Source organism: Dechloromonas agitata is5, from assembly GCF_000519045.1.
Lineage (GTDB): Bacteria > Pseudomonadota > Gammaproteobacteria > Burkholderiales > Rhodocyclaceae > Azonexus > Azonexus agitatus.
In genome coordinates this window covers 1,919,665-1,977,201 of the sequence record NZ_KI912532.1, presented here as the reverse complement: position 1 = coordinate 1,977,201, position 57,537 = coordinate 1,919,665, and the positions used below count along the sequence as shown (strand labels likewise).

Below are 57,537 nucleotides of genomic sequence, written 5' to 3'. Positions count from 1 at the left end.
AACGCCCCTCGAACCAGAACAGGCTGCCCTGCCCCACCCGGCTTTCCGCCCCGGCCTCGCCGCCCATCAGGCGGGCGATCTTGCGGGTGATCGCCAGGCCGAGGCCGGTGCCGCCGTGGCGGCGGGTCGGTGAATTGTCGACCTGCTCGAATTCCGAGAAGAGCGTCGGCAAATCCTCCGCCGCAATACCAATGCCGGTATCTTCGACCTCGAAGCGCAGCCGGACGTCGTCCGTCGCCTGTTCGAGCAGGCGGACGCGCAGCGTCACGCTGCCCGTGTCGGTGAACTTGAGGGCGTTGCCGACGTAGTTGAGCAAGGCCTGTTGCAGGCGCAGGCTGTCGCCGAGCAGGCAATCCGGAATGCGCGGGTCGATGTCGGCGCGCAGGGCCAGGCCCTTTTCCGCCGCCCGCTCCTGCTGCATCGACAGCAGATTGCCGACGATCTGGCGCACCGACAGGGCGGCCTGGGTCAGCGTGAACTTGCCGGCTTCGATCTTCGACAAATCGAGTACGCCGTTGATCAGGTCGAGCAGGTGCCGGCCGGCCGTGTCGATCTTGTTCAACAGGGCCAGCTGGGCTGCCGGCAGGCCGCTGCGCCGCAACTGGTGGAGCCCGCCGTTGATGGCGTTGAGCGGCGTGCGGATCTCGTGGCTCATGTTGGCCAGGAAGGTGCTCTTGGCGCGGCTGGCGGCTTCGGCGGCGCGCATCGATTCCGACAGCTCGGCCGTCCGCTCGGCAATCTGCTTTTCCAAGTCGTCGCGATGGCACACCAGCGCGGCATGCGCCTGGTCGCGTTCGCGGGCCCAGTTGGCGCCCAGCCAGTTGCCCCAGAAAATGCCGCCCAGGCCGATCAGCCAGATCACCACATGCGTCAGGCCGAGATTCAACTTGGCCGTCGTCACCTGCTCCAGGTAGGGCGCCAGGGGCAGGTTGAGGCCGGTGGCACCGCGCATGTCGCCTGTCTTGTAGCCCAGGATGGCGTGGCACTTGTCGCAGCCCGGCTCCATGAACATGGCCCGCAGGTAGCGCAGGTGGGGCTTGCCGTCGATCTGGTTCACTGCCCACACCTCGCGCGCCTCGCCGCGCGTGAAGCGTTCGAGCTGTTCGCGCTCCCAGTCGTCCGGCGCGTTGCCGGGGTTGAGGAAACGCAGGCCGGTGATGCGGCCGCGCACGCCGTATTCCGCGGCGTAGAGGTCCATCATCTGGCGCAGCATGGAGGCCGGGTTGAGCAGGGTCAGCTGGCGGCCATCGGTCGTCTCGACATCGCGCCCCGGCACATGGGCGAGGTAGGGCACCGATTTCTGGGTGTCGGTGATCGGCACATAAACGCCGCCATGCAGCGTGCCCCAGCGCCGGAAGGAAATATCCTTGTTCAGGTTGGCCTGCGCTTCGGTATAGGCCAGCTTCATGATCTGCGCCTCGGTATTGCTGAGGTTCCAGAAGATGGAAAAGCCGATCAGGGCAGTCCACACGCCCAGGGCGACGATGAGGAGGCGGTGCCGTAATTGGTGCCGGGCCATGAAGATCGCTTCAGGAAATGTGCCGAAAACGACAGGCGTTATGAAATGAACATGGCGAATATCGCACAGATTGCCCGGAACGGTCACGCCTTTTGCCCGAACGGCCAGACATCGACCAGCCCGGCCGGGAAGCAAGCCCGCAATACACCAAAAATCACAAAAACCTTTAAATTGCATTAGCGGTATAATCATCGTCCGGTCCGACTTTTCCGGCTTCCAATGCCCACCCCAACCCATTTCCTGCATCCCCACATGGATGTGGTTTACCTGATCTACGGCGCTGCCTTCATGGCGCTCGGGCTGATGATCAGCGTGCGCCAGAACACCCGCAGCGAACTGGCCCTGTCGCCGCTGCTCTGGCTGCTCGCCGGCTTCGGCTTCGTCCATGGCACGCAGGAATGGCTGGACATGTGGCGCCAGCTGCATGGCCCGCAGCCGGTGGTGGATGTGTTGCGCCCCGCCACCCAGATCGCCTCCTACCTGCTGCTGTTCGACTTCGGCCGCCGCCTGCTGCGCCACTGCCTGCCGGCCGGCAGCCTCGGCCATCGCCTGCTCGGGCCTGCCCTCTACGCCCCGCTGCTCGGCGGTGGCGGACTGCTCGCCTGGCAATCGGCCGAACCGCTGGCCTTGGCTTCGATCCTGTCGCGCTACCTGCTCAGCCTGCCGGCTTCGCTGCTGGCCGGCTATGCCCTGCTGCGCTACACCCGCGAGCAGCTGATTCCCGCCTTCGGCCCGGCCCACCGGGCCCGCCTGAGCCGGCTTGGCCGGCTGGCCGGCAGCGCCTTCTTCGCCTATGGCTTCTTCGGTGGCCTGGTCGTCCCGGCTGCCGACTGGGCACCCGCCTCGCTCTTCAACCAGAACATCTTCCTCGACCGGGTCGGCCTGCCGGTGCAACTGTTCCGCGCCCTGTGCGCGATCGCCATCACCATCACGCTCGGCCGCCTGCTCGGCATCTTCCAACTGGAGACCATCCAGCGCATCCGCACCGCCTGGTCGGCCACGGAAGATGCGCTGCGCACCCTGCGCGAAGTCTCGAAGAACCATGCGCGCATCCTCGATGCGGTCGGCGATGGCGTTGTCGGCATCGATGCCGACGGCCGCGTGGCCTACCTGAACCCGGCGGCCGAGGCGGCATTCGGTTACCCGCGGCAGACCATGATCGGCCAGTCGCTGCACGCACTGACCCATCACAGCCGGGCCGATGGCAGCCCCTACCCGGCCGGGGAATGCCCGATCGACCAGGCCCTGCTCGGCCGGCGCGACCACCGGACGGGTTGCGACACCTTCTGGCGGCACGACGGCAGCAGCTTTCTGGCCGACTACCAGACCACGCCGCAGGTCGAGGACGGCCGCGTCGTCGGCGGCGTGCTGACCTTCCGGGACGTTACCGAACAGCGGCGTATCGAGGCGGAACTGCGCCAGCACCGGGAACACCTCGAAGACCTTGTCTGCAGCCGCACGCGCGAAGAGCGAGTTCGTCGCCAACATGAGCCACGAAATCCGCACGCCGATGAACGCCATCCTCGGCATGACCCACCTGCTCCAGCGCAGCATCACCGAGCCGCAGCACACCGAGCGCCTGCGGAAGATCGGCGATGCCGCCAACCATCTGCTCGCCATCATCAACGACATTCTCGACATGTCGAAGATCGAGGCCGGCAAGCTACACCTCGAAGCCACGGATTTCGAGATCGAACGCATCATCGACAACGTCGTCAGCCTGATCCGCGACAAGGCGGAAAGCAAACAGATCGAACTGGTCACCGACATCCATGCCATGCCGGTCATGCTGCACGGCGACGGACTGCGCATCGGGCAGATCCTGCTCAATTTCGCCGGCAATGCCGTCAAGTTCACCGAGCGCGGCTGCATCAGCCTGCACGCCCGGCAGATCGCCGCCGATGAAGGTGGCATCGTCGCCCGCTTCGAAGTGCGCGACACCGGCATCGGCCTCACGCCGGATCAGCAGGCACGCCTGTTCACCGCCTTCGAACAGGCCGACACCTCGACCACCCGCAAGTACGGCGGTACCGGCCTCGGCCTGGCGATCAGCCGCCGCTTGGTGGAGATGATGGGCGGCCGCATCGGCGTCGATAGTCAGCCGGGTCATGGCAGCACGTTCTGGTTCGAGGTGCCGCTCGCCAACAGCCGGACGCGCAAGCCGCCGCGCCAGGGGCAGGTGGATACCCATGGCCTGCGCGCCCTGGTCGCCGACGACCTGCCGGAAGCCCGCGAGGCGCTGACCGACATGCTCGGCATGTTCGGCCTGCAGGTCACCGCCGTCGCCAATGGCGAGCAGGCGCTGCAACGCATCGACAGTGCCGATATTGCCGGCCAGCCCTACGACCTGGCCCTGATCGACTGGCAGATGCCGGGAATCGACGGGCTGCAGGTCGGCCACCGTCTGGCCGCCACCCATCTCAACCACCCACCCGTCCGCCTGCTCGTCACCGCCCACCAGGAACCGCTCTCGGCCGACGATCTGGCGAGCTCCGGCTATTTCGCGGTGCTGCCCAAGCCGGTCGGCCCTTCCCGACTGTTCGACCTGCTGCAGGGGGCCCTGACCGAGCACGTCCAGGCCACCGGAGCGGAAACCCGGCTTTCCCTCGGCGAAGCGGAGGAACGCCTGCGTCAGCGCGGGCCGACCCGTGTCCTGCTCGCCGAGGACAACCCGATCAACCGGGAAATTGCGGTCGACCTGCTCGACAGCGTCGGCCTCCAGGTCGATGTCGCCGACGATGGTGCAACGGCCGTCGCGCAGGTCCGCGCCCACTGCTACGACGCCATCCTGATGGACATGCAGATGCCGGTCCTCGATGGGCTGGCGGCAACCCGCCTGATCCGCTCGCTGCCCAACGGCCGGGCCACGCCCATCCTGGCGATGACCGCCAATGCCTTCGAGGAAGACCGCCAGGCCTGCTTCGAGGCCGGCATGAACGACCATATTGCCAAGCCGGTCGATCCCGAACACCTCTACGCTACCTTGCTGAAGTGGCTGCCCGCGGTTCGCTGAACAGTCTGTTCCAGAATTGAGCAACTGCTCCACGGCGTATCACGGCGGGGCCACACCCCCGCCGTGCAGCAAACAACAACCCGCTGATTCTTAACGCTTTAAAGCCGATTTTCATGCTCCCTGGCCAGCTGGCACGGGGCATGCACTCCTGTAGGCACGAGTCACGGCGGAGCAATCCGCGCCGCCGGCCTTGAACTTCACCCGCAACGTCATTCAGAAGACAGGAGACAACCATGATTTACGCCGCTCCCGGCACCGCCGGCGCCAAGATCGCTTACAAGGCTCGGTACGAAAACTTCATCAACGGCAAGTGGACGGCCCCGGTCAAGGGCCAGTACTTCGACGTCGTCACCCCGATCAATGGCAAGGTCTACACCCAGGCCGCCCGCTCCACTGCCGAGGACATCGAACTGGCCCTCGACGCCGCCCATGCCGCCTTCCCGGCCTGGGGCAAGACCGACGCGACCACCCGTTCCAACATCCTGCTCAAGATCGCCGACCGCCTCGAACAGAATCTCGAACTGCTGGCCTATGCCGAAACCGTCGACAACGGCAAGCCGATCCGCGAAACCCTGAACGCCGACATCCCGCTCGCCGTCGACCATTTCCGCTACTTCGCCGGCTGCCTGCGCTCGCAGGAAGGTGGCATCTCGGAAATCGACGAGAACACCATGGCCTACCACATCCACGAGCCGCTGGGCGTCGTCGGCCAGATCATCCCCTGGAACTTCCCGATCCTGATGGCCGCCTGGAAGCTGGCCCCGGCGCTGGGCGCTGGTAACTGCGTGGTGCTCAAGCCGGCCGAGTCGACCCCGATCTCCATCCTGATCCTGGTCGACCTGATCGCCGACCTGCTGCCGCCGGGCGTCCTGAACATCGTCAACGGCCTCGGCCGCGAAGCCGGCATGCCGCTGGCCACCAGCAAGCGCATCGCCAAGATCGCCTTCACCGGCTCCACCGCCACCGGCCGCGTCATCGCCCAGGCCGCTGCCAACAACCTGATCCCGGCCACGCTGGAACTGGGCGGCAAGTCGCCGAACATCTTCTTCGCCGACATCATGGACAAGGATGACGCCTTCCTCGACAAGGCCATCGAAGGCATGGTGCTGTTCGCCTTCAACCAGGGCGAAGTCTGTACCTGCCCATCGCGCGCCCTGATCCAGGAATCGATCTACGACAAGTTCATCGAGCGCGTCCTGAAGCGCGTCGCCGCCATCAAGCAGGGTTCGCCGCTCGATACCGACACCATGATGGGGGCCCAGGCTTCCGACGTGCAGATGGCCAAGATCCAGTCCTACCTGGAACTGGGCAAGCAGGAAGGCGCCGAGTGCCTGATCGGCGGCGCCCCGGCCAGCCTGGGCGGTGATCTGGAAGGCGGTTACTACATCCAGCCGACCCTGTTCAAGGGCCACAACAAGATGCGCATCTTCCAGGAAGAAATCTTCGGGCCGGTGCTCGCCGTGACCACCTTCAAGGACGAAGCCGAAGCCCTGGCGATCGCCAACGACACCCCGTACGGCCTTGGCGCCGGCGTGTGGAGCCGCAACGGCAACGTCGCCTATCGCATGGGCCGCGCCATCCAGGCCGGCCGTGTCTGGACCAACTGCTACCACGCCTACCCGGCGCACGCTGCCTTCGGCGGCTACAAGGAATCCGGTATCGGCCGCGAGACCCACAAGGTCATGCTCGACCATTACCAGCAGACGAAGAACCTGCTCGTTTCCTACTCGGAAAACAAGCTCGGCTTCTTCTAAGCATCATCTTCTGCGCCGGCCTCACGGCTGGCGCGTCAGAGGCATCTCCTCCACTAGCCCAGTTTGCGGGCAACTCTTCGGGGGCGGGCGACCGCCCCCTCTTTTTGGCCTTCGCATCGGGAGAACAGCATGGTTGAACGTGTCATCGCCACCCCGGCCGCAGCCGACCTGATCGATTTCCTGAAAGCCCAGTACGGGACGAACCTGCTTTTCCTGCAATCCGGCGGTTGTTGCGACAACAGCTCCCCAAACTGCTACCTGCAGGGCGAAGTGACCATCGGCCCCTACGAAATCCACCTCGGCGACATTGGCGGCGTGCCTTTCTACATGACCGCCGCGCAATACGAATACTGGAAGCACACGCAACTGATCATCGACGTGATGGATGGGCGCGGCGACACCTTCTCGCTCGAAGGCGGCACCGGCAAGGCCTTCCTGACCCGCTCCCGGCTGTTTACCGATGCCGAATGGGCCGCGCTGCAGACTGCCGGCCTCGTTTAGATCCAGGAACCCCAATGAACCAGAAATTGCAAAACTCCCTCCTCCTCGGCCTGGCCGCCGCCACGGTCATGCTCGCCACGCCGCCGGCGCTGGCCTCCGAAGCCATCGTCAAGAAGGCACGCTGCGTCGCCTGCCATGCCACCGACCAGAAACGTGTCGGCCCTTCCTATAAGGAAGTCGCCGCCAAATACAAGGGCGACGCCAAGGCACCGGCCATGCTGTTTGACAAGGTTCGCCACGGCGGCGCCGGCAACTGGGGCCAGGTGCCGATGATCCCGCACCCGGCCGACAAGATCGGCGATGATGACCTGAAAGCAGCAATCGCCTGGATTCTGGCGCTGGAATGACCCCCTCCGGCGCGGCCGTTCAGGCGGTCGCGCCAGAATCCTTGAGCAGGCGCACCGACAGCCAGAAGGTGCTGCCAACGCCCGGTTCGCTGGAGACACCGATCCGGCCGCCCATCAGTTCAGCCAGTTGCCGGCAGATCGCGAGCCCCAGTCCGATGCCGCTGTAGGAGCGGGCATACGAGCCATCGACCTGCTCGAAATCATTGAAGACGCTCTCCAGCTTGTCGGGCGGGATGCCGATGCCGGTATCGGACACTTCGAAGCGGCAAAGCAAGGCTTCGCCGGGCAGCTCGCTGACCTGGCAACCCACCCGGACCGTGCCCTGCTCGGTGAATTTCAGCGCATTGCCGGTCAGTTCGATCAGAATCTGGCCGATACGCTGCGCATCACCGAACACCGGCACACCGTTCCAGGCTGACAGGTCGGCAATCTCCAGCGCCACTCCCTTCTGCTCGGCCGGCACCGCGATCTGGGCCGCCACGCGTTGCATCACCGAATCCAGCGTGAAGGCGTTGCATTCCATGCTCAAGCGGCCGGCCTCCAGCTTGCTGAATTCGAGCACGCTGTTGATCACGTGCAGCAAGCGGCTCTGCGTGTCGCCGATGCGGTCGAGGAAATCGCGGCTTTGCGCATCGCCGACCCGCCGCTTGAGCAGTTCGGTCAGGCCCATCATGCCGCTGAGCGGCGTCAGCAACTCGTGGCTCATCGTGGACAGGAAGGTGTTCTTGGCCCGGTTCGCCGCCTCCGCCGCCTCCTTGGCCACCGACAACGCCCGCGTCCGCTCCTCGACCAGTTCCTCCAGATGCAGGTGGTGCTTTTCCAGCTCCGCCTCCATCGCCTTGCGTTCCGCAATCTCCTCGGCCAGGTTGAGATTGTCCTGAAAGATGCGCAGACGCAGCCGGGTGGCGTAATAGCCGAGCAGCAGGCAGCGCAGGAGGACCATGGCGAAACTGGCCCAGATGACGACGGCCTCGAAGGTGCTCGGCGAGGCCACGCCGACCCGGTTGCCGCGGAAGGCGACGAGTACCGCGCCGGTCGCCAGGATGGCCAGCGCCCACATGATCAACGCGTTGCGGATGCCCAGGCGCAGGCTGGCAAAGGCGAAAACGATGAAGATGATCGACAGGAAATACGTCGTGATGGCCGGCACCCAGGCCACGAAAACCAGTTGCACGGCCACCGCGTAAGCAACCTGCCATTCGACCAGTTGCCGGCTGGCCAGGCGTTCGGAAAAATCGCCGCGCCAGAGCAGCGAGAACAGCACGACATGGCCCAGGCCGGCCGCGAAATAGGCCGCCGGCACGCTAGTCTGGACCGTCCCGGCCAGGGCGAAGAGGCCAAGCAGCAGGGCGTCGATCAGATAGCTGCCGCCCACCGCCGCCAGCATGCTCCGGCGCTGGCGGCGCCGCTGCGCGCACGCTGCTTCGTCGCCCGGAGCGCTGTCCGGCGCATCCGACCACACATCCAGGTTCGAGATCATGTCGGAAAAGGAACTCCCCTGAGTACACCCGGCCAAACAGCCCCACACGTCGCCCCCGCTCGCGCCATTGCGAACGAATCGGCTGTCCGGGCGATGGGAAGTATAACTTTCTTCGTAGTCGATCAGGCCGGCAACGTATCACGACCGGTCAGCACGAAAGCCACCCGCAGGTGGCTTTCGTCCGTGATCGACGCCCTGACGGGCAGGTCTTCCGCTATAACTTTCGGCGTAACACATCTGCTCCATGATGGAGCAGTCTGTTCATTTATTGAACAACCGGCCGGGCAACATCCGGCCGAGCGTGCCGTCACGCTGCACGAGATGCTTCAAGGCGCCGGCAACATGCAGGGCGATCAGGCCGGCGCCGCCCCAGACGAATGCCACGTGAAACAGCTTGAAAGTACCGTTCAGCCCTTCGTCCGGCCAACCCAGCTTGGGAATGCCGAACCCAAAGAATTTGAGCGGATACGGCGTGAAGGAGGAGGCAAAATAGCCGGCCAACGGCGCCAAGACCAGGAAAACATACAGCAGGTGATGCACCGCCGTCGCCAGCCGCGCCTGCCAGCCAGCGGCCAGCTGCGCCGGCGGCGGGTGCCCGGCCCGCCAGGCGAGCCGCACGACCACCGCGAGCAGCATGAGCAGGCCCAGCGATTTATGCAGGCCATAGGCAGCGCTGCGCTCGGCCCCCTTGGGCAGATCGACCATGGTCCAGCCCAGCCAGAGCAGCCAGATCACGATCACCGCCTGCGCCCAGTGCAGCAGGATGGCCGGCAGCGTGTAGCGTGACGCGTTCATGGGATGGCCACTCCCCAGGGCAATTCGCCGACCACGATATCGCCGGTCTTGCGCAGGCTGGCCGTATCGATCACCGAAACCGTGCCGGAACGGCCGTTGGCGACGTACAACTTGCGACCGTCCGGCGTGATGGCCATGTTCCACGGCCGCTTGCCGACTTCGATAGTGGCGATGACCCGGTTGCTGGCTACGTCGATCGCCATCACCGACGGATCGCGCCCATTCGAGACGAAGACCCGTCGGCCATCCGGCTGCACGGCGATACCGTTCGGGAACTGGCCGGCGACGATCTCGGCGACCACCTGATGCCTGGCCACGTCGATGGCGTACACCTTGCCCGCCACCTCGCTCGCCACATAGGCCCGGCTGCCGTCGGGCAGGAAGCCGATGCCGCGCGGCCGCTTGCCGACCGGCAGGCTGGCCACCTGGCGGCGGGCGGCCACCTCGATGACATCCACCTGCTCCGCCTCTTCGGCGCTGACCAGCAGCCAGCGGCCATCCGGGCTGAACACGGCATGCTCGGGATTCTTGCCATCCACCTTGATGCGCGCCACCACCTGCCCCTCGGGCGCCGTCAGCAGCACGACACTGTTGTCGTCCTCGACCGCCACGGCGAGCCAACGGCCGTCCGGAGACAGGCTCACCCCCTCGGGCGAGGCACCCACCGCGATGCTACGCAGCAAGCGGCCACTCGCCGCCTCGACCACCAGCAACTGGCCGGTCTTGCCGTCGGTCAGATAGAGCAGGCCGCCACCGGCGGCAATGCCACGCGGCCGCTCACCGAGCGGCAAGTCACGCAGCCGCTGGTCGGTCGCGGTATCGATGACGCTGACGCTGGCCGATTTCTCGTTCGGCACATAAGCCAGCGGCCCGGCCAGGGCCGGCGCGGCGGCCAGTGTCAGCAGGGTGGCGCAGAGCAGGGAAATGGCATGCATGACGGACCTCTCAGGCCGGTTGATGGGAAATACCGTAACGCTTGAAAATGGCGGCGATGGTGCCGTCCTTCTTCAGTTCGCCCAGGGCGGCAGCCAGCGCGTTGGCCAGTTCCATCTCCTCGGCCTTGACCGCCATGCCAAGAGGCCAGCCATCGACCTTGAGCTCGGGCAACTGCGGCGTCTCGATCACTGCCCGGGTATCCCCCTGCAAGGCGGCCTCCAGTTCGGCACGCTGGGCCATCACGGCAGCCACCTTGCCGTCGTTCATCGCCTTCGTCGCCTCAGAAACCGTCTTGAAATGCACGACGTTCTCACGCAAGCGGCCATTGAGTACGGAAAGCAGGAAGGAATCGGCCAGCGAAGCGGTCTCGACGCCAATCTTCTCGCGGGTGAACACTTCCAGGGCCACGGCGGCGGAGCCGGTGGGTGCCTTCGGCACCCGCTCCGGAAGGCGGGCCAGGGCGATGCTCTCACGGTGGTAGGGGCCGAAGATGCGAACCTTGTCGTTGGCCTTGGCCAGGTATTCGTCGACCGGTACGTGCATCATCACGTCCGACGGCTGGGCGCCCAGGTAATGGCCTTTCCAGACCATGTTGCGCAGATCGTCGTTCATGTCCTCATCGGCGTTGTAGCCGACGATTTCGGCCGTCACACCCAGTTTGGCGGCAATGGCGCGGGCGATGTCGGCATCGATCCCCTTGCCGCCGGCCAGTGAATAGGGCGGAAAATCGTTGTAGACGGCGACCCGCAGGCGACCACGCTGGTGAATGGTTTCCAGGGCATTGGCCGAGGCCGGCAGGGCGGTGGCGAGTGGCAGGCTGACGAGGGCCTTGAGCCAGAGGCGGCGATCATTCTTCATGGACGGTTTCCAGCCAGGCACGGATCGCCCACATCGCCTCCTGGGGCAGGATGCCCTCGAAGGGCGGCATGTAGACACGGCCATCGCGCACCGCACCCTTGCGGATGCGCTGCAGGAAGACTTCGTCGCCCTCGTCGCCGAGCGGCAGGTAGCGCAGGTCCGGGGCGATACCGCCGGAAACGCCGCCCAGGCCGTGGCAGCGGGCACAGTTCTGGTTGTAGGCCGAATCGCCGATGCGGATCGCCGTGGCATTCTTGCGATACGGATTGGCCGGCAGGAAATCCGCGCCGAGTTGCTTCAGGCCGGTGGTATCGACCGCCTGCGGCACGACGTCACCGTGCGCAAAGACCTGGGGAGCGGCGATACCGATGGCGAGGGCGGCGACGAGGGCGCCGAGGGTACGGGTTGCGTGTTTCACAATGTCTCCTTGTTTAGGTTCGGGTTACTGCCTTTGTGGGGAGGCTTCTGCAATCCCTGTGCCAGCACACCGTCCGCCGCGTCAAAATCACGATCTGGCGCCGCCCATGAAGAAATTGAACGAAAATGAAAAGTCTGCGGAACACCTGGCACACCGTTTGCTCAAACAAAGGTCGCACTGCTCGCTGCATTGCTGATAAAAAGTGCAGGTGTTACGTTTTGCAACAACACAACAAAAATAATCTGGGACACCCGGAGGAGAGATGGGACAAATGCAATTAGTTGCCGAAGTACACGGCGAACGCCTGCAACAGGCGCGTCAGCTCTTTTTCGACCGCGGCCTGGTGCCCGAGGGCCTGGTCGATCCGCTGATCATTCGCTCCTGGGAACGCTGCCGGCGCTTCGGCCTGGGCGACACCGGACTGACCCCGGTCCTGTCGCCGATGGATCGCGTCGCGCTGAAGACCGAGCAGGAACGCAACCTCTGCCTGCTCATCCAGGGCCGGCCGATCATGGAACATGTTTTCGAGCAAATCCGCGACTCGGGCAGCATGGTCATCCTGGCCGACGCCAATGGCCTGCTGCTCGAGACAGTGGGCGATGCCGACTTCGTCAGCCGGGCCGACCGCGTCGCCCTGTCGGCCGGCGCCTCGTGGGACGAGAACGTTGTCGGCACCAACGCCGTCGGCACCGCCCTGCTCGAAGAGACCCCGGTTTCGGTACTGGGCAGCGAGCATTTCCTGGAACATAACGGCTTCCTGACCTGCTGCGCCAGCCCCATCTTCGGGCCGGATGGCCGGCTGATCGGCGTCCTCGACATTTCCGGCGACTACCGCAGCCACCAGCGCCACACCCTCGGCCTGGTGCGCCTGTCGTCGGCCATCGTCGAAAAGCGCCTGTTCGAAGCCGTGCATGCCCGCGACATCCTGGTCTGCTTCCACCCCCGGGCCGATTACCTGGGCAGCCCGAAGGAAGGCCTGGCCGCCGTGACGCCGGACGGCCAGGTGCTGGCGATCAACCGCAACGGCACCGAGATCCTCGGCATCCGCCAGGTCGACGCGGTGCGCCGTGATTTCTCGATGGTCTTCGAAAGCAACCTGTCGGCCCTCGTCGACCGCTTGCGCCACAACCCGCAAGGCAGTTGCGAAATCCACGTCAACGGCAAGGCGATCCACCTTCAGTTGCGCGGCCAGTTGCCGCCGCTGGCGGTTGCCGGCCGTGTTTTCGATGAGATACCGGCTGCCCGCCCGGCCGCCCGCCGCCCGGAAAGCGCCGGCACCCCGAAACTGACGCTCGACACGCTGAACACGGGCGACGGCCGCCTGCAGGCCGCCATCGACCGCGCCCGCCGCATGCTCGGCCGCGACATCCCGATCCTGATCCAGGGCGAATCCGGCGCCGGCAAGGAAATGTTCGCCAAGGCCTTCCACAATAGCGGCCCGCGCCGCGACTCGGCCTTCGTCGCCCTGAACTGTGCCTCGATTCCGGAAACCCTGATCGAATCCGAACTGTTCGGCTACCAGGGCGGCGCCTTCACCGGAGCCCGCAAGGAAGGCGCCCCCGGCAAGATCCAGCAGGCGCACGGCGGCACCCTGTTCCTCGACGAAATCGGCGACATGCCGCTCAACCTGCAGGCCCGGCTGCTGCGCGTGCTGCAGGAACGCTGCGTCACGCCGCTCGGCAGCACCCGCGCCATCCAGGTCGACATTTCGCTGGTCTGCGCCACCCACCGCAAGCTGCGCGAGGAAGTCGCCCGCGGCACCTTCCGCGAAGACCTTTATTACCGCCTGAACGGCATGAGCGTCACCCTGCCCGCCCTGCGCGAACGAACCGATATCCGTACCCTGGTCAGCAAGCTGGCTGCCGCGGAAACCGCCTCACGCGGCAACCCGGTCCGCTTCTCGGAGGGTGCCCTGCAGGCCATGGAACACTATGCCTGGCCGGGCAACATCCGCCAGCTGTTCAACGTCATCCGCGTCGCCATCGCCCTGCTCGACGACGCGGAAACACTGATCACCGAAACCCACTTGCCGGAGGAGCTGTTCGAGGCCCCCTTGGGCGGCGCCGGCAGCACCGCCAGCGCACCAGCCTTCGACCCCTGGGCCGCTGCCCCGCTTGAAGGGGCCAGCAGCCTCGACGCAATCAGCCGGCAAGCCGCCCTGCGCGCCCTCGAAGCGGCGGGGGGCAACATCTCCTCAGCCGCCCGCCAGCTCGGCATCAGCCGCAATACGCTGTATCGCAAGCTGGGACGGATGTAGGAGCGAAAAACCTGAGCGCGGAAGGAGGGCCAGCGCGTTTTGCCGTTGCCGTTCCTCCGCACCGGGGTGAAAAATCCGCCTTACAGCAGAATCAGCGGGTTACGCGTCAAGGCGACGCTGACGATGTAGGCGTAGGCGAGCAGCGCCAGCATGAAGTAACGCCGGCGGATTTCCCGCGTCCGCCCCCGGCGCAGGGCCATGGCGCCGAGCCCGATGTAGGCGAGCAGGCCGAACAGCTTGGCGGTCAGCCAGCCGAAGACGAAGGGATATTGCCCGCTCATCCAGGCCATGATCAGCGCGCTGCCGAGCAAGGTGGTATCAATGAAATGCGGCCAGATCCGGGTCAGGCGATGCTGACGCATCGCCGATTCGGTCAGCATCCACCAGCCGCGCAGGCAGAAACCCAGGCCGCTGAGCACGACGCAGGTGATGTGCAGGTGCTTGAGGGCAAGGTAGCTCATCGTCGCCTCAGCGCTTCTTGATCGCCAGTTTCAGGGTCATGTCCAGCCAGGCCTGCCGATAACGCCCGACCGCCCGGTAGAGCACCCAAGCCAGGCCGCCGTTGGCGACGGCAAAGGCCAGGCCGGCCAGGCGGCCCAGCCAGTCGGGCAGCAGCACGGCGGCCAGGAGCAGGACGAAGGCGACGCCGTACGCCTGCATCTGGCGATTGATCTCGACATCCGGCAGCAGCTTGGGCATGGGCGGCGCCATGACCCTGGTCGCCCCGTAGTTCTGCAGGTGCATCCAGGCCAGGAAAGGCACGATCTTGTAGAGCATGCCGATGATGAAGGGCAGGAAACCGCCCACAACGATCAGGATGCCGAAGGCAATCGTCCACCCGGGCAACTCGCTGGCCGCCGGCCAGAGCGCCGCGATGGCCAGCATGAGCAGGGCGGCAATGCTGGACGAGAGGCCCAGTTGCCAGTAGCGGTAGGTGGTATCGGCCTTGGCCCGGCGGCGCTGGGCCTGCAGACGCAGGGTCAGCCCGGCAAAGGCAAGGCCGGCAATCGCAGCCAGCAGTTGGCTGAGCCGTACCAGCCAGGCCTGTTCGAAGACCACGCCGCAACTCCAGCCGAGCAGCGCAACGAGCACGGCAAGCGGAAACCACCAGCTGGGCCGGACCGGATAAGCCGGCGTCAGCTGGAACATCGGCACCACGACATAGGCCATCGCGGCGAGCAGGATGCCGGCCCAGCCGCCCAGACCCCAGCCGGCATGCAGGTCGGCCAGTAGCGGCAAGGGCAGGGCCCAGCCTTCGGCCAGGGCCAGCGCCATGAGCAGCCCGAGGGCGACGACGAAGGCCAGGCCGAGCAGCGCGAACTTGAGACCGCGGATGGTCGGGCTGGTCGACGGCACGCCGCGCAGGGCGAACAGCATGGCGACCAGGAACAGGCTGGCCGTTCCGCCGAGCAGCAGCCCCCCGCCTTCCAGCGCCCAGGGCTGCCCGAACCAGAAGCCGACGACCAGCAACAGGCCGCCGCCGCTCAGGCCAACATGCACGGCCCGGGCCAAGGCCAGCGGCCGGGGCAGGTCGGCCCCGGCGACAACGGGCAGGATCTGGATCAGGGCACCCAGCATGACCTGCAGCATGAAGCCGACGGTGAGCAGATGGGTGGCCGCCAGCGCCCCGGGCGTCCAGCGCGAGGCGAAGAGGGCCGGTCCCTCGATCATGACCAGCAGGCCGGCCAGGACGGCGAACAGCGGCGCCGTCAGGAAAAACCGCAGGGGGGCCGCGAAGGGCGGCGCATTTTCGAAGGACAGCACGGCTTTCGACGAGTTCACGCGCCCGGGGCTCTCCGCCTCAGCGGGTAATCAGGATCTCGAACGTACCGTCGGGCAGCAGTTCGGTTTCGTAGCTGTGGCCGTTCTGGCGCAACACCCGGTACAGTGGGTGCGGTTCGCGGAAGAGCAGGAGCAGCATCTTCTCGCCGTCCTTCAGGGTGTCGAGCATTTCCATGGTCGCCTCGAAGGGGCCGGGTGGCTCCATGTAGCGGGCATCGACGACATGCGGAGTCTTGGGGTGGCTCATTCGGCACCAATTTCCGTTTCCAGGCGTTCGAGAACGGCCGGCAGCTCGGCTTCCAGATGCTGGTCGCACATCGGGTAGAGAATGTTCTCCTCCTTCATGTTGTGCTGCTGCATCATGATCAGCAGGGTCTCGGCCTGGCCCATGTACTCCTCGGCATCTCCGGCCATGATCGCGGCCTGCGCCTGGTCGAGCAGGTCGCGCATCTGCTGGTGCTCCATGCGCATGACCTGGGTCGGCCCCATGGTCATGCCGGTCTTCGCCTCGAAGGTCGGGAACAGGGTTTTTTCCTCGCAATCGAAGTGGGCCAGCACGGCAGTGCGGAAATGGCCGAAGGCAGCCTGCGCCGCCGCGATGTTCTTCTGGCCGATCGCCTGCTCGGCCTCGGCGAAGAAGTCGTCGCAGCGACGGTGATCGTCGGTCATGAAAGTTCGGATGGTTGTCATGGTTTTCTCACTTGCGGACAGTGGGGGCATTTTCGGTGCTGCAACCATGACCGCACCTTGACCACTGTCAAAATCACCGATCTGCTGCAACAAAAACCATTCTCTCAACACGGTTTTGCCGGGCAAACCGGGTCAACCGTTGACCACACCCACCTGCAAGCCGTCGAACCAGTTGATGAAGCGCTGGACGTCCGCCCCTTGGTAGATGGCGCCGTGTTGTGGGCAGAGCATGTCGATCTCCATTTGCGCGACACGCTCGCACCAGCGGCGCTTGGCTTCGTTGGAGCCCATCCAGCGGCGATGGAATCCCTCGGCATGGCGGATGTGCCTGTCGAAGTTCTCGACGAACAGCCCATCCTCGCCCGGCGGCAGCAATGCCGCGCCAATGTCGCCGGAAAACAGCACCTTGGCGGTCTTGTCGTAGAGATTGAAATTACCCGACGAGTGCAGGTAATGCGCCGGCACCGCCTGCAGCGGCAGGCCGTTCAGCGAGATGTCGGCACCCTCGTCGGGCAGGCTGACGAAGGTATCGGCATTGCCGCCGAAATGCGGGATGAAGCTGCTCCACAGCCAGCTGACGTAACAGCGCATGCCGGGGTTGAACTCCAGCCACAGCGCAAGCGACGAGCAGATGTCCGGGTCCTGGTGCGAGGCGAAGATACCGGCCAGCGCGGAGGGATCGAACTCCGACGAAAGGGCCGAGAAGACGGCCGGGAAGACCTCGGCGCCGCCCGGATCGAGCAGCAGCCCCTGGCCGCCATGCGCCACCAGATACTCATTGGTATCGATTAGGTAATTCGGTTTTTCCGGATCGCGCACGATGGCGATCCATTTGTGGTCACCATCCTGAAAGATCGTCTTGGTCGTTTTCACACATCTGCTCCCGAAGGTAGGTAGTCCTGCAAGCCGCCCCTAGCGGCCGGCAAAAAAGGCCGAATGGCGCAGCGATTCGAGCGAGGCGCGGATTTCCTCGACGATGCCGTCGAATTCGCTGGACACCTGGCTGAGCGGCACGGCGAAGGACTGCCCGTAGGCCGCCTCGATCTTGGCCGACTTGGCCAGCACGCCCCCCAGTTCGACCATCCGGAAGGCATCTTCCAGCGCCCGCTTGAGCTGCTTGCGCTGGCTGGCCAGGCTGGCGGCATGGCGCTCGTTCTCGCGCTCCCGCCGCGCCAGCACTTCGGCCATCCGGGTACCGTTCGTCATTTCGGCGGCATGACGCAGCAGGCGGGTATGGCGGATGTCCTGCAGCATCAGCGATACGTCGTTCACGCAACCATGCACCAGGCTGGTCAGCGACGACATGCAGTCGCGCAGATCCTGAGAGAAGACGCGCAATTCGTTGGACAGCACGCCGAAGCCGCGCGCCGCGACGCCGGCCCGCTTGGCCAGGAAAATGGCGTTCAGGGCCATGATGTTGATCTTGAAGGCGACATTGACCACCGACTTGATCTCTTCATTGATGCGCACGATGCGCAGCAGATCGACCCCGGCTTGCGGCGCCTTGGCTGCGGTCGTAGACAGGGCTGTCGTCATGGTTGTCTCGCCTTCGTTGGTATCAACCGGCAATGTAACAACTCAGGCTGCCGAGAACCAGCCCGCCGCCCCGTCCCGCTTCACTTTTCGAGCACGTAGGTACCCGGTGCATCGCCCAGGGCGGGGAACTTGCGATTGGCCGCCGGGTAAGGCTCGACCCACTCGCCGGTCCGCTCGCCCAGCCAGGCCACCCAGTCCTCCCACCACGAGCCGTCGCGCTTCTCGGCCCGCTCGAACCAGTGCTCCCAATGCTCGTTGCGCACCGGCTCGCCGATCCAGTAGGCCCGCTTGGGCGGTTTGACCGGCGGATTGACGATGCCCAGGATGTGGCCTGAGGTGGACAACACGAAACGCACGGGCGCCTCGACGTTGATCACCTTGCGGATGCGATAGCACTGCTTCCACGGGGCGATGTGGTCGTCCTCGGCCGTCACCACGTAAAGCGGCTGGACGATCTCGTCGAGGTCGATGGCCTCGCCGGCGATGGTCAGCTTGTCGCGCTTGATCAGGTTGTTGTTGAGGTAGAACTCGCGCAGGTAGTAGGCATGCATGGCGCGCGGCATGCGCGTCGCATCCATGTTCCAGAACAGCACGTCGAAGGGGGGCAGCGGTTCGCCGAGCAGGTAGCTGCGTTCCCAGTAATGCCAGATCAGCGGGTTGGAGCGCAGCATGCGGAAGGACGAGGCCATCTCGTTGCCGTCGAGGTAGCCCTTCTTGGCCATCGATTCCTCCAGCGCACCGACGCAGGCTTCGTCGATGAAGACATCGATGTCGCCGGGATGGGCGAAATCGGTCAGCGTGGTGAACAGCGTCCAGTGCGCTACCGGCACCTTGTCGTGGCCATAGCGTCGGTTGGCCCAGGCCAGGTAGGTGCTGACCAGCGTGCCGCCGATGCAGTAGCCGACCAGATGCACCTTGGGCTGCTTGCAGAATTCGCTGGCGACGCGCACCGCCTCGCTGACGCCCTCCAGCAGGTAATCGTCGAAGCGCACCTCGGCCATCTCGGCATCGGGGTTCTTCCAGCTGGTGATGAAGACCGAGAAACCCTGGTCGGTCAGGTACTTGACCAGGCTCTTCTTGGCATTCAGGTCGAGGATGTAGAACTTGTTGATCCACGGCGTGACGATGACGATGGGCATCGCCCGCACCTGGTCGGTGGTCGGCTCGTAGTGGATCAGCTCAAGCATCCGGTTGCGGAAAACCACCTTGCCCGGCGTCGTCGCCAGATTCTGGCCGACGGTGAAGGCCTCCGGATCGACCATCAGGATGTTCTTCGCTTTGAGGTCGCGCTGGAAATACTCCCAGCCCTGCTTCAGGCTCTCGCCGTTGGTTTCGACGAAACGCCGCATGGCGACCGGGTTGAGCCAGAAGAAATTGGTCGGCGCCACCATGTTCAGCCAGTTGCGCAACCAGAAGGCGGAGCGCCGACGTTCCTTCTCGGACAGCCCCGGTGTCTCGAAGAACATGTCTTCCAGGCGGTGCGTGAAGGCGAGATACCACTCCTTGACGATGTCCCAGGAGGGCGATTCGGTCCACACCGGGTCGGCAAAACGGGCATCGTCGGCATTCGGCTGGATGACATCGGCCGATTGCAGGCCAAGCGCCCGCCGCATGATGTGCGACTGTAGCGCGAACAGGTCGCCGGACAAGGCGTTCGCCGCCCGGGCCAGTTCCTGCGGATGCATCAGCCACGCCATCTGGGCGGCGAGCATCGAGGTTGTCACGCCATACGGGTCGATGGCTTTGCTCACCGCGTTACCGAGTGTCTCGAGTGGACTCTCGCTGCGGATGTCGACCCCGTTGTGCTTGCCGTTGGAATTGCCGGACATGTCGGTACCCTCTAATGACCAGATAGTCAGTTATCTTACAGCGTGATGCGCTCGCCGGGGCGTGGCAGATGCACCTCCGGCCAGCCCAGTTGCTCACCGATGGCTGCGGCGAAATTCGCCGAGGCGCCCGCTTCGCCATGCACGACGAAGGTTCGCCCGGGTGCCTGGTGGAAGCCGCGCAGCCAATCGAGCAGCGCCTTCTGGTCGGCATGGGCGGAGAGGCCGCCGACCGTGCAGATGCGCGCCCGGACCGGCACCGTCTGACCGAAGATGGTGACCAGCCGCGCGCCATCGACCAGCCGCCGACCGAGCGTGCCGGCCGCCTGGAAGCCGGCGATCAGCACGGTGCATTCGCTGCGCGGCAGGTTCTCGCGCAAGTGGTACTTGATGCGGCCGGCCTCGCACATACCGCTCGCCGACAGGATCACCGCACCGCTGCGGATCTGGTTGAGCGCCTTGGAGCGCTCGACATCGGCCACAAACTCGATGCTCATCTTGTCCGGATGCTTTTTTTGCCAGGCGATCAGGTCGCGGGTTTCCGGGTCGATCAGGTTGGGGTGGGCCAGCGTGATGCGCGTTGCCGCGTTGGCCATCGGCGAATCGACATAGACCTTGAGCGGCGACAGTCGCTTGCGGCGGACCAGGCTGGCTAGCATGTAGAGGATTTCCTGCGTCCGGCCGACGGCAAAGGCCGGGATGATCAGGTTGCCGCCGGCGGCCCGGGTGCGGTCGAAGGCAGCGACGATCTCATCCTCGGTATCGGCCAACGAACGGTGCTGGCGGTCGCCGTAGGTCGATTCGACGAGCAAGACGTCGGCTTCCGGCAGAGGTCCCTCCGGATCGTAGAGCACCGCCCGGTCGGACATGCCAAGGTCGCCGGAAAAAACCAGCCGGCGCGGCCGGCCCTCGCCCTTGACGGTGACTTCCAGCCAGGCCGAGCCGAGGATGTGTCCGGCATCGTGATAGCGGACGCTGATCGCTTCGGCCGGGTGGAAGGTCTCACCGTAGCTCACCGGCTTGAAGAGCTTGAGGGAGGCCAGCGCCTGGGCGACGGTGTACAGCGGCGGTGCGATGCCGCGCTCGTCCTTGCCGCGCCGGTGGCGGTGGCGCAGTTGCCACTCGGCTTCCTTTTCCTGGATATGACCGCTGTCGGGCAGCAGCACTTCGAGCAGGTCGATACTCGCCTGCGTCGTGTAGATCGGTCCGCGATAGCCGAGCATGGCGAGACGCGGCAGCAGGCCGGAATGGTCGATGTGGGCATGGGTCAGCAGCACGAAATCGATCTGCCGCACGTCGAAGCCGAAATTGAGCGCCCGCTGGTTCTTCTGGCGCGCTTCGGGGCCGCCCTGGAACATGCCGCAATCGACCAGAAAACGGACATCGCCCGTTTCAACCAAGGTACAGGAACCGGTGACTTCACCGGCCGCCCCAAGAAAGGCAAGACGCATGTTTGTATTCCTCCTGACTTGGTTGTAGCATGAACCTCAAGAAGGCGGAATGCAACGCCAGCAGGTCATTTCAGGAGGTTATGCATGTTCAAGCACATCTTCGTTCCGACCGACGGATCGGAACTTTCCCGGGCCACCGTGCAACGCGCCGTGTCCTTCGCTAAGGAATCCGGCGCCCGCGTCACCGCATTCTTCGCCAAGCCGGAATACCCGATCGCCTATTTCGGCGAAGGCGCCCTGATCGACCCGACCACGCCGGAGAAGTTCGCCGAACTGGCCGACCAGCAGGCCACCGAATACCTCGGCGAAGTGCAAAAGCTGTGTGCCGAAGCCGGCGTCGAATGCGCCACCGTCTCGGCGACCAGCGACGTCCCTTACGAAGCGATCATCGAAGCGGCTGAAAAATCAGGCTGCGACCTGATCTTCATGGCCTCGCATGGCCGTCGCGGCATCAGCGGTTTCCTGCTCGGCAGCGAGACCAACAAGGTGCTGACGCACTCCAAGATCCCGGTTCTCGTCTATCGCTGAAACCGGCGGCCGGCGCCTCCCCGGCGCCGGCATCCCGCACCTACCGGGCGGAACAGTTGCTCTGGCCCGGCAGGATGCGGCACAGCACCTTGCCGCTTGCCGTATCGACAAAATCGATCTCGTCGAGATGGCCGACGAGGTAGCGTTTCTTCAGTGTGAAATCGACCGGCCGACCATGGGTGGCCTTCCAGAACGTGGTGCTTTCGCTGATCAGCGGCTCGACCAGATGAGCGACGGCGCGCATGCCGACATGCCCGGCCACGCCTGACGGCAGGCTGGCCGAGAAGCCGGCATCGTCGTCGGGAGTCCGGGCATAGAAGTCATACAGATTTTCGAAGGCCAGGAAATAGTCGTAGCGCCAGTTGACCTTCATCTGCTGCGGCGTGCCGATTTTGTCTTCATGCACGTATTCACCGCGCTCCACCGTCACCGATTGCAACGGCAGGAACTTGAAACGGTAGTAATCCTCGACCGCCGGATCGGCCAGCGGCTGCCAGCTCCAGCCTTCGGCCAGCTGGTTGAAGGCCATGCGGTAGAGCACCTTGAGCTGTTCGCCATCCACCTCGGCATCGAGCCCGCCCACGGAGAGATCGACATCGACCTCGAAGCGCTGACCGGCCCGGGCATGCAGGCTTTCGCCCGGCAGGGCGGCGAGCTGGGTATATTGCCGCTCTGCCATGTCGGCAGCCTGGGCGGGACCAAAAAAGGCGGCGACCGCAGTCGCCGTGAATACACATCTGAGGAAAAACATGTCGACTTGGAACAATCCCTGTGGATGAACAAGTCCGACGAATGATCCGCTCATCGACCGGTGCCGCCCATGATACATATCAACATTTGCTGATATCGATCACAGTTGTGTCTGCGTCACCGCCTTGCGGAAACGGACCAGCGCAATGGTGAAGAAGGCAGCGCCGACGCCGGTCATCGCCAGCAGGTCGCGCCAGACCACCTCCAGCCCGGCGCCGCGATAGAGGATACCCTGCGCTAGCCGGACGAAATAGGTGGTCGGCGTCGCCGCCATGATGTGGCGGATCGCCTCCGGCATGCTCTCCTGCGGCGTCACCCCACCCGACAGCAGCTGCAGCGGCACGATGACGATGATGATGAGCAAGCCGAGTTGCGGCATCGAGCGGGCGATGGTGCCGAGAAAGATGCCGATGGACGCCGCCGAGAACAGGTAGCAGGCGGCCGCCGCGAGGAAGAGCGGCACCGAACCGGCGATCGGCACCTGCAACACGCGCTGGACCATGACGAGCAGCGCAAAGGCGACGCCAAGCAAGACGGCCAGGCCGTTGGCCCAGATCTTGGCCATCATGATCTCGAAGGGGGTCAGCGGCATGACCAGCAGGTGCTCGATGGTGCCGTGCTCACGCTCGCGGATGAAGGCGGCGCCGACCAGGATGATGGTCAGCATGGTGACGTTGTTGATCGCCTCCATGACCCCGCCGAACCACAGGCCGGTCAGGTTGGGGTTGAAGCGTGCCCGCGTCGTCAGGCGGATCGGCGAAGTGGCCGCATCGCGTCGCCCGGTCAGGTATTCGCTGACCTCGCCGCTGACGATCTGGCTGATGTAGTTGGCGCCGATGAACGCCTGGCTGATCAGCGTGGCGTCGATATTGAGCTGCATTTCAGGTTGCCGGCCGGCGCTCAGGTCACGCTGGAAATGCGGCGGGATGACCAGCACGAAGGCGTAGCGGTTGCTGTTCATTGCCGCATCGACCTGATCGAGCCGGATCAGCTCGGGCGGCTTGAAATACGGCGGATAGAGCGCCCCGGCCAGGCGACTGGAGAGCGGCGAGGCATCCTCATCGACAATGGCCACCGGCGCGTTGTGCAACTCCTGCGAGACGCCGGTCGCCGCCTCGTAGATGGCGCCCGAAAAGGCCCAGACGATCAGGCCGAGCAGCACCTTGTCGGCAGCCAGGCTGCGCAGTTCCTTGAGGCCGAGGCGGAAGATGTTGGTCCAGGAGAAGCGTTCCATCTCATTTCTCCTGTTTCTTCAGCAGTGCCACGCTGGCCAGCGTCAGCACCGGGATGAAGGCAGCGAGCGCGAGTAGCGACGGCCACAGCTCGGCAAAACCCAGCCCCTTGGTGAAGGCGCCGCGGCAGATCAGGATGAAGTAGGTGGCCGGGTAGAACTGGCCGACCCAGTAACCCGCCCCCTGCAGCGACTCGACCGGCGTGGTCAGGCCGGAGAACTGGATGGTCGGCAGCATGGTGACGATGGCCGTGCCAAACAGCGCGGCGATCTGCGTCTTGGTGAAGGTGGACATCAGCAGGCCGAGGCCGGTGGTCGCCGTGACATAGAGCAAGGCGCCCAACGTCATGGCCAGGAAACTGCCTTTCACCGGCACGCCGAAAACCAGCACGGCCTCCAGCATCATCAGGAAATAGCTGACCATGCACACGGCGATGTACGGCAACTGCTTGCCGACCAGGAATTCGAGCCGGGTGACCGGCGTCACGTAGAGATTGGTGATCGAGCCGAGTTCCTTTTCGCGCACGACGCCCAGCGCCATCAGGATGGCCGGGATGAGCAGCATGAGCAGCGGAATGACCGCCGGCACCATGGCATAGACGCTCTTGAAATCCTGGTTGTAGCGGTAGCGCGACACGATGCTGAAGGGCTGCGCCGCCGGCTGCCCGGCCTGCTCGCGCAACAGGCGCTGCACGTACTCGCGGTGCATGCCTTCGATGTAGCCGCGCATCGTCTCGCCGCGATAGGGCATGGCGCCGTCGACCAGCACGCCGATTTCCGGTGCCCGACCCCGCCGCAGATCGCGCCCGTAATCGGCCGGAATCTCGATGGCCAGGGATACCTCGCCGCTCTTCATGCGCCGGTCGAGATCGGCCTCGTCGAGCAAGGGCGGCCGCTGCACGAAGTAGCGTGAACCGGCGATGTTGGCGATGTAGTCCCGGCTTTCCGGAGTCTGGTCGCGATCCAGGACGGCAAAGCGCAGGTTCTCGACATCGAAGGACATGCCGAAACCGAGCACGAACGTCATGATGACCGAGCCGAGCAGCGCGAAGCCGAGGCGGATCATGTCGCGGCGCAACTCGAGTGCCTCGCGGTAGGCATAGCCGAGCAGGCGGCGCAGGCTGAAGGCGCTGCCAATACCGCGCCGCTCCCTGCCTGCAGCTGCCACGGTATTTGCCGCTTTGGCCTCGCCCTCCGTCGCCTCCCTCGCCCCCGAAGCTTCTTCCAGATAGCCGATGAAGGCTGCTTCCAGCGTCTTTTCGCCGCGTGCCGCGCACAGGGCCGCCGGCGTGTCGCTGGCCAGCACCTTGCCGGCATGCATCAGCGAAATGCGGTCGCAGCGCTCGGCCTCGTTCATGAAATGGGTCGAGATGAAGATGGTGACGCCGTGCTGGCGGGACAACTCGACCAGCAGTTCCCAGAATTCATCACGCGCCACCGGGTCGACGCCGGACGTCGGCTCGTCGAGGATGAGCAGTTTCGGTTCATGCACCACGGCGACGGCCAGCGACAGGCGCTGACGGATGCCGAGCGGCAGGTCGGCAGCGGCCTGGTCGGCGTATTCGTCCAACCCGAAACGCTGCATCAGCTCGGCGATGCGCGGGCCCCGCCGGGCATCCGGCAGGTGGAACAGGCGGGCGTGCAGGTCGAGGTTGGCCGCCACGGTCAGCTCGCCGTAGAGCGAGAAGGCTTGCGACATGTAGCCGACCTGCTTGCGCGTTTCCAGATCCCTGGCATCGACCGCCTTGCCGAACAGCCTGGCCTCGCCGGAAGTCGGCGGCAGCAGGCCGGTCAGCATCTTCATGGTCGTCGTCTTGCCGCAGCCGTTCGAGCCGAGGAAGCCGAAGATCTCGCCTTCGTCGATCTGGAAACTGACGCCGTCGACGGCGACGAAATCGCCGAAGCGCTGGGTCAGCCCCTCCGCTTCGATGGCGTAGCCCGGGCTGCGATCGACCCAGGGCGGGATAACCAGTTCCTGATGCGCCCGCCGCTTGTCTTCCGGCAGCAACTGGATGAAGGCGCCATCCAGCGTCGCCTGGCCGGTCTGCGCCCGCAATTCAGCGGGCGTGCCGGTGCCGATCACCTTGCCGTCGTCCATCGCGACCAGCCAGTCGAAGCGGTCGGCCTCCTCCATGTAGGCGGTGGCGACCAGCACGCTCATGCCGGGCCGGCGGGTGCGGATGCGGTCGATCAGTTCCCAGAACTGGCGGCGGGAGAGCGGATCGACGCCGGTCGTCGGCTCGTCGAGGATGAGCAGGTCGGGATCGTGGATCAGCGCACAGCACAGGCCGAGCTTTTGCTTCATGCCGCCCGACAGCTTGGCGGCCGGCCGGTCGCGGAAAGGCGCCAGACCGGTGCTGGCAAGCAGTTCGTCGATACGCTGCGCCCGCTCGGCGCGATTTTGACCGAACAGGCGGCCGAAAAAATCGACGTTTTCGAATACCGACAGCGTCGGGTACAGGTTCTTGCCCAGGCCCTGCGGCATGTAGGCAATGCGCGGCTGCACCGACGCCCGGAAATGGCGTTGGCCGATATCGCCGCCGAGCACCTCGATGCGGCCGGACTGGATTTGCCGTGCGCCGGAAACCAGGGCCAGCAGCGAGGATTTACCGACACCGTCCGGCCCGATCAGGCCGACCATACCGCCGGCCGGCAGGCTCAGGTCGATGCCATCGAGCGCCGCAACGGCCCCGTAGCGCAGGCTGACGCCTTCCAGGCGGGCGACCGGCGGGCGGTCCATGGCTGCGATCTCCGCTTATTTCCCGTTGGCGGGCAGGCTGGCCGGCCAGGCGGCGCCCGGATCGAGGCGGACGTAGGCGATGCCCGGCATGCCGCCCTTGGCCAGGTCGCGGTGCGCCGACAGCCAGTCCGGGTCGGCCCGAACCTTGACGCGGAACATCAGCTTTTCGCGCTCGGTGCGCGTTTCCACCTCGCGCGGCGTGAATTGCGCCTTGGCCGCGACAAAACTGACCTTGGCCGGAATCGCCTGGCCGGGCAGGGCATCGAGCACGATGCGCGCCTCGGCGCCCACCGCCACCTGGCCGGCCTTTTCGGTCGGCAGGTAGAGGGTCATGTACATGTCGGTCAGGTCGACCAGGGTCAGCGCCTTGCCACCCGCCGCCAACACCTCGCCCGGCTCGGCCAGGCGGTAGAGGACGCGGCCGGCGATCGGCGACTTCAGGCTGGTGTCGTTGAGCGTCGCCCGCAGACTGTCGGCGCGTGCCTGCGCCGTCGCCACCGCCGCCTCGGCCTCGGCGACGCGACTGCTCGCCTGCGCCATGCCGGCCATGGCACCTTCCATGCCGGTCTGGTCGCTATCCAGCTTGTTGCGGGAAATGAAACCGCGGCCAACCAGTTCCTCGGAACGCTTCAATGTCTTGCCAGCCAGCGCGGCGTCGGCCTTCGACTTGCGCACGCCGGCCCGTGTTTCATCGACGGCCTTCTGCGCCTGCACGACCTGCGCCTCGGCGGCTCTCAGCTGGGCGCGCAGGTCATCGGCATCAAGCCGTCCGACCACCGAACCAGCCTCAACCCAATCACCCTCGCGCGGCCCAAGTTCGACCAGGCGCCCGGCGATCTTGGTCGCGACATCGACCTCCGTCGCCTCGAAACGACCGTTGCCGGACGCGAAACCCACTGGCAAGCCAGCCGGACGGTGCTGGTAGAGGTAATAGCTCCCCCCGGCGAGCAACGCCAGGAAAAGACCCGAGAGAAAAATGCCACGGAGTCGCTTGCGTTCCATACTTCACCCGATTGGTTACTGACCATTCGGTCATTAGTCGGTTCGATTATAGGCCAAGTAGCGAAGCTACATCATGCCTCAGATCAAGGCTGGATGGCCAAATTGCCCGTTTTTCCGGGCTTAAGCTTGCGCTAAGACTGGTAGCGCATAATCCGCGGATGTCATTCCTGGAGGCATCATGGCCATCCGTCCTGCCCTTCTCGTCTGCCTTATGCTTGCCGTCGGTGCACCGCTGCAAGCGGCTGAAACCATCCGGCTGAGCGCTGCCCAGCAAAAGACCCTGCAGGTCGTCAGCCAGACGGCCGGGGAGAGCGGCGGCGCTGCGGTGAGCGCGCTGCCTGCTCTGGTGGTGGTGCCCAATGCTCAGATGCGGGTCATCGCCGCGCCGGTCGGCGGCCTGATCGACAGGCTGGCTGTGGCGCCGGGCAGCCAGGTCCGGAAAGGCCAGGTCGTGGCGCAATTGGCCAGTCCGCAAGGGCTCGAACTGCAACGCGATGCGCTGCAGGCGAGCAGCCAGGCCGGCCTGTTGCAGCAAAGCCTGAAGCGCGATGAACAACTGTTTGCCGAGGGCCTGATTCCCGAGAGCCGTGTCCAGGCGACACGGGCCGCTGCGGCGCAGGCCGCTGCTCAGGCCAACGAGCGTCGCCAGGGCCTGGCCCTGGCCGGCCTCGCCCCTAGCAAGCTGGCTGGCTCGCTGGCCCTGGTGTCGCCGATCGATGGCGTGGTGCTCGAACAAAGTGCCCAGCTCGGCCAGCGTATCGAGGCCTCAGCGCCGATCTACCGCATCGCCAAACTGTCGCCGCTCTGGCTGGAGGTGCAGGCGCCCTTGAACCTGGCCAGCGGCCTGCACGAGGGCGCACCGCTGAAGGTGGTGGGCACCGACGTCGTCGGCAAGCTGCTGGCCATCGGCAAGGCGGTCGATGCGGCCAGCCAGACCGTGCTGTTGCGGGCCGAGGTCGGCAAGGGCAGCGAGCAGCTGATTCCCGGCCAGGCCGTTGCCGTCGAACTGGCGGGTGCCGGCAGCGCCGGCCTCCGGCTGCCGGCCGGCGCGGTGATCAGCCACGAGGGGCAAAGCTGGGTTTTTGTGCAGAGCACGGGCAATGAGCAGGAAGTGCAATTCGTTCCCCGCCCGGTCCGCCTGCTCGGCCAGGGTGGCGACAGCGTGCAGGTGGATGGCGTCAAGCCGGGTGAGAAGGTGGCGGTCAAGGGCGTTTCCGGCCTGAAAGCCATCTTTACCGGTGTCGGGAAAGAATAATGCTCACCGCCCTGATCCGCTTCTCGCTCGCCCAGCGGCTTTTGCTGGCGGTACTCACCGCGCTGCTCGTCGGGGCCGGGGTGCAGGCTTTCCTTGGCTTGCCGATCGATGCCTTCCCGGACGTTTCGAGCACGCAGGTCAAGATCATCCTGAAAGCGCCGGGCATGACGCCGGAGGAAGTCGAAACCCGCATCGCCGTGCCGGTCGAGCAGGAAATGCTCGGCATCCCGCATCAGAAGCTGATGCGCTCGGTGTCGAAATATGCGCTGACCGACATCACCATCGATTTCGAGGATGGCACCGACATCTACTGGGCGCGCCAGCAGATCGGCGAGCGCCTGGCTTCGGCCATGGGCAACCTGCCGCCCGGCGTGACCGGCGGCATGGCCCCGATCACCACGCCGCTCGGCGAGATGTTCATGTTCACCATCGAGGGCGACCTGTCGCTGGCCGACAAGCGCGCCCTGCTCGACTGGGTGATCCGCCCCCAGCTGCGCACCATTCCGGGCGTTGCCGACGTCAACAGCCTGGGCGGCGAGGCGAAGACCTTCGAGGTGGTGCCCGAACCGCAACTCCTGGCGGCGCGCGGGCTGGCACTGAAGGATTTGCAGGCGGTGCTCGAAGCCAACAACCGCAACGACGGCGCCGGCCGCCTGCGCGATGGCGAGGAAGCGTTGCTGGTCCGCGCCGAGGGCGCCATCCGGACGCTCGATGATGTCCGCGCCATCGTGCTGCAGGCCCGGGACGGCAAGGTGGTCCGCGTCGGCGACGTGGCGACGGTGCGCTTCGGCGCCCTGACCCGCTATGGGGCCGTGACCCAGAGCGGCCAGGGCGAGGCGGTGCAGGGCCTGGTACTCGGCCTGCGCGGCGCCAATGCGCAGGCCGTGGTCGAAGGCGTCAAGGCGCGGCTGGCCGAGATGGCGCCGACCCTGCCGGACGGTGTCAGCATCCAGCCTTTCTACGACCGCTCCAATCTCGTCGAGCGCGCTGTCGGCACCGTGTCCAAGGCACTGCTCGAAGCCATCGTGCTGGTCGTGCTCCTGCTCCTCGCCTTCCTCGGCAACCTGCGCGCTGCGCTGGTCGTCGCGTTGATGCTGCCGCTCTCGGCGCTCGCCACCTTCATCCTGATGCGGGCCTTCGGGCTGTCGGCCAACCTGATGAGCCTGGGCGGCCTGGCCATCGCCATCGGCATGCTAGTCGATGCCGCCGTCGTCGTCGTCGAGAACGTCGAGAGCCAGCTGGCCGGCGGCGAACAGGCGGCGCCGGGCAACCTGCCCACCCTGCACCTCGTTTTCCGGGCGACGCGCGAGGTCGCCGCGCCGGTTGCCTCGGGCATCGTCATCATCATCCTCGTCTTCCTGCCGCTCCTCACCTTGCAGGGGCTGGAGGGCAAGATGTTCGGACCGGTGGCGTTGACCATCGTCTTCGCGCTGGCCTCGTCGCTGCTGTTGTCGCTGACCGTCGTACCCGTCCTCGCCTCGTGGCTGATCAAGCGGGGCGTCCATAGCAACCCGTGGCTGGTCAGGAAACTGGCCGCCTTGTATGACCGCGTGCTGGCCACCGCCCTGGCGCACGGCCGGCCGTTCGTGATCGGTTCGCTCGTCGCCCTGCTCGCCGCGGCCGGCGCTTTCGGCCTGCTCGGCAAGAGTTTCATGCCGACCATGGATGAAGGCAACCTGATCATGCAGCTCGAAAAGCTGCCCTCCATCGGCCTGGAGCAGACCATCGCCATCGACAGCGCCGTGCAGCAAGCCATCCTCGCCCAGGTGCCGGAAGTGAAGGCCATCGTCGCCCGCGCCGGGGCGGACGAACTGGGCCTCGACCCGATGGGCCTCAACCAGACCGACACTTTCATGGTCCTGCAGCCGCGCGCCACCTGGCGTCAGCCGGACCCGGCCTGGCTGGCCGACCAGCTGCGGGCGGTGATGGCGGATTTTCCCGGCATCGGCTACTCCTTCACGCAACCGATCGAGATGCGCGTCTCGGAGATGCTGACCGGCGTGCGCGGCGACCTGGCGATCAAGGTTTTCGGCCCCGACCTGGCGACGCTGAACCGGCTGGCCAAGGAAATCAAAACGGTCGTCGGCAAGGTAGCCGGCGCCGAAGACACCTTCACGCTGAAGAACGACGGCGTGCAGTACCTGACGATTACCGTCGACCGCCTGGCCGCCGGCCGCTTCGGGCTGAACGTGGATGACGTGCAGAATGACCTGAAGGCGCTGCTCGAAGGGCGTAACGTCGGCACCGTGATCAAGCAAGGCCGGCGCGTCCCGGTCGTGCTGCGCGGTCCGGAAACCTTGCGCGCCTCGCCGGCCGATTTCACCGCACTGCGCCTGTCCTTGCCCGATGGCCACAGCGTGCCACTGGCCAGCGTCGCCCGTATCGAGCGCGTCGACGGGCCGGTCAAGGTAGACCGCGAGAACGCCCAGCGCTACGTCGTCATCCAGTCCAACGTGCGCGACCGCGACCTGGTCGGTTTCGTCGAGGATGCCAAGGCTGCCGTCGCCCGCGACGTCAAGCTGCCGCAGGGCTACCGTCTGGCCTGGGGCGGCCAGTTTGAAAACCAGCAGCGCGCTGCGGCACGCTTGATGATCGTCGTGCCGATTGCGCTGGCGCTGATCTTCTTCCTGCTTTTTTCCACTTTCCGTTCGGTACGCCAGGCGCTGCTGGTCCTGACCAACATCCCCTTTGCGATGATCGGTGGTGTCTTTGGCCTGCTTGTCTCCGGCGAATACCTGTCCGTCCCGGCCTCGGTCGGCTTCATCGCCCTGCTCGGCATCGCCGTGCTCAACGGCGTGGTGATGGTCAGCTATTTCAACCAACTGCTGGCGCGCGGCATGCCGCTGGCCGACGCGGTGGTCGAAGGCGCCCGGCGCCGCTTGCGGCCGGTACTGATGACGGCCAGCATCGCCGCCTTCGGCCTGGTTCCCATGCTCTTCGCCAGTGGGCCGGGCTCGGAAGTGCAGCGCCCGTTGGCCATCGTCGTCATTGGCGGACTGCTCAGTTCGACGGCACTGACGCTCGTACTGCTGCCCATCCTCTTCCGCCGCTTCGGCGTCGTTCTTCGACAGGAGAAAGCCCTTGGCTGACGTACTGCTCACCCTGATCATGCCCGAGGACATCGTCCAGCATGTCACCGACCTCCTGCTCACCCGCCCCGACCTGGTCCCCGGCTTTACCGTCAGCGCCGCCGAAGGCCACGGCAGCGCCGTGGCGCTGATCGCGGATGCCGAGCTGGTCGAAGGCAACGCGCCGCGCGCCGTGATCCGCACCGTCGGCCCGGAGGCTGCCAAGCGCGAAATCATCGCCTTGCTTCGCCAGGAGCTGCCGGGGGCCAACATTTTCTTTTGGCTGGTTCCGGTCATCGAGGCAGGACATCTATGAAGCCGGAAATCGATTGCCCACATCGGGGCTGGCGACGCCTCCACCAGGCTACCCACACCGCCCTCCTGTTCTGCGGCACCCTGGCGCTGTCGGCCATGGCCGGCGAAGCCTTCCCCAATCTGCCACCGGCCGCCGAGGTCGCCCGGATTCTGGCCGACGCGCCGGCCCTGCGTGCCGCCATCGCCAGCCGCGAGGCCGAGGAAGCCAACCGCACCCGGCTCGAAGCCGGCACCTACGAATGGAACGTCCGGGCCGGTGGCCAGCAGCGACGCGCCTACCCGAGCGGCCAGCCGAACGAGCGCTATACGGAATGGTCCGCCGCACTCGAACGGCCGCTCCGCCTGCCGGGCAAGGCCGGGGTCGATGCCGAGATCGGCGCCGCCGGCGTCGCGCTGGCCGACACTGCGGTCGGCGATGCGCGCCACGAACTGAGCCGCCTGCTGCTCAAATCCTGGTTCGACTGGCTGCGCGAAAGCGCGGCCCGCAGCCAATGGCAGGCCCAGGTCGCGCTGCTCGACCGCCAGACCCAGGCCGTGCGCCGTCGTCAGCAGCTCGGTGATGCCTCACGTCTCGAAGCCATCCAGGCCGAGGCGGCGCTCGCCCAGGCCCAGGCCCAACTGGCCCAGGCCGGCAGCCGCGAGCAATCGGCCGCCGCCACGCTGCGCCAGCGCTTCCCGGGGCTGACGCTCGACGCGCCCGGCCGACTGGCCGAACCACCGGCACTGGAGGGGAATGCCGCACTCTGGATCGACGCGGTGCTGGCCCACAGCCATGAACTCGGCCTGGCCGAGAAGGAGCGCCAACGAGCCGGCCTGCAGGCGGACCGGGCCCGCCGCGACCGCCTGCCCGACCCGACGGTTGGCATCGCCTGGTCACGGGAACGAGCCGGCGAGGAAAACATCGTCGGCGCCTACATCAGCATTCCGCTGCCCGGCAGCGCCCGCTCGGCCGCCGCCGATGCCGCCGGCGCCCAGCACAACGCGGCGCAATTCCGCGAAGCCGCCACCCGCCAGCGAATCGCCGGCGAGGCTGCCGCCCTGTTCCAGGCCGCCCAGGCCGCCCTGCCTGCCTGGCAAGCCGCCCGCAGCGCCGCGGCCCGCCTCGGCGAAAGTGCCGACCTGGCTGCCCGCGCCTATCAACTGGGCGAAGGCAGCCTGCCGGAACTGCTGGCTGCCCGCCGGCTGGCCAACGATGCCGAACTGGCTGCCCGCACCCAGCAACTCGATACCCTCGAACTACGCTACCGGCTGCTGCTCGACACGCATCGGCTGTGGGATATGGATTGACGTGCCAGCCCGGACACTCCCCACCGGGGGGCGCTGATAAAATCCAGCCCATGCGCATCCTGCTCGTTGAAGACGACCCCCTGCTTGGCGATGGCCTGACCATTGGCCTGCGCCAATCCGGCTTCACCGTCGACTGGCTGCAGGATGGCAAGGCAGCCGACCAGGCGCTGCAAACCGAACATGTCGACCTGCTGGTGCTCGACCTCGGCCTGCCCGGTCTGGGCGGCATGGAGGTGCTGCGTCGGGCCCGCAGCCGGGGCAGCGCCCTGCCCATCCTCGTGCTGACCGCCCGCGACGCCACGGGCGACAAGATTGCCGGGCTCGATGCCGGCGCCGACGATTACCTGGTCAAACCCATCGACCTCGACGAGTTGAGCGCCCGTATCCGCGCCCTCCTCCGCCGCAGCGCCGGCCGCTCGGCGCCGGTACTGACGGTCGGCCCTGTGACGCTCGACCCGGCGGCCCACCGCGTCACGCTGAACGGCCAGGCGGTCGAACTGGCCGGCCGCGAATTCGCACTGCTCCAGCTGCTGCTCGAAAACGCCGGCCGCGTGCTGACCCGCAGCCAGCTCGAACAGTCCCTCTACGGCTGGCAGGACGAACCGGAGAGCAATGCGCTCGAAGTGCACATCCACCACCTGCGCAAGAAGCTGGGCAGCGACCTGATCCGCACCCTGCGCGGCGTTGGCTACAGCATTCCCAAATGAGCACCGCCTGGTTCTCGCTCAAGCGCCGGCTGCTCATGCTGCTGCTCGGCGGTGTCGCGGCAGCCTGGCTGGGCACCTTCGTCTTCAGCTATTTCGATGCCCACCACGAAGTCGACGAACTGTTCGATGCCCAGATGGCCCAAGCTGCACAAACCCTGCTCGCGCTCGCCAACCACGACGCCGAAGAGCAGATCGAGAATCTCGGCGACGCGGCCCACAAGTACCAGCGCCGCCTGCGTTGCCAGCTGTGGCATGCCGAAGGCCGTCTGTTGATGCGCTCGCAGAACGCTCCGGAAACCCCGCTCACCACCGTCGACGGCTTTTCCGAAACCGACGACGCCACAACGGGCCACTGGCGCCACTACAGCCAATGGAACACCGAGCGCACCGTCCAGGTCCAGGTCAGCGAGGACCATCGCGTCCGCGACGAATTGATCGGCCAGATCGCCCGGCGCCTGATCCTGCCCGCCCTCCCCGGCCTGCCGCTGATCGGCCTGTGGGTCTGGCTGGCCACCCGGCGCGGACTGTCCTCGCTCGATGACATCGCCAACGACATCGCCCGGCGCGACCCGCAACAACTCCAGCCGCTCAACCCGGCCAGCGCCCCGGCTGAAATCCGCCCGCTGCTCGAAGCCCTCAACGGCCTGCTGCACCGGGTCGATCAGACCCTGGAGAACGAACGCCGCTTCACGGCCGATGCCGCCCACGAACTGCGCACGCCGCTCGCCGCCCTGCAGGCCCAGCTACAAGTCGCCCTGCGCGCCCGCGACGACGCGGAGCGCCAGCAATCACTGAACAATCTTCAGCAAGGCCTGCACCGGGCCGCCCGCCTGGTCGACCAGATGCTGCTGCTTGCCCGCCTCGACCCGGAGTCCGGCCTGCCCGACGCCCAAGCCGTCTCGCTGCCGGCTCTGGCCGAAGCCGCCTGCGCCACGCAGGGTAGCGACATCCTGGCCCGGAACATCGATTTCGACCTGCAGTCCGCCCCCGGCTGCGTGATCACCGGCCAGGCCGAGTGGCTGCAAGTGCTGATCCGCAACCTGCTCGACAACGCCCTGCGCTACACCCCGCCGGGCGGCCGCATCAGCCTCGTCATCGAACCCGTCGGCCAGCACATCCGGCTGAGCATCAACGACAACGGCCCCGGTATCCCGGCTGAAGAACGCGGCAACGTGCTCCGCCGCTTTCACCGGCTGGAAAGCACCACCCAGCCCGGCAGCGGCCTCGGGCTGGCGATCGCCGCCCGGATCGCCGAACTGCATGGCGCAACCTTGAGCCTGAACGACAGCCCCTTCGGACAGGGCTTGAGCGTGGTGGTCGACTTTGCCGCTAGACCGGCCAGTCAGCCGACTTCGGCGCCTGCAACAGCCCGGTCAGCCGGGCCAGTGCTGCGCTGACCCGTTCCGCCGCCGGCGGGCTCAAGCCCTCGCCCAATTCAAAGCACTCACCGCGTACGCAGAGCACGAAGCTCGGCGGCGGCTCGGCCCCTTCCGTCTGGCGATAGACCTGGAGCACGGCTGACGGCGGCAGGGCGTGGGAGGAGTGAGAAGGAATGGCTGCCGGTTGAATGCGCGTCAAGATGAAGGGTGCTGGCGTGTTTGCGCCGGCATCGATGAAGATGGCTCGCTCGCGGCCGACCAGGTCGAGGGCATGCTCGATGTTGAGCTGAAAATCCTCGACCAGCTCGACCCGTTCCGTCAGACGCTGCTCGGCCAGCCAGGCGGCGAGCCGTTCGCAGAGCACCGGCCCGATGGCATCGTCGCCACGGCTCGGGTTGCCCACGGCGAAGACGACGATGGGCGCCGGCATTACGCGCGGCTCAGGCTATGCACCAGCTGGCCTTCGGCATCGACCAGTTCCACCGCCAGCGGCATCTTGCCCAGCGCATGGGTGGCGCAGGACAGGCAGGGGTCGAAGGCGCGGATGGCGACTTCGATGTGGTTGAGCAGCCCCTCGGTGATTTCACGGCCATTCAGGTAGCGGCGGGCCACATGGCGGACAGCTTCGTTCATCGCCTGGTTGTTGTTGGTCGTCGACACGATCAGGTTGGCCATCGTGACGATGTCGTTCTCGTCCACCTGGTAATGGTGGAAAAGCGTACCGCGCGGCGCCTCGATGACGCCGACGCCTTCCATCTGGCGCTCGCCCTGCACCATCAGGTCGTTCGACAACAGATCATCGTCGTGCAACAACTCCTTGATCACTTCGGCGGCATGCAGCATTTCGATCATCCGCGTCCAGTGGTAGGCGAGCGGGGCATGTAGCGGCGAGCCGCCGGCGTAGTCGATGAATTCCTTGCGCTCGTGCTCGGCGAAGGGGGTCGAAATCTGGTCGCAGTTCTGCACGCGGGCCAGCGGGCCGACCTTGTACCAGCCGTGCTCCTTGCCGATGGATCGGATGTACGGGAACTTCATGTAGCTCCACGACCGTACCTCCTCCTCGATGACCTGGTTGTAGTTCTGGTAATCGAGGTGGTCGAAGATCAGCTTGCCGTTGTCGTCGCGGGCGCGCAGCGTGCCGTGGTAGAAGTCGAGATCGCCGTTGTGGCCGACCAGCGACATGAAGTTCGAGCGGAAGATGCCGAAACTGTTGTACAGCCCGGGGTCCTGGGTGTGCACCTTCTGGATCAGATGCACCGCATCGCGCGACCATTGCACGATGTGGTAGATGTCCTTGAGCAGTTCGTCCCGCTCGGCGACGGTCAGCGCCTTGTTCACGCCGCCCGGCACGGCGCCGGTGCCATGCACCCGCTTGCCGGCCGTGACGCGGATCACCTCCTGGCCGAATTTGCGCAGCAGCACGCCGCGCTTGGCGGTTTCCGGGTGCGCCATGACCACGCCGACGATGTTGCGCTGGGTCACGTCGCTGTCGAAACCGAACAGCAGATCCGGCGAGCAGAGATGGAAGAAGTGCAGCGCGTGCGACTGCAGCATCTGGCCGTAGTGCATCAGGCGGCGGAGCTTCTCGGCGGCCGGGGTCAGCTTCCGGGCGCCGACGATGATGTCGAGCGCCTTGGAGGCAGCCAGATGATGCGACACCGGGCAGATGCCGCACAGGCGCTGGACCATGACCGGCACTTCCCAGTACGGCCGGCCCTGGATGAACTTCTCGAAGCCGCGGAATTCGACGATGTGCAGGCGAACCTGATGCACCTTGTTCTGCTCGTCGAGCAGGATGGTCACCTTGCCATGGCCTTCGACACGCGATACCGGATCGATGGCGACGCGGCGCAGGGTTTCGGGGTGTTGGGCTGTTTCAAGCTGGTAGGTCATTGCGCCACCTCGGTTAGTCGTAGTGCATCAGGCCGTGGCCCAACTCGGGCTCGCGGCCGGCCAGCAGGTCGGTCAGCACCTTCCAGATTGCGTCGCCGGACGGTGGGCAGCCGGGGATGAAGTAATCGACCTTCACCACCTCATGGATCGGGTGCACCTGGTCGAGCGGCAGCGGCAGTTCCGGATCGTTGGGGATCATGCCGTTGGCCAGCCCCGGGCTGGTGTGATAGACCTCTTCGAGGATGGTGGTCAGCGGCAGGTGGTTGCGCTGCGCCGGCAGGCCACCGTTGATGGCGCAGGCGCCCATGGCGATCAGGATCTTGCAGTTCTTGCGAAACTCGCGCAGAACATGCACGTTCTCGGCGTTGCACAGGCCGCCCTCGATGATGCCGATGTCGCAATCCGGACTGCAGTGCTTGATGTCGGTCAGCGGCGAACGGTCGAACTCGATATGCTCAAGCAGCGTGAACAGTCGCTCGTCGATGTCGAGGAAGGACATGTGGCAGCCGAAGCAGCCGGCCAGCGAGGTCGTGGCGACCTTCAGTTTCTTCTGGGTGGTCATCTCACTTGCCCTCCGTCACGGTGTCGGCAATCGGCGCCTTGTCGTAGGTGCGCTCGCCGATCGGCACGGCAAAACCGCGCCGCTTCTTGAGGATGACCCCCACCGGGCAGACCTGCGCCGCCTTGTCGTCCAGTGTGAAGTCGGTATCGCCCAACTGGCCGGACTTGGCATTGACGATCAGGTGCGTCCCGATGCCCCGACCGGAGAGCGCGAAAACGTTCTTGCCGTCGACATCGCGGCTGGCCCGCACGCACAGCGAGCAGAGAATGCAGCGATTGAAGTCGAGCAGCGCATCGGGGTGGGAGGCATCGACCGGCCGGCTCGGGAAGAAGTGGTCGTAGTGCGGGCTCATCATGCCGAGGTGGTAGGCGGTGGCCTGCAACTGGCAGTTGCCGCTCTTCTCGCACGACGGGCAGAAATGGTTGCCCTCGACGAACAGCATCTGGGTCAGCGCCCGGCGTTCGGCGTTGATTTCCTCGGTATCGCTTTCCACCACCATGCCCGGCGCAGCGCGCATGGTGCAGGACGCCGTGTGCCGGCCGTTCACCTTGACCGTGCATAGCTTGCACGAGCCATGCGGCTTGAATTCCGGGTGGTAGCAGAGGTGCGGGATGAAGACCCCGGCCGCGCTCGCCGCCTGGATGATGGTCTGCCCCTCGGTGAAGGGGATGGTCTTGCCGTCGAGCGTAAAGGTCAGGCTCATGCTGCACCTCCGTGTTCCGTGCTCAGGTGGGCTGCTGCGTCATCACGCCCGGTCATTTGCCGCGCCGCAGCCAGCGCCCGGTCGAGGTTGAAGGCCGGGGTGAAGTCCTGCTGCGTCATGCGCTGGTCGTAATACGGCCGGAACTTGGCAATGGTGTCGAGCACTGGGTTGCAGGCCGTGTGCCCCAGGCCGCAATGGCTCATCGACTGCAGCAACTGGTTCAGCTTCTCGATTTCGGCGAAGTCGTAGGGCGAACCGCAGCCGTTGTGCAGCTTGTCCATCAGGTTCTTCAACAGCGAGGTGCCGACCCGACACGGCGTGCAGAAGCCGCAACTTTCGTGCTGGAAGAAATGCACGTAGTTGCGCGCCACCTGGAACATGTCGCGCGTCTTGTCGAAAATAGTGAAGGCGCCGGCGGTCGGGATGTCCTCGAAGCCGATGATGCGGTCGAACTCATTCTCGGCCACACAGATGCCGGACGGCCCGCTGACCTGCACGGCCTGGGTGTCCTTCGCCCCGCAATCGTCCAGCACCTGGCGGATGCTGACGCCAAAGGGGTATTCGTAGATACCCGGCCGCGCGCAATCGCCGGACACCGACAGAATCTTGGTTCCGGCCGAGTGCTTGGTGCCGATGCCGGCATACCAGTCGCCCCCCTTCAGCGCGATCATCGCCGCCGCGGCAAAGGTTTCGACGTTATTGACGATGGTCGGCTGGTCGAGATAGCCATTGGTCACCGGGAAAGGCGGCCGGTTGCGCGGCGTGCCGCGCTTGCCTTCGAGCGACTCGATCAGCGCCGATTCCTCGCCGCAAACGTAGGCCCCGGCACCGACGTGGATCTCGATATCGAAATCCGCCCCCGGGATGCCGAGGATGTTCTCGCCGAGCAACTTGTCCCGGCGGCGCCGGGCGAGGACGGCGTTCAGGCGGTCGAGCAGGTATCGATATTCGCCACGCAGATAGACGAAGCCCTTGGTCGCCCCCACGGCATAGGCCGCCACGGTCATGCCTTCGAAAACCAGATCGGGAAAGGTGGACAGCAGCACGCGATCCTTGAAGGTGCCCGGCTCACCCTCGTCGGCGTTGCACACCACGATACGGCGATGGCCGGGCTTGAGCTGGGCATTGCGGCAGGCCTCCCATTTCAGGCCGGTGGTGAAGCCGGCACCGCCCCGGCCGCGCAGGTTGGCGCGCTTGATCTCGTCGAGCACGGCAATCGGCCCGCCCATGCCGCTCGGCAAGCCTTCGCGCCAGGACCGCATGTTGGAGGCCATCAGGCCTTCGTCGGGCGCCCGGGCGCGGGCGGCGCGCAGCGCCTCACCCGGCTTGAAATCGGCGGTGAGCAAGATGTCGGCCCGGCGGATGTTGTCCTCGACCTTGAAGAACTCGGCCGGCCAGTCGGCCAGCGGCACCTTGCCGCGAATCAGCTCGGCAATGGCGTCGATGCGCGCTTCGGTCAGCCCGGCAATCGCCAGGTTATTGACCAGCAACGCCGGCCCCTGGTCGCACATGCCGGTACAGGCCGTCTTGCCGACGCTGACCAGGCCATCCTCGGACACCTTGCCGCGCTCGACCCACAGGCTGTTGCACAGGCGCTCCATCAGCGCCCGGTTACCCTGCATGCGGTCGGTGATGTTGTCGGAAAACAACACCCGGTACTGGCCGCGTGGTTCGGTGTAAAGGAAGGCATAGAAACCGGCGACGCCCTCGATCTTGGTGCGCGGCACCCCGAGGGTTTCCTGCAGGCGGTCGATGGCTTCCGGCGAAATCCAGTCGCAGGCTTCCTGTATCTCGCGCAGGATCTGCACCATGTTCGAAGCATCGCGCCGATGGCGCGCCACCACCCGGTCGACCACACCGGCAACGGCTTCGGCATGCATTGCGTTGAGTGCCACGACAACCTCCGACAAACGACCTATGACAGCTACAAGACTAGCACTGCCAGATGACCATTTCTTGTCTTATATCAAGTATCCCAACCCCGGGAATCGACAAATCGTCATCCGGCTATGCAAGAATATTGCTGCAGCACAGCATTCCATCAAGCACGCCAAATCAACATTCACCGAAAAGATTGATGCGGCGCACTACCCCGAAAAATTGAAAGGATGATCAGCATGACCACGACCAACGCAGCGCTTCCCCTGGCCGGCAAGAAAGGCCTGATCACCGGCATCGCCAATGACAAGTCCATCGCCTACGCGGTGGCCAAGGCCATTGTCGACCTGGGCGGCGAAATCGCCATCACCTACCAGAACGACAAAACCGCCCGCTACACCCAGCCGCTGGCCGAAGCCCTCGGCGCCAAGCTCTTCCTCAAGCTCGACGTGGCCGAACCGGGTAGCCTGGAAGGTGTCATCGCCCAGTGCGGCGAGGCCTTCGGCGAAATCGACTTCGCCATTCACTCGATGGCCTTCTGCAATGCTGACGACCTGCACGGCCGCGTCATCGATGCCACCGAAGAAGGCTTCGATTCGGCGATGAACATCTCCTGCCACAGCTTCCTGCGCATGGCCAAGGCCCTGGAGCCGCTGATGGCGCACGGCGGTTCGCTGATCACCATGTCCTACCTTGGCGCCGAGCGCGTCGTGCGCAACTACGGCGTGATGGGCATCATCAAGGCGGCGCTCGAATCGGCCGTCCGCTACATGGCCTACGACCTCGGTCCGAAGGGCATCCGCGTCTTCGCCGTGTCGCCCGGGCCGATCATGACCCGTGCCGCGTCCGGCATCGCCAACTTCAACACCCTGCTGGAGAAGGATGCCGAGAAGGCTCCGCTCGGCCGCACCGTGACCATCGAGGAAGTCGGCGCGCTGACCGCCTTCCTGTGCACCTCGGGCTCGTCGGGCATGACCGGCCAGACCATCTACGTCGACGCCGGCGCCCACATCGTCGCCTGATGACAAAACGCCCGGCAGGCATGGCCTTCCGGGCAGTCGACCAACCCAGCCTGCGGAGACCGTCATGGCCGACCCGGAAGGACTCCTCCCCGACCCCGTACCCGATCACCCGCTGCTCAACGGCCGCCGGGAAATCGGCCGTGGCGAGAGCACCATCGTCCTCGAAGCACCGACTGTCGATGGCCAGGAGCGCGTCTACAAGGTGCTCTCCTCGCCCACCGACTACGCCTACTACACCGCCGAAGACCGGCCGACCGGTCGCCACTTCCCGGTCGTCTATGCCGACCATGGCACCGCCGGCCGCTCCAGCCGGGGCTTTCCCTTCCATATCGTCGAGGTCGAGCGCCTCTACCCGCTGCCCGGTTCCGGCGATGCCGCCGAGGTGGCGACCAAGCTCACCTCCTCCTACTACGACGCCTGCCTGATGTGGCGCAACCTCGCCCAGGACATGGGCCGCATCGCGCTGCACCACCTGACCGTCACGCCGATGGGCTGGAGCGATGCGGTCAAGGAATCGCTGCAGGCGCTGGAGGTCTTCTCGGACGAATACGGTGCGCTGCCCGATCTGATCAAGGCCGACAACCTGATGATGCGCAAGGACGGCACCCTGGTTTTTTCCGACCCGGTGTTCATGGAATGACGGCATGACAATCAGCAAAATCCAATACACCTCGCGCAAGCTGGCCGAGCAATTGCGCGGTTCGCCCTACATGGCCGTCATTTCGATTACCGATCCGGCAACGCCGGAGGCCAGGCTCGACCCGCTGTTCCGTCACGTGCTGCGCCTGTCTTTCTTCGACGCGGTGCCGGCCGACGAATTCATGCCGGCCTGCCCCGGCCTGTTCGACCATCACATGGCCGGGCGGATCGGCACTTTCGTCACGGAACTGCACGCCGCCCCCTTCGAGATTTCGCTGATGGTGCATTGTGAATATGGCATCAGCCGCTCGGCGGCGGTCGCCCTGTTCGCCGAGGCGCTGACCGGCGCCCCGCTCGATGCCCGCGAATTCACTTACGAAGCCAACCAGTGGGTGATCGACCAGCTCGAAGCCCGCCACCCCGGGGTGTGCATCGAGGTACCGCAGCCCCTGTACAGTATCGAACGACGCCGCGAAAAGCGGGCCTGACCCGCCCGCTCCCCCAACCCGCTCGAATGCCTGGAGCACGCCATGAACCAACAAGCCGAACAGCGCTATCTGGTCAACAAGACCTTCGATGAAATCCGGATCGGTGACACCGCCTCGCTGACCCGTACGCTGAAGCCGGAAGACGTCAAGCTCTTCGCCATCCTGACCGGCGACGTCAATCCCGCCGTGGTCGATCCGAAATTTTCTGAGAGCGGCATGTTCCGCGAAGTCATCGCCCACGGCATGTGGAGTGGCTCGCTGATCTCCACCGTGCTCGGCACCCAGTTCCCCGGCCCGGGCACCATCCTGGTCGACCAGAGCCTGCACTTCGCCCGCCCGGTGACCATCGGCGACGCCATCACCATCACCGTCACCGCCAAGCAGAAATTCGAGCACAACAAGCACGTCATCTTCGACTGCGTCTGCACCAACCAGGAAGGCCTGCAGGTCGTGCGCGGTTCGGCGGAGATCCTCGCCCCGCTGGAAAAGGTATCGCGCCTGCAGGAAGTGCACATGCCGGAGATCCGCATCGACGACAAGCACGAGCGCTACACCCACCTGCTGGAGCGGGTGAAGGGCCTGGAGCCGATCCCCACCGCCGTCGCCCATCCCTGCGACGAGGAATCGCTGAAGGGCCCGGTCATGGCCTTCCAGGCCGGCATCATCGAGCCCATCCTGGTCGGCCCGGAGAACAAGATCCGCGCCGTCGCCGAGGAATTCGGCATCGACCTGCGCGGCATCCGCCTGGTGAACGCTGCGCACAGCCACGATGCCGCCGCGCTGGCCGTCTCGCTGGTCCGTACCGGCGACGCCGAGGCGCTGATGAAGGGCAGCCTGCACACCGACGAGCTGATGGGCGAGGTCGTCGCCCGCGCCAACGGTCTGCGCACCAGCCGCCGAATCAGCCACGTCTTCGTGATGGACGTGCCGACCTACCATCGGCCGCTGCTCATCACCGACGCGGCGATCAACATCGCACCGACACTGGAAGAGAAAGCCGACATCATCCGCAACGCCATCGACCTCGCCCACGTCATCGGCATCCCGGAGCCCAAGGTGGCCATCCTGTCGGCCGTCGAAACGATCAACCCGAAAATCCAGTCGACGCTCGACGCCGCCGCGCTGTGCAAGATGGCCGACCGCGGCCAGATCAAGGGCGGCCTGCTCGATGGCCCGCTCGCCTTCGACAACGCCGTGTCCATCGTCGCCGCCAAGACCAAGGGCATCAAGTCGGCCGTCGCCGGCCATGCCGAGATCCTCGTCGTGCCCGATCTCGAATCCGGCAACATGGTCGCCAAGCAGCTCGAATACCTGGCCAACGCGCTGACCGCCGGCATCGTGCTCGGCACCAAGGTGCCCATCGTGCTGACCAGCCGTGCCGACAGCGCCGAAACCCGAACCGCATCGTGCGTCATCGCCGCACTGATCGCCCACGCCAACCGCAAGAACGGAACCACCTGAAAATGAAGCAAGGAATCCTGACGATCAACGCCGGATCGTCCTCCATCAAGTTTGCCCTCTTCCCGCTCGACCGCCCGATTTCCCCGGAGGCCGAGGTCTCCGGCCAGATCGACGGCATCGGCGCCGAAACCACCAGGATGGTCGCAAAGAACAAGGCCGGCGAACGCATCGCCGACCAGCTGCTCGAAGGCGGCAAGGTCAGCCACGCCCAGGCCTTCGACGCCCTGCTCAAGTGGTTCACCGCCAGCCACGCCAACTGGCAGATCGTCGCCGTCGGCCACCGTGTGGTGCATGGTGGCGAGCGCTACTCCAAGCCGACCCTGATCGACGACGTCGTGCTCGGTCATCTGCAGAGCTTCATCCCGCTTGCCCCGCTGCATGAGCCGCACAACGTCGCCGGCATCATCGCGCTGCAGGCCCTGCTGCCCAGCGTGCCGCAGATCGCCTGCTTCGACACCGCCTTCCACCGCAGCCAGCCGGACGTCGCCCAGACCTTCGGCCTGCCGCGCCAGATCACCGCCGAGGGCATCAAGCGCTACGGCTTCCATGGCCTGTCCTACGAGTACATCGCCCGCGCCCTGCCGCAGCATTCCGGCCGCGCCACGGGTCGTGTCGTCGTCGCCCACCTTGGCAACGGCGCCAGCATGGCGGCCATGGTCGACCGCAAGTGCGTCGCCACCACGCTCGGCTTCTCGACCATCGACGGCCTGATGATGGGCACCCGCTGCGGCAACCTCGACCCCGGCGTCATCCTGCACCTGATGGAAACCAAGAACCTGTCGGTCAAGGACATGACCCGGATGCTCTACAAGGAATCCGGCCTGCTTGGTGTCTCCGGCCTCAGCCAGGACATGCGCACCCTGCTCGCCAGCGACAAGCCGGAAGCCGCCGAGGCGGTGAACCTGTTCTGCTACCGCATCGCCCGCGAACTCGGCTCGCTCGCCGCCGCGGCCGGTGGCCTCGACGCGCTGGTGTTCACCGGCGGCATCGGCGAGCACGCCGCCGAAGTGCGCCGCCGCGTCTGCCTGCAATCCGAATGGCTGGGTATCCGCCTCAATCCGGAAGCCAACGCCCGCCACGAACTGCGCATCTCGGCCGGCAACAGCAGCGTCGATGTGCTGGTCATCCCGACCAACGAGGAATGGATGATGGCGCACCACGCGCAAACCCTGCTCGGCCTGTAAGCCTCCCCGGCTGCCGCCGCTTCAGCCGCCCCTTTTGGGCGGCTTTTTCATTTCAGCGGAGCGGCACAGGGGAAAATTTTCCATCCAGCCATGCGGGGGCGCTGCGTTTCATGGCGCTCGGCAAGCCTCTCGATTTTCTCTGCCCCCTTGCGCTGAAAAGCGATTTTCCAGCTTAAAATTTTGACAAAATTCACACCCAAGCTGCCGAAATCTGTAATAAAGTCAAAACAACCGCCTTCCGGGCACTTTTCAACAAAGAGCGCCGGCATCCCCGGACGGACGGAGAACGCGGAAGACCACAGGGAAAGCTCGGGAAGGCGCACGCCACCCGGACAGTGATGGCCACCCATGCTGCGCTCTCTGCTGACACCAGGAATCGGCTGGATGGCGGAGGGGGATAGCAGCCTTCTTTTTCGACAAGGCCATCGGCACGACAAGAACAATGAAATTCGACAGGATTTCCCGCAGCACACGGCTCTGGCTGGTCATCGGCCTGACCGTCCTGCCGCTCATCCTGCTCACGCTCAGCGAGTATCGCCAGGAGCGCGACGCAGCCCTGGCCCGGATCGAGTTCGAAGCCCGCCTATCGCTGAAGGCCGCCGAATTCGCCGAGGAAGCCAGCATCCGCGAAATCCGGCTGATCCTCCAGACCATGGCCAATGCAGACGAGATGGCCAGGCGCGACCCCCTCGCCTGCGAGGGCCTGGCCCGCGGCCTGATGAGCGTGCACGGCGAACTGCACAACCTCGGAGCAACCGATCTGGATGGAAATGTCTTCTGCAGCGCCATTCCGTCAGGCAAACCGGTCAACCTGGCTGACCGCGGCTGGTTTGTCGAGGCCCGCCAGACCCCCGGTCTGACCACCGGCCATTTCCTGGTCGGCCGCATCTCAGGCCAGGCGGCCATCGCCTTTGGCTATGCCCTGCCGAATGCCGTCCTGTTCGCTTCGACCAGCAGCAACTGGTTCGACCGCTTCACTGACCTCGCCACGCTGCCGGCCGACTGGACTTCTCGCATCCTGACCCGTGACGGCAAGGCCGTGGCGCGGTATTTCCACCCCGAAAAATCCAGCGATGACGAACTGGATCCGGCAAGCCGCCAGCTCTTTCTCGCAGCATTGGCCGACCACCAGAGCAAGGTCGTCATGCGGGATATCGACGGTATCGAACGCCTTTTCGTGATGACGCCGATGCATGTCGCGAACGGCGAACTGCTGCTGGTCGTCGGCGTGCCGACCGCCCAGTCGCTCGACCTGGTCGAGGAACAGTTCCGCCGTCGCCTGGTCGCCCTGCTGCTCATCACGCTGCTCTCGGCCGGTACCGCCCGCCTGCTCCTGCACGAAATGGTCGACCGCAAGTTCGGCGAAGCGCTGGCCGAAATGACCCGTCTGAAGAAGGCGCTCGACGACGTACCGGCCTTCATCTATCTGAAGGACACCGCGAGCCGCTACCGCTACGCCAACCGGGCGACGCTCAAGCTGTTCGGCACCGATGCCGAGTCGGTGAAGGGCAAGACGGATGACGAATTCTTCCCGCCGGCCACCGTCGAGGCGCTGCACGAAGTCGACCGGCGCGTGCTGGCCGGGGAGCACACCGATGAAATCATCACCGTCAACGGTGCACAGGGGCAACGTGTCTTCTACCACGAGATCAAGTCGCCCCTCTGGGAAGAAGACGGCAAAACGCCCTGGGGGTTGTGCGGCATTTCCATCGACATCACGCAAAGCCGCCTGGCCGAAGAGGCGCTCGCCAAGCTCTCCCGTGCCGTCGAGCAAAGCGCCGAGAGCATCATCTTCACCGACCTCGACGGCAAGATCGAATATGTGAACGATGCTTTCCTGGCCGTCACCGGCTACACCCGAGAGGAAGTGGTCGGCCGGAACCCGCGCCTGCTGCAATCCGGCAAGACGCCGCGCGAGCGTTATGCCGCCTTGTGGTCCGCCCTGCATGCCGGCGAGGCCTGGCGCGGCGAACTGATCAACAAGCGCAAGGATGGCAGCGAGTTCCTCGAACAGGCGACCATTTCGCCCATCCGCCAGCCGGACGGCACGATCAGCCATTACTTGGCGGTCAAGACCGACATCACCGAACTGCGCCACCACGAACAGGAACTGGAGGAATACCGGGCCGGCCTGGAACGCCTGGTCGCGCAGCGCACCGAGGAACTGGCCCTGGCCAAGGAGGCGGCGGAGGTAGCCAGCCGGGCGAAGAGCACCTTCCTGGCCAACATGAGCCACGAAATCCGCACGCCGATGAACGCCATCATGGGCCTCGGCTTCCTGCTCGGCCAGTCACCGCTCAATGGCGACCAGCAGGACAAGGTGCGCAAGATCCACGTCGCCGCCAAACACCTGCTCAGCATCCTGAACAACGTCCTCGACCTGTCGAAGATCGAGGCTGGCAAGATGACTCTCGATCACTCCGTTTTCAGCCCGACCGAGGAACTCGCCGCCGTCGCCTCGCTGATTGGCGAGGAAGCACGGCGCAAGGGCCTGGCCGTGATCTGCGCGACGGATGACCTGCCTCCCTTCGTCAGCGGCGACCCGACCCGCCTGCGCCAGGCGCTGATCAATTTCGCCGGCAATGCCGTCAAATTCACCGACCAGGGCAGCATCCGGCTGCACGGCCAAATCGTCGACCGCCAGCCCGATAGCTACCTGCTGCGCTTCGCCGTCACCGACACCGGCCACGGCATCGCACCGGACCTCCAGGCCCGGCTGTTCACGGCCTTCGAACAAGCCGACACCAGTTCGACCCGCCGTCTGGGTGGCACTGGCCTCGGCCTCGCCATCTCCCGCCACCTGGCACGCCTGATGGGCGGCGATGCCGGGGTGGACAGCAGCCCCGGCCAGGGCAGCACCTTCTGGCTCACCCTCCGCGTCGGCCGGACGACCACGGCCCGCCAACCGGTCGACGCCACCGACCTGGACGGCGAGGCGCTACGCCGCGAGCCGCCGTGGCGCATCCTGCTCGCCGAGGACAGCGAGATCAACCGCGACATCATCGCCGAGATCCTCGGCGATGTCGGCATCACCGTCGACACCGCCGAAGATGGCGGGCAGGCCGTCACCAAGGCCGGGCAGGCCCCCTACGACCTGATCCTGATGGATCTCCAGATGCCTGAAATGGACGGCCTGGAAGCAACCCGGCGCATCCGCCAGGCCGGTCCGAACCAGAATGTGCCGATCATCGCGCTGACCGCCAACGCCTTCGACCAGGTGCGCCAGGAAACCCGGCAGGCCGGCATGAACGATTTCGTCGCCAAGCCGGTCGAGCCGGCCATGCTGTTCACCGCGCTGCTCCGCTGGTTGCCGGCGGCGCCGGCAGCACCGGCCGTTGCCGATGCGCCCCCCGAGGTCACGCCCGACCTGGCCGAACTGGCCGGGCAACTCGACCAGCTGTGCCAAGCGCTGCGCACCGGCGACATCGCCGCCAGCCATCTTTACCCTGCCCTGCGCCCGGCCATCCGCCAAGCCATGCCGGGCGGCGACCTGCTTGCCCTCGACCAGAGCATGGCCGGCTACGCCTACGACGATGCGCTCCGCCTGATCGAGCACTGGCAAAGCAGTGCCCGCGGCGGACAAGCAGGCGGCGCGGGGCTAGAATCATCCGGACAAGCGCAATACGGAGTGACGTCGTGAGCACGGATACCCCCTCCATTTTTCCCGATCTGCCCCTGGCAGGCGCCAACGGTGACAAGCCGCTGATCCTCGTCGTCGACGACACGCCGCTCAATCTGGAGACCCTGGCCGAAATGGTGCGCTGCGGCGGGGCCAACGCCCGGGTCGCCAACTGCGGTCAGACCGCCCTGCGCTTCGCCCGCCTCGAACCACGGCCGGACCTGATCCTGCTCGACATCATGATGCCCGACATGGATGGCCACGCCGTCCTCGCCGAATTGCGCAAGATGCCGGAAACCCGCGACATCCCGGTCATTTTCGTCACCGCGCAAACCGACGAACTGGAGGAGGAAAGGGGCATTCGCGAAGGGGCGGCCGACTACCTGACCAAGCCGGTCAAGATGCCGGTGCTGATCGCCCGCATGCGGGCCCACCTCGAAGCTAGCCGCGCCCAGTGGCTACTCGCCAACCAGAAAGCCTGGCTGGAAAAGGAAGTGGACCGGCGCGTCGCCGAGAACACTCAGCTGAAGCGCCATCTGACCCTGGCCCTGGAGCGGACCGGTTTCGGCATCTGGGAGCACGACCATGCCCACGACCGCAACCGCTGGAGCGAAGGCCTGCGCCAGATGCTCGGCTATGCCCGGGAACCGGAAGCGGTAGCCGAGTTCATGAACCTGATCCACCCTGAGGATCGTCCGGTCATCGAGGCGCTGGTCGCCCATCCTCGCCGCGACGAAGCCTTGGTTGCCGAATTCCGCATCCGTCACCACGATGGCGACTGGCGCTGGGTCGAATCGCGCGGCCGGACGGTCGAATTCGACGCCGCCGGCCAGCCGGCGCTGATGATCGGCACCCTGCTCGACATCACCGAGCGCAAACAGGCCGAAGCCGAACATCGCCTGGCCGATCTGGTATTCACCGGCATCGGCCAGGGCATCTGCATCACCGATGCCGAGAGCCGCATCCTGCGCATCAATGATGCGTTCAGCCAGATCACCGGCTACACCGCCGCCGAAGCCATCGGCCAGACACCCCGCCTGCTCAAGTCCGGCGTCCATGGGGCCGCCTTCTATGCCGAGATGTGGCGGGCCATCCACCAGTACGGCAACTGGCAGGGCGAAATCACCAATCGCCACAAGGACGGTTCCCTGGTCACCGAATGGCTCTCGATCAGCAGCCTGCGCCAGGCCGGCGGCGTCGCGTCGCACTATGTCGGCATCTTCAGCGACCTATCGGAACGCCAGGCGGCAGCCGAACGCATCAACTTTCTGTCGAGCTACGACACACTAACCGAACTGCCCAACCGCACCCTGTTCGACGACCGCCTGCAACAGGCGCTGCTCACTGCCCGCCGCTTCGAGCGGGGTACGGCGCTGATCCTGCTTGACCTCAACCGCTTCCGCCTGGTCAATGACACGCTCGGCCCGCCGGCCGGCGATGAAATCCTGGTCGAGGTCACCCGCCGCCTCAAGCTGCAGGTACGCGAGGGGGACACCGTGGGCCGCCGGGCCGGCAACGAATTCGGTTTCGTGATGGCCAACCTGAGCCACGAACGGGACGCCCTGGCCCTCGCCCAGCGCATGTTGGACGCCATCTCGGTGCCGTTCATGGTAGCCGGGCAGTCGGTGGCGATCACGGCCAGCATCGGCATCAGCGTCTTCCCCAAGGACGGCGAAACCGTCGAGGCCATGCTCCGCTCGGCCGATGCTGCCCTGCTGCGCGCCAAGCAGTCCGGGCGCAACACCTTCAACTTCTATTCGCCGGAAATGGACGCCGACGCCGCCCGCCGCCTGTCGATCGAAACGGCGCTCCGCACCGCCCTCGCCAACGACGAGTTCAGCGTGCATTACCAGCCGCAGGTCAGCCTGGAGAGTGGTCACATGATCGGCATGGAGGCCCTGCTGCGCTGGAATTCGGCCCAGCTCGGCCCGGTGCCCCCCGTCGAGTTCATCCCGATCGCCGAGGAAACCGGCCTGATCGTCCAGATCGGCGACTGGGTGCTGCGCACCGCCTGCCGGCAAACCAAGGCCTGGCTCGATCTCGGCCTGCTGCCGCTGCATGTCGCCGTGAACCTGTCGCCCCGCCAGTTCCGCCAGGCCGACCTGCCCGCACAGGTCGCCGCCGCGCTGGCCGAGAGCGGCCTGCCGGCCTCGGCGCTCGAACTGGAAATCACCGAGAGCGCCTTCATCGACGATGTCGCCGAAGCCGTCGCCATGTGCCGCAAGCTGAAGGCACTCGGCATCAAGCTGTCGCTCGACGATTTCGGCACCGGCTACTCGTCGCTCGCCTACCTGTCGCGCTTTCCCTTCGACAAGATCAAGATCGACCAGGCCTTCGTGCGCGACATCGTCAACAACCCGGTCAATGCGGCCATCGCCTCGGCCGCCATCGTCATGGGCCGCAGCCTCAACCTGTCGGTCCTCGCCGAAGGCGTCGAAACCGAGGCCCAGGCCAGCTTCCTGCGCAGCCGGCGGTGCGACGCGATCCAGGGCTACCTGTTCAGCCGCCCGCTGCCGCCGGACGAATTCGCCCCCCTGCTCCGCAACAACAAGCTGCTGCCGCTCGCCGTGCCCGTCGCACCGCAGGAAAAGACGCTGCTGCTGGTCGATGACGAGCCGCACATCCTGAGTTCGCTGACCCGCCTGCTGCGCCGCGAAGGCTACACCATCCTGACCGCCACCTCGCCGACCGAGGCCTTCGAGATACTCGCCCAACAACCGATCCAGGTGGTGATCTCCGACCAGCGCATGCCGGACATGTCGGGTACCGAGTTCCTCTCCCGCGTCCGCCAGATCTACCCGGCGACCATCCGCCTGGTGCTCACCGGCTATACCGACCTGCAGTCGGTGACCGACGCAATCAACCATGGCGCCATCTACAAGTTCCTGACCAAGCCCTGGGATGACGACCAGCTGCGCGAGCAGATCCGCGAGGCCTTCCGCATGGCGCATCTCAACGAGGAGCAAAGCTTCAGCGAGAATTCCGGTGAACCGTAAGAGCATCCTCGCCTTCCTGCGCTATTTCCTGCCATTGACCGGCATCATTGTGCTCGTCAGCTATTTCTATGCCGACAGCCATCGCGATGCCGAGCGCAGCCACCGCGAAGCGGCCGAGCAGCTCAACGTCCGCCTCGGGGCCGGCATGCTTGACCGCCGACTGCTCATCGTCGGCCGCGATCTGCGCCTCGTCGCCACCAGCCGGGCGCTGAAGCGCTACCTCGAGCAGGGCGAACCGCAGGAACTCGGCCGCATCGCCGAGGATTTCCTCGGTTTTGCCGAGGCTCGCGCCGCCTACGACCAGGTCCGCCTGCTTGATCCGGCCGGCCAGGAAATCGTCCGTATCGACCACGATGGCCAGCAGGCCCGCATCCGCGCGCCGGCGCAATTGCAGAACAAGGCCGACCGCTATTACTTCCGCGACAGCATCGGCCTGCCCGCCGGCAGCATCTACGTTTCGCCGCTCGACCTGAATGTCGAAAACGGCCAGCTCGAAACGCCCCATCGCCCAACCCTGCGCCTGGCCATGCCGCTGGCCGACAGCCAGGGCCGGACGCGCGCCCTCCTCGTCCTCAACTATCGCGCCGGCGAAATGCTCGGCTACGTGGCCGACGTGACCGCCCAAGCCGCCAACCACCTGATGGTCGTCAACCCGGAAGGCCATTTCCTGCTCGCCCCCCGGCGCGAGGACGAATGGGGCTTCATGCTCGGCAAACCCGAGCTCAGCCTGGCCCACCGCTACCCGGCAAGCTGGGCCCGCATCCGGGACATGGAAGCCGGGCAATTCGCCGACAGCGCCGGCTTGTGGACCGTCGCCACCACCCACGCCGCGCGCGGCCTGCTGGACCAGCCCGACCGGGCCACCCGCGGACTGGCCGACGGACCTTCCTGGAAGGTCATTGCCCTGCTGCCGGCCAGCGCCCTGCCCGGCCTGTTCGACGACAAGCAAATCGTCCCCTTGGCCGGGCTGCTCCTCGCCCTGGCCGCGGCGGCATCGGCCGCCCTGGCGCGCGGCAAGCTGCAGCGGGACTCGACCGAGACGCGCTTCCGCGCCTATTTCCAGCGAGCCATGGTCGGCATGTCGATCAACTGCCCCGACAAGCGCTGGGTGGCCGTCAATCCGGCGATGAGCCGGATTCTCGGTTATCCGCCCGAGGCACTGCGCGGCAAGACCTGGGAGGAACTGACCCACCCCGACGACCTGCCGGCCAGCCTGGCCGCCTTCGAACGAATTATGCGCGGCGAAAGCGACGGCTTCGAGTTGGAGAAACGCTACCTGCGCGCCGATGGCCAGGCCGTCGAAACGCGCGTCGCGGCCCAGGCCATCCGTCGCCCGGACGGCAGCGTCGACTCCATCCTCACCATCGTCGAAGACATCAGCGAGCGCATCGCGGCCGAAAAGGCCGTCCGCGCCAGCGAGGAGCGCCTGCGCCGGCTGGGCGACAACCTGCCCGACAGCTACCTGTTCCAGTGCCGCGCAGGCCCGGATGGCCATCTGCAATTCACCTATCTCAGCTCCGGCGTCGCACAGGTGCATGGCATGCCGGCCGAAGAAATCCTGGCCGGCACCGCGCCGCTGTTCGGCTCGGTCGACCCCGCCCACCTGCCGGGCCTGCGGCAGGCCATCGCCGACAGCGACCGCGAGCAGTCCGACTTCCAGCAGGAATTCCGCGTCCGCCGGCCGGACGGCACCTGGCGCTGGCTGCAGGTGCGCTCCCGCCCGCGGCGCCAGCCGGATGGCAAGAGCGAGTGGGACGGCGTGGCCACCGACATCACGGCACGCCGCGAATCGGAGGCCCTGCTCGACCAGCAGACCCGCCGGGCCCATGCCCTGCTCGAACTGCCCTGGCTGCGCAAGCAAATGGAGGAGGCGGAATTCCTCCGCCATGTACTCGGCAGCATCGCCGAATTCACCGGCAGCAGCACCGGTTTCGCCTATGCCATCGGCGATGGTGGCGACCTGCTGCAACTCGCGGCCTGCTGGCCCGCCCCGCCGGACGGCGCAGGCCCCATCGCATGCCGGCTCAGCCAGGCCGGGCAATGGGCCGATGCGCTGCGCCTGCGCCAGCCCATCCTGATCGACGCCTACCCGGCCGGCGAAAACGACGCCTGCCTGCCGCCCGGCACCGCACCCAGCCGCCTGGCCGGTGTTCCGGTCTACGGCGAGGATGGCATCCAGCTGCTGGTCTGCGTCGCCGACAAGCCCGAGCCCTACACGCTGCAGGACATCGAAACCATCCAGTTGATGGCCAACACCAGCTGGCGTATCGCCAGCCAGCACCGCATCGACCAGGCCCTGCACGTCGCGCTGCAGGTGGTGAACGCCAGCCCCGTGGTCTGCTTCCGCTGGCGGGCAACGGCGGGCTGGCCGGTGATTTTCGTTTCCGACAACGTCACCCGTTGGGGCTACACCGTCGCCGGATTGATGGCCGGCAAACCCGCTTTCGCCGACATGGTGCACCCGGACGACCTGGCTCGTGTCATCGACGAAGTGAGCCGTTACACGGCCGAAGGGCGCAACGACTACCTGCAGGAATACCGCCTGCTGACCGGCGACGGCCGGGTCATCTGGGTTTCCGACCGCACCCAGGTCGGGCGCAACGCCAGCGGCGGCGTCGATTTCTACGACGGGGTGGTGACTGACATCACCGAACGCCGAGCCCAGACCGAGGAATTGACCGCCACGCTGGCCGCCCAGCGCCAGTTGAACAAGCGCCTGGAAGAAGCCCACAACCAGCTGCTGCAATCGGAAAAGATGGCCTCCATCGGCCAGCTGGCGGCGGGCATCGCCCATGAGCTGAACAACCCGATCGGCTTCGTCCATTCCAACCTTGGCACCCTGGAAAGCTACCTGCGCGACGTGATGGAGATCATCGACGCCTACGACCACAGCCTGGCCGTGGAAGGCGACCTGGCCACCCGCCAGGCTGCCATCGCCCGTCTGCGCGAGGAGCGCGATTTCGACTACCTGCGCGGCGACATCGTGCAGTTGCTGAGCGAATCGAAGGATGGCCTGGCGCGAGTACGCAAGATCGTCCAGGACCTGAAGACCTTCTCGCACGTCAGCGAGCAGGAATGGCAGTGGGCGGACCTGCACCAGGGGCTCGACTCGACGCTGAACATCGTCTGGAACGAACTGAAATACAAATGCCAGGTGGTCAAGGAATATGGCGACCTCCCCAAGGTGCACTGCCTGATCTCGCAGCTCAATCAGGTTTTCATGAATCTGCTGGTCAATGCCAGCCACGCCATCGAGAGCAAGGGAACGATCACCATCCGTACCCGCCGCCAGGGCGACGACGCGGTATGCGTCGAAATCGCCGATACCGGCAAGGGCATCGCCCCCGAGCACCTGACCCGCATCTTTGAGCCGTTCTTCACGACCAAACCGGTCGGTAAGGGGACGGGGCTCGGTCTGTCGCTGTCCTATGGCATCATCAACCGGCATCATGGCCGGATCGAAGTCGATAGCGAACTCGGCATCGGCACCACCTTCCGCCTCATTCTTCCGATCAACCCACCCGAAAATTCACCGGAGACTTCGCGATGAGCGAAACCGCCGCCCCCGCCACCCTGCTCTTCGTCGATGACGAACCCAGCATCCTGTCCTCGTTGCGTCGCCTCTTCCGGCCGCACGGCTACCGCATCCTGATCGCTGAAGGCGGCGCCGCCGGCCTCGCGCTGCTCGAACAGGAACCTGTCGACCTGGTCATCTCCGACATGCGCATGCCGGAAATGGATGGCGCCACCTTCCTCAAGGAAGTCCGCCAGCGCTGGCCAAACACGCTGCGCATTCTGCTCACCGGCTATGCCGACGTGACCTCGACCGTCGCTGCCATCAACGAAGGCGAGATCTACCGCTACATCGCCAAGCCGTGGGACGACAACGAGATCGTCAATACGGTACGCGAAGCCCTCGACCGCGGCCGCCTGGAAGCCGAGAACCGCCGCCTGACCGCCCTCACCCAGGCCCAGAACGAGGAGCTGAAGGCCCTCAATGCCGGTCTGGAGCAGAAGGTAGCCGAGCGCACGGCGGAAGTCCGCCAGGCCTTGGCCATGGTCGAGAAAGCCCATGGCGAACTGAAAAAATCCTTCCTGACCAGCGTTCAGGTCTTCGCCGGTCTGAGCGAACTGCGCAGCGGCCAGAACGGTGGCATCCTGGCCGGGCATGGCCGCCGCGTCGCCGACTGGGCTCGCAACCTGGCGCAGCGCCTGGCGGTCGGCGACGCCGAGGTGCAGAACGTCATGCTGGCCGGCCTGCTGCACGATATCGGCAAGCTCGGCCTGCCCGACGAGCTGCTCAGCAAGCCCTTCAACATGCTGACCGCCGACCAGCGCGCCCAGGTCATGAAGCACCCGCAAATCGGCCAGAACCTGCTGATGGCCATCGAGCGGTTCAAGGATGTCGCCACGCTGGTCCGCCACCACCACGAATGCTTCGATGGCACCGGCTACCCGGATCACCTGGCCGGCATGGCGATCCCGCTCGGTGCCCGCATCCTGAGCGTAGTGAACGACTACGATTCGCTGCAGATCGGCACCCTGGTCCAGCGCCCGTTGCGGGCGGAAGAGGCGCTCGTCTTCCTGATCGACAATCGCGGCAAGCGCTACGACCCGACCGTGGTGGACGCCTTCGTCAAACTGATTGCCGAAACCCGCAAGAGCGGCCCGGTCGAACTGCCGCTGCGCACCATGCACCTCAAGCCGGGCATGATGCTGACCCGCGAACTGGCCCACCGCGACGGCTACCTGCTGCTCGCCAAGGGCAGCGTGTTGACTGCCGACATCATCAGCCAGCTGATCCGCCTGGAACAGACGGAGCAGCACAACCTGACCCTCTACATCCGTTCGGAGGAAAAATGAGCCGCGTCATGCTCGTCGACGACGAGGAAGCCATCCTCAAGTCACTCAAACGTATCCTGCGCCTGGCACCCTGCACCTTTGGCGGCAAGACCTTCACCCTCGACGTCGAAACCTACACGTCGCCACAGGAGGCGCTCGCCGCCGCCCGGCGCGACGATTACGACCTGTTCATCAGTGACTACCGGATGCCGATCATGGACGGCATCGAGTTCCTCAAGGCAACCAAGGAAATCCAGCCCGACGCCGCCCGTCTGATCCTCTCCGGCTACGCCGATCTCAACGCCCTGGTACGGGCGGTGAATGAAGTCGGGATCGATCGCTTCATCGGCAAGCCGTGGAACGACTACGATCTCCTGTCGGCCATCGGCCAGGCCCTCGCCCACCGCGAACTGCTGCTCGAGAACCGCCAGCTCGCCAACCTGGTGCGGATGGAGATGGGCGACACGACGCCGGAACAGGTCGAGGCCGAACGCCTGGAAGCGATCGAGCCGGGCATTACCGACGTCAACTGGGGACCGGACGGCTCGGTCATCCTTGACCCCGAATTCCGACTCAAGGACTGACCGACCATGACCGAGCGGCAGGACAACAGCCTGACCTTCAAGCTGGTCTACTACGGCCCGGCACAAAGCGGCAAGACAACCAACCTGCTGCGCCTGCATGACCTGCTCTCGCCCGAGTTGAAGGGCGAGATCATGACCATGGAGACGAAGGACGACCGCACGCTGTTTTTCGACCTGCTACCCCTCGGCTTTCGTGCGCCATCCGGCCTGCTCATCAAGTTCCGGCTGTTTACCGTGCCCG

The 57,537-nt window shown here is 65.7% G+C and carries 48 protein-coding genes and 2 pseudogenes (2 of these 50 cut by a window edge); 25 read left to right on the top strand and 25 right to left on the bottom strand.

From position 1 onward, the window contains the following. Window positions 1-1,519, bottom strand: the 5' portion of a protein-coding gene (locus K420_RS20710) for a hybrid sensor histidine kinase/response regulator (protein ID WP_198293828.1). Its footprint begins 473 nt before the window's first position; 1,519 of the gene's 1,992 nt are visible here — the first part of the coding sequence; its start codon is at window positions 1,517-1,519; its stop codon lies off the left edge, out of view. A 272-nt stretch (window positions 1,520-1,791) separates the two neighbouring features. Then, the gene (locus K420_RS20705; RefSeq protein WP_198293827.1) at window positions 1,792-1,929 is read right to left on the bottom strand and encodes a hypothetical protein; all 138 of its coding nucleotides are present in this window, start codon (window positions 1,927-1,929) and stop codon (window positions 1,792-1,794) included. On the opposite strand from K420_RS20705, the pseudogene K420_RS20880 reads away from it, so the two are divergent. From K420_RS20880 to K420_RS0109675, 6 genes and pseudogenes are all read left to right on the top strand, one after another. Beyond that, a pseudogene (locus K420_RS20880) lies at window positions 1,928-2,923 on the top strand (PAS domain-containing protein); the annotation flags it as partial. The gene K420_RS20705 and the pseudogene K420_RS20880 overlap by 2 nt on opposite strands. A gap of 82 nt (window positions 2,924-3,005) precedes the next feature. Next, window positions 3,006-3,119, top strand: a pseudogene (locus K420_RS21165) (histidine kinase dimerization/phospho-acceptor domain-containing protein); the annotation flags it as partial. A gap of 39 nt (window positions 3,120-3,158) precedes the next feature. Then, window positions 3,159-4,532, top strand: coding sequence for a response regulator (locus tag K420_RS18610; protein WP_408605881.1), 1,374 nt, complete (start codon window positions 3,159-3,161; stop codon window positions 4,530-4,532). A 233-nt stretch (window positions 4,533-4,765) separates the two neighbouring features. Beyond that, on the top strand, window positions 4,766-6,286 hold the full coding sequence (exaC, locus tag K420_RS0109685; RefSeq protein ID WP_027457883.1) for an acetaldehyde dehydrogenase ExaC: 1,521 nt from the start codon (window positions 4,766-4,768) through the stop codon (window positions 6,284-6,286). 129 nt (window positions 6,287-6,415) lie between these two features. Next, window positions 6,416-6,787, top strand: coding sequence for a DUF779 domain-containing protein (locus tag K420_RS0109680; RefSeq protein ID WP_027457882.1), 372 nt, complete (start codon window positions 6,416-6,418; stop codon window positions 6,785-6,787). 14 nt (window positions 6,788-6,801) lie between these two features. Beyond that, a complete protein-coding gene (locus K420_RS0109675; protein WP_051453050.1) occupies window positions 6,802-7,134 on the top strand; it encodes a c-type cytochrome in 333 nt (110 codons plus the stop codon). 19 nt (window positions 7,135-7,153) lie between these two features. Here the strand turns inward: K420_RS0109675 and K420_RS0109670 are convergent, their stop codons facing one another. From K420_RS0109670 to pedF, 5 genes are all read right to left on the bottom strand, one after another. Then, the gene (locus K420_RS0109670) at window positions 7,154-8,614 is read right to left on the bottom strand and encodes a sensor histidine kinase (RefSeq protein WP_027457880.1); all 1,461 of its coding nucleotides are present in this window, start codon (window positions 8,612-8,614) and stop codon (window positions 7,154-7,156) included. A 261-nt stretch (window positions 8,615-8,875) separates the two neighbouring features. Further along, on the bottom strand, window positions 8,876-9,409 hold the full coding sequence (locus K420_RS0109665; protein ID WP_051453049.1) for a cytochrome b: 534 nt from the start codon (window positions 9,407-9,409) through the stop codon (window positions 8,876-8,878). Next, on the bottom strand, window positions 9,406-10,344 hold the full coding sequence (locus tag K420_RS0109660; RefSeq protein ID WP_027457878.1) for a beta-propeller fold lactonase family protein: 939 nt from the start codon (window positions 10,342-10,344) through the stop codon (window positions 9,406-9,408). Before K420_RS0109660 ends, K420_RS0109665 begins: the two co-directional genes overlap by 4 nt. A gap of 10 nt (window positions 10,345-10,354) precedes the next feature. Continuing rightward, window positions 10,355-11,203, bottom strand: a complete 849-nt coding sequence (locus tag K420_RS0109655; protein ID WP_027457877.1) for a type 2 periplasmic-binding domain-containing protein — start codon at window positions 11,201-11,203, stop codon at window positions 10,355-10,357. After that, the gene (pedF, locus tag K420_RS0109650) at window positions 11,193-11,621 is read right to left on the bottom strand and encodes a cytochrome c-550 PedF (protein ID WP_027457876.1); all 429 of its coding nucleotides are present in this window, start codon (window positions 11,619-11,621) and stop codon (window positions 11,193-11,195) included. The genes K420_RS0109655 and pedF overlap by 11 nt, the downstream gene beginning before the upstream one ends. A 262-nt stretch (window positions 11,622-11,883) precedes the next feature. On the opposite strand from pedF, the gene K420_RS0109645 reads away from it, so the two are divergent. Next, window positions 11,884-13,878, top strand: a complete 1,995-nt coding sequence (locus K420_RS0109645) for a sigma-54-dependent Fis family transcriptional regulator (RefSeq protein ID WP_027457875.1) — start codon at window positions 11,884-11,886, stop codon at window positions 13,876-13,878. Window positions 13,879-13,958: 80 nt separating this feature from the next. Here the strand turns inward: K420_RS0109645 and K420_RS0109640 are convergent, their stop codons facing one another. From K420_RS0109640 to K420_RS0109605, 8 genes are all read right to left on the bottom strand, one after another. Next, complete coding sequence (locus K420_RS0109640; protein WP_027457874.1) at window positions 13,959-14,339, bottom strand: SirB2 family protein; 381 nt, start codon at window positions 14,337-14,339, stop codon at window positions 13,959-13,961. 7 nt (window positions 14,340-14,346) lie between these two features. Further along, window positions 14,347-15,660, bottom strand: a complete 1,314-nt coding sequence (locus K420_RS18605) for a hypothetical protein (RefSeq protein ID WP_035854676.1) — start codon at window positions 15,658-15,660, stop codon at window positions 14,347-14,349. A 19-nt stretch (window positions 15,661-15,679) separates the two neighbouring features. Next, the gene (locus K420_RS0109630) at window positions 15,680-15,907 is read right to left on the bottom strand and encodes a DUF2249 domain-containing protein (RefSeq protein WP_027457873.1); all 228 of its coding nucleotides are present in this window, start codon (window positions 15,905-15,907) and stop codon (window positions 15,680-15,682) included. Next, complete coding sequence (locus K420_RS0109625) at window positions 15,904-16,350, bottom strand: hemerythrin domain-containing protein (RefSeq protein WP_027457872.1); 447 nt, start codon at window positions 16,348-16,350, stop codon at window positions 15,904-15,906. Before K420_RS0109625 ends, K420_RS0109630 begins: the two co-directional genes overlap by 4 nt. A 132-nt stretch (window positions 16,351-16,482) precedes the next feature. Then, window positions 16,483-17,223, bottom strand: coding sequence for an oxygen-binding di-iron domain-containing protein (locus K420_RS0109620; protein WP_027457871.1), 741 nt, complete (start codon window positions 17,221-17,223; stop codon window positions 16,483-16,485). Between the two features lie 39 nt (window positions 17,224-17,262). Continuing rightward, window positions 17,263-17,886, bottom strand: a complete 624-nt coding sequence (locus tag K420_RS0109615) for a methyl-accepting chemotaxis protein (protein ID WP_027457870.1) — start codon at window positions 17,884-17,886, stop codon at window positions 17,263-17,265. Window positions 17,887-17,966: 80 nt separating this feature from the next. Then, window positions 17,967-19,715, bottom strand: coding sequence for a PHA/PHB synthase family protein (locus tag K420_RS0109610; RefSeq protein ID WP_084019612.1), 1,749 nt, complete (start codon window positions 19,713-19,715; stop codon window positions 17,967-17,969). Window positions 19,716-19,750: 35 nt separating this feature from the next. After that, the gene (locus K420_RS0109605) at window positions 19,751-21,163 is read right to left on the bottom strand and encodes an MBL fold metallo-hydrolase RNA specificity domain-containing protein (protein WP_027457868.1); all 1,413 of its coding nucleotides are present in this window, start codon (window positions 21,161-21,163) and stop codon (window positions 19,751-19,753) included. Window positions 21,164-21,247: 84 nt separating this feature from the next. On the opposite strand from K420_RS0109605, the gene K420_RS0109600 reads away from it, so the two are divergent. Continuing rightward, complete coding sequence (locus K420_RS0109600; RefSeq protein ID WP_027457867.1) at window positions 21,248-21,691, top strand: universal stress protein; 444 nt, start codon at window positions 21,248-21,250, stop codon at window positions 21,689-21,691. A 40-nt stretch (window positions 21,692-21,731) separates the two neighbouring features. Here K420_RS0109600 and K420_RS0109595 read toward each other — a convergent pair whose 3' ends face one another. From K420_RS0109595 to K420_RS0109580, 4 genes are all read right to left on the bottom strand, one after another. After that, a complete protein-coding gene (locus K420_RS0109595; RefSeq protein WP_157275056.1) occupies window positions 21,732-22,442 on the bottom strand; it encodes a hypothetical protein in 711 nt (236 codons plus the stop codon). A gap of 99 nt (window positions 22,443-22,541) precedes the next feature. Continuing rightward, entirely contained in the window at window positions 22,542-23,675 is a 1,134-nt protein-coding gene (locus K420_RS0109590; protein WP_027457865.1) for an ABC transporter permease, read from the bottom strand. Between the two features lies 1 nt (window position 23,676). After that, window positions 23,677-26,412, bottom strand: coding sequence for a ribosome-associated ATPase/putative transporter RbbA (gene rbbA / locus K420_RS0109585; RefSeq protein ID WP_027457864.1), 2,736 nt, complete (start codon window positions 26,410-26,412; stop codon window positions 23,677-23,679). A gap of 15 nt (window positions 26,413-26,427) precedes the next feature. Then, entirely contained in the window at window positions 26,428-27,414 is a 987-nt protein-coding gene (locus K420_RS0109580; protein ID WP_027457863.1) for an HlyD family secretion protein, read from the bottom strand. Between the two features lie 178 nt (window positions 27,415-27,592). Here K420_RS0109580 and K420_RS18600 point away from each other — a divergent pair, with 178 nt between their 5' ends. Genes K420_RS18600 through K420_RS18585 form a run of 6 tightly spaced genes read left to right on the top strand, consistent with a single transcriptional unit; the run spans window position 27,593 to window position 35,443 of the window. After that, window positions 27,593-28,669, top strand: a complete 1,077-nt coding sequence (locus K420_RS18600) for an efflux RND transporter periplasmic adaptor subunit (RefSeq protein ID WP_051453048.1) — start codon at window positions 27,593-27,595, stop codon at window positions 28,667-28,669. Then, a complete protein-coding gene (locus tag K420_RS0109570; RefSeq protein WP_027457862.1) occupies window positions 28,669-31,758 on the top strand; it encodes an efflux RND transporter permease subunit in 3,090 nt (1,029 codons plus the stop codon). The genes K420_RS18600 and K420_RS0109570 overlap by 1 nt, the downstream gene beginning before the upstream one ends. Next, complete coding sequence (locus K420_RS18595; RefSeq protein WP_051453047.1) at window positions 31,751-32,053, top strand: DUF3240 family protein; 303 nt, start codon at window positions 31,751-31,753, stop codon at window positions 32,051-32,053. The genes K420_RS0109570 and K420_RS18595 overlap by 8 nt, the downstream gene beginning before the upstream one ends. After that, window positions 32,050-33,339 (top strand): TolC family protein, encoded by a 1,290-nt coding sequence (locus K420_RS18590; protein WP_051453046.1) that lies wholly within the window; start codon window positions 32,050-32,052, stop codon window positions 33,337-33,339. Before K420_RS18595 ends, K420_RS18590 begins: the two co-directional genes overlap by 4 nt. Before the next feature lie 50 nt (window positions 33,340-33,389). After that, the gene (locus K420_RS0109555) at window positions 33,390-34,046 is read left to right on the top strand and encodes a response regulator (protein ID WP_027457861.1); all 657 of its coding nucleotides are present in this window, start codon (window positions 33,390-33,392) and stop codon (window positions 34,044-34,046) included. Then, window positions 34,043-35,443 (top strand): ATP-binding protein, encoded by a 1,401-nt coding sequence (locus K420_RS18585; RefSeq protein ID WP_051453045.1) that lies wholly within the window; start codon window positions 34,043-34,045, stop codon window positions 35,441-35,443. Before K420_RS0109555 ends, K420_RS18585 begins: the two co-directional genes overlap by 4 nt. On the opposite strand, the gene K420_RS0109545 is transcribed toward K420_RS18585, so the two are convergent. The 5 genes from K420_RS0109545 to K420_RS0109525 are packed head-to-tail and all read right to left on the bottom strand — an operon-like array spanning window position 35,376 to window position 40,463. Continuing rightward, window positions 35,376-35,855, bottom strand: a complete 480-nt coding sequence (locus K420_RS0109545) for a hydrogenase maturation protease (RefSeq protein WP_027457860.1) — start codon at window positions 35,853-35,855, stop codon at window positions 35,376-35,378. The genes K420_RS18585 and K420_RS0109545 overlap by 68 nt on opposite strands. Further along, window positions 35,855-37,318, bottom strand: coding sequence for a Ni/Fe hydrogenase subunit alpha (locus tag K420_RS0109540; RefSeq protein ID WP_027457859.1), 1,464 nt, complete (start codon window positions 37,316-37,318; stop codon window positions 35,855-35,857). The genes K420_RS0109545 and K420_RS0109540 overlap by 1 nt, the downstream gene beginning before the upstream one ends. A gap of 13 nt (window positions 37,319-37,331) precedes the next feature. Continuing rightward, complete coding sequence (locus K420_RS0109535) at window positions 37,332-37,880, bottom strand: NADH-quinone oxidoreductase subunit B family protein (RefSeq protein WP_027457858.1); 549 nt, start codon at window positions 37,878-37,880, stop codon at window positions 37,332-37,334. Window position 37,881: 1 nt separating this feature from the next. Next, window positions 37,882-38,583, bottom strand: coding sequence for a 2Fe-2S iron-sulfur cluster-binding protein (locus K420_RS0109530; protein ID WP_027457857.1), 702 nt, complete (start codon window positions 38,581-38,583; stop codon window positions 37,882-37,884). Continuing rightward, entirely contained in the window at window positions 38,580-40,463 is a 1,884-nt protein-coding gene (locus K420_RS0109525; RefSeq protein WP_027457856.1) for an NAD(P)H-dependent oxidoreductase subunit E, read from the bottom strand. The genes K420_RS0109530 and K420_RS0109525 overlap by 4 nt, the downstream gene beginning before the upstream one ends. 237 nt (window positions 40,464-40,700) lie before the next feature. Here K420_RS0109525 and fabI point away from each other — a divergent pair, with 237 nt between their 5' ends. From fabI to K420_RS0109500, 5 genes are all read left to right on the top strand, one after another. Next, a complete protein-coding gene (gene fabI / locus K420_RS0109520; RefSeq protein WP_027457855.1) occupies window positions 40,701-41,483 on the top strand; it encodes an enoyl-ACP reductase FabI in 783 nt (260 codons plus the stop codon). A gap of 64 nt (window positions 41,484-41,547) precedes the next feature. Continuing rightward, window positions 41,548-42,123 (top strand): hypothetical protein, encoded by a 576-nt coding sequence (locus K420_RS0109515; protein ID WP_027457854.1) that lies wholly within the window; start codon window positions 41,548-41,550, stop codon window positions 42,121-42,123. Window positions 42,124-42,127: 4 nt separating this feature from the next. Further along, window positions 42,128-42,610, top strand: coding sequence for a hypothetical protein (locus tag K420_RS0109510; RefSeq protein ID WP_027457853.1), 483 nt, complete (start codon window positions 42,128-42,130; stop codon window positions 42,608-42,610). 42 nt (window positions 42,611-42,652) lie between these two features. Then, window positions 42,653-44,071 carry a bifunctional enoyl-CoA hydratase/phosphate acetyltransferase gene (locus tag K420_RS0109505; protein WP_027457852.1) on the top strand — a complete coding sequence of 473 codons (1,419 nt, stop codon included), beginning with the start codon at window positions 42,653-42,655 and terminating at the stop codon, window positions 44,069-44,071. Window positions 44,072-44,073: 2 nt separating this feature from the next. After that, window positions 44,074-45,255, top strand: coding sequence for an acetate/propionate family kinase (locus K420_RS0109500; RefSeq protein ID WP_027457851.1), 1,182 nt, complete (start codon window positions 44,074-44,076; stop codon window positions 45,253-45,255). A 47-nt stretch (window positions 45,256-45,302) separates the two neighbouring features. On the opposite strand, the gene K420_RS0109495 is transcribed toward K420_RS0109500, so the two are convergent. Continuing rightward, entirely contained in the window at window positions 45,303-45,605 is a 303-nt protein-coding gene (locus tag K420_RS0109495; protein WP_157275055.1) for a hypothetical protein, read from the bottom strand. A 92-nt stretch (window positions 45,606-45,697) separates the two neighbouring features. Here K420_RS0109495 and K420_RS19705 point away from each other — a divergent pair, with 92 nt between their 5' ends. The 6 genes in view from K420_RS19705 to K420_RS0109465 are tightly spaced (at most 6 nt apart) and all read left to right on the top strand, a layout consistent with a single transcriptional unit that may run on beyond the window. Continuing rightward, a complete protein-coding gene (locus tag K420_RS19705; protein ID WP_051453044.1) occupies window positions 45,698-48,895 on the top strand; it encodes a PAS domain S-box protein in 3,198 nt (1,065 codons plus the stop codon). Then, window positions 48,892-51,870, top strand: coding sequence for an EAL domain-containing protein (locus tag K420_RS18575; protein WP_051453043.1), 2,979 nt, complete (start codon window positions 48,892-48,894; stop codon window positions 51,868-51,870). The genes K420_RS19705 and K420_RS18575 overlap by 4 nt, the downstream gene beginning before the upstream one ends. Further along, the gene (locus K420_RS19700; RefSeq protein WP_051453042.1) at window positions 51,860-55,420 is read left to right on the top strand and encodes a PAS domain-containing protein; all 3,561 of its coding nucleotides are present in this window, start codon (window positions 51,860-51,862) and stop codon (window positions 55,418-55,420) included. The genes K420_RS18575 and K420_RS19700 overlap by 11 nt, the downstream gene beginning before the upstream one ends. After that, window positions 55,417-56,733, top strand: coding sequence for an HD domain-containing phosphohydrolase (locus K420_RS0109475; RefSeq protein WP_027457849.1), 1,317 nt, complete (start codon window positions 55,417-55,419; stop codon window positions 56,731-56,733). Before K420_RS19700 ends, K420_RS0109475 begins: the two co-directional genes overlap by 4 nt. Further along, complete coding sequence (locus tag K420_RS0109470; protein WP_027457848.1) at window positions 56,730-57,296, top strand: response regulator; 567 nt, start codon at window positions 56,730-56,732, stop codon at window positions 57,294-57,296. The genes K420_RS0109475 and K420_RS0109470 overlap by 4 nt, the downstream gene beginning before the upstream one ends. A 6-nt stretch (window positions 57,297-57,302) precedes the next feature. Next, window positions 57,303-57,537 carry the 5' end (the start) of a GTP-binding protein gene (locus tag K420_RS0109465; protein WP_027457847.1) on the top strand. The gene runs 410 nt beyond the window's last position, so the window shows 235 of its 645 coding nt (coding positions 1-235); the start codon lies at window positions 57,303-57,305; its stop codon lies beyond the right edge, outside the window.

Excerpts from the sequence above, each read along its gene's own strand:
- K420_RS0109640 (WP_027457874.1), bottom strand. The coding sequence starts at position 14,339 with ATGAGCTACCTTGCCCTCAAGCACCTGCACATCACCTGCGTCGTGCTC.
- K420_RS0109665 (WP_051453049.1), bottom strand. The coding sequence starts at position 9,409 with ATGAACGCGTCACGCTACACGCTGCCGGCCATCCTGCTGCACTGGGCG.
- K420_RS0109510 (WP_027457853.1), top strand. The coding sequence starts at position 42,128 with ATGACAATCAGCAAAATCCAATACACCTCGCGCAAGCTGGCCGAGCAA.
- K420_RS0109675 (WP_051453050.1), top strand. The coding sequence starts at position 6,802 with ATGAACCAGAAATTGCAAAACTCCCTCCTCCTCGGCCTGGCCGCCGCC.
- K420_RS0109505 (WP_027457852.1), top strand. The coding sequence starts at position 42,653 with ATGAACCAACAAGCCGAACAGCGCTATCTGGTCAACAAGACCTTCGAT.
- K420_RS0109595 (WP_157275056.1), bottom strand. The coding sequence starts at position 22,442 with ATGTTTTTCCTCAGATGTGTATTCACGGCGACTGCGGTCGCCGCCTTT.
- K420_RS0109615 (WP_027457870.1), bottom strand. The coding sequence starts at position 17,886 with ATGACGACAGCCCTGTCTACGACCGCAGCCAAGGCGCCGCAAGCCGGG.
- K420_RS0109545 (WP_027457860.1), bottom strand. The coding sequence starts at position 35,855 with ATGCCGGCGCCCATCGTCGTCTTCGCCGTGGGCAACCCGAGCCGTGGC.
- K420_RS0109515 (WP_027457854.1), top strand. The coding sequence starts at position 41,548 with ATGGCCGACCCGGAAGGACTCCTCCCCGACCCCGTACCCGATCACCCG.
- exaC (WP_027457883.1), top strand. The coding sequence starts at position 4,766 with ATGATTTACGCCGCTCCCGGCACCGCCGGCGCCAAGATCGCTTACAAG.
- K420_RS0109645 (WP_027457875.1), top strand. The coding sequence starts at position 11,884 with ATGGGACAAATGCAATTAGTTGCCGAAGTACACGGCGAACGCCTGCAA.
- K420_RS0109610 (WP_084019612.1), bottom strand. The coding sequence starts at position 19,715 with ATGTCCGGCAATTCCAACGGCAAGCACAACGGGGTCGACATCCGCAGC.
- K420_RS0109525 (WP_027457856.1), bottom strand. The coding sequence starts at position 40,463 with ATGCATGCCGAAGCCGTTGCCGGTGTGGTCGACCGGGTGGTGGCGCGC.
- K420_RS0109590 (WP_027457865.1), bottom strand. The coding sequence starts at position 23,675 with ATGGAACGCTTCTCCTGGACCAACATCTTCCGCCTCGGCCTCAAGGAA.
- K420_RS18590 (WP_051453046.1), top strand. The coding sequence starts at position 32,050 with ATGAAGCCGGAAATCGATTGCCCACATCGGGGCTGGCGACGCCTCCAC.
- K420_RS0109475 (WP_027457849.1), top strand. The coding sequence starts at position 55,417 with ATGAGCGAAACCGCCGCCCCCGCCACCCTGCTCTTCGTCGATGACGAA.
- K420_RS0109535 (WP_027457858.1), bottom strand. The coding sequence starts at position 37,880 with ATGACCACCCAGAAGAAACTGAAGGTCGCCACGACCTCGCTGGCCGGC.
- rbbA (WP_027457864.1), bottom strand. The coding sequence starts at position 26,412 with ATGGACCGCCCGCCGGTCGCCCGCCTGGAAGGCGTCAGCCTGCGCTAC.
- K420_RS18585 (WP_051453045.1), top strand. The coding sequence starts at position 34,043 with ATGAGCACCGCCTGGTTCTCGCTCAAGCGCCGGCTGCTCATGCTGCTG.
- K420_RS19705 (WP_051453044.1), top strand. The coding sequence starts at position 45,698 with ATGAAATTCGACAGGATTTCCCGCAGCACACGGCTCTGGCTGGTCATC.
- K420_RS0109570 (WP_027457862.1), top strand. The coding sequence starts at position 28,669 with ATGCTCACCGCCCTGATCCGCTTCTCGCTCGCCCAGCGGCTTTTGCTG.
- K420_RS0109630 (WP_027457873.1), bottom strand. The coding sequence starts at position 15,907 with ATGAGCCACCCCAAGACTCCGCATGTCGTCGATGCCCGCTACATGGAG.
- K420_RS0109500 (WP_027457851.1), top strand. The coding sequence starts at position 44,074 with ATGAAGCAAGGAATCCTGACGATCAACGCCGGATCGTCCTCCATCAAG.
- K420_RS18610 (WP_408605881.1), top strand. The coding sequence starts at position 3,159 with ATGTCGAAGATCGAGGCCGGCAAGCTACACCTCGAAGCCACGGATTTC.
- K420_RS0109540 (WP_027457859.1), bottom strand. The coding sequence starts at position 37,318 with ATGACCTACCAGCTTGAAACAGCCCAACACCCCGAAACCCTGCGCCGC.
- K420_RS0109605 (WP_027457868.1), bottom strand. The coding sequence starts at position 21,163 with ATGCGTCTTGCCTTTCTTGGGGCGGCCGGTGAAGTCACCGGTTCCTGT.
- K420_RS0109680 (WP_027457882.1), top strand. The coding sequence starts at position 6,416 with ATGGTTGAACGTGTCATCGCCACCCCGGCCGCAGCCGACCTGATCGAT.
- K420_RS0109495 (WP_157275055.1), bottom strand. The coding sequence starts at position 45,605 with ATGGGTGGCCATCACTGTCCGGGTGGCGTGCGCCTTCCCGAGCTTTCC.
- K420_RS18600 (WP_051453048.1), top strand. The coding sequence starts at position 27,593 with ATGGCCATCCGTCCTGCCCTTCTCGTCTGCCTTATGCTTGCCGTCGGT.
- K420_RS0109580 (WP_027457863.1), bottom strand. The coding sequence starts at position 27,414 with ATGGAACGCAAGCGACTCCGTGGCATTTTTCTCTCGGGTCTTTTCCTG.
- K420_RS0109660 (WP_027457878.1), bottom strand. The coding sequence starts at position 10,344 with ATGCATGCCATTTCCCTGCTCTGCGCCACCCTGCTGACACTGGCCGCC.
- K420_RS20705 (WP_198293827.1), bottom strand. The coding sequence starts at position 1,929 with ATGTCCAGCCATTCCTGCGTGCCATGGACGAAGCCGAAGCCGGCGAGC.
- fabI (WP_027457855.1), top strand. The coding sequence starts at position 40,701 with ATGACCACGACCAACGCAGCGCTTCCCCTGGCCGGCAAGAAAGGCCTG.
- K420_RS0109600 (WP_027457867.1), top strand. The coding sequence starts at position 21,248 with ATGTTCAAGCACATCTTCGTTCCGACCGACGGATCGGAACTTTCCCGG.
- K420_RS0109530 (WP_027457857.1), bottom strand. The coding sequence starts at position 38,583 with ATGAGCCTGACCTTTACGCTCGACGGCAAGACCATCCCCTTCACCGAG.
- K420_RS0109670 (WP_027457880.1), bottom strand. The coding sequence starts at position 8,614 with ATGATCTCGAACCTGGATGTGTGGTCGGATGCGCCGGACAGCGCTCCG.
- K420_RS0109625 (WP_027457872.1), bottom strand. The coding sequence starts at position 16,350 with ATGACAACCATCCGAACTTTCATGACCGACGATCACCGTCGCTGCGAC.
- K420_RS0109470 (WP_027457848.1), top strand. The coding sequence starts at position 56,730 with ATGAGCCGCGTCATGCTCGTCGACGACGAGGAAGCCATCCTCAAGTCA.
- K420_RS0109555 (WP_027457861.1), top strand. The coding sequence starts at position 33,390 with ATGCGCATCCTGCTCGTTGAAGACGACCCCCTGCTTGGCGATGGCCTG.
- K420_RS0109655 (WP_027457877.1), bottom strand. The coding sequence starts at position 11,203 with ATGAAGAATGATCGCCGCCTCTGGCTCAAGGCCCTCGTCAGCCTGCCA.